Genomic DNA, 57671 nt, shown 5'->3' with positions numbered 1-57671 from the left:
GAACAAGCCGCTGCGCGAAAGCACCCTGCTGGACAGTCCGGTGTTCGCACAGCGGCTCGGACAAATGGAAATGCAGATCGATGTCATGAAAAGCCACTGCCTCCGGGCGGCCCGTGACTACGACAAGATCATCGCCGAACCCGAGGCCGCGGCCGTCTTCGCCAGGCAAGGCACGCTGAAATCGGCGGTGACCGCCAAGATGTTCTGTGGCCAAGCGGGCTGGGACGTGGCGAGCGTCGGCTCCGAGATGTTCGGCGGCCTCGGATATACCAACGAGCTGCCCATCGGCAAGCTGCTCAGGGATATGCGCTATGTCTCGATTGTCGAAGGCGGCGACGATGTCCTGCGTGATCTGATTTTCAGCCGGTACGTGATACCTGTGCCCCGCCGGTCCTAGGCGGGGACCGAGGTTTGATGTCGTGCCGACAGCGAGAGGTGATGGAAGTTGATCGCGACATCGGCCGGAGGGCGTTAGATGGACGGGTTGTTCACCGCGCAGGCACCGTGGCTGCGCACCGTTGGCGATTCGATGTACGAGCGCGCCCTACGCGGTGGCTGGCTCGATCGCCCCGCGGTGATCGATGAGATCGACGGCACGGTCTACACCCACCGCACCCTGTACCGGTGCAGTGCGACGGTGGCGGCCGAGTTGGCCGGGCGTGGTGTATCCATCGGTGACCCGGTCGCCATCCTGGTCGGTGAACGAGCCGAATGGTTCATCTCCTTCCTGGCCTTGGCGCGGCTGGGAGCTATTGCGGTACTGCTGAATTCGGGTCTGGATCGGCAAGTGCATCGACGTGGGCTCGCGGCAGCCGGTGCCCGGCACACTCTCGACTGGCATGACGGCGGTGTCGTGCTGGTCGGACCGCAGGGCCGGGACCGGATCTTCGACTTGCCTGGCGTGACCGCGCGGTGTGCCGTCGAGCCGATGCCGGATCATCCAGACTTGGCCGCGGTGCCCGACGATCGGGATCTCTACATCCAGTTCACCTCCGGCACAGCCGGTGAGTCGAAGGCGATCACCCACCGGGCGAGTCACCTTGCGGACTATCAGCAGGCGGTCGGCCGTAACGCGCTCGGCCTGACCAAAGACGATGTGCTGCTGTCGATCTCGCGGTTGCACTGCGCGTACGGCTTCAACAACGAATTCGTCTACCCGATGCTCTCGGGTTGCGCGGTGGTGCTGAATCCGGAGCACCGCAGGCCCGAGGCGGTCGTGCGGGCGATCAAGGAACACGCTGTCACCATTGTATGTTCGATGCCTTCGGCGCTCGGTCCGCTGGCGCATCATCTCCACGGTGCGAAACAATCTGTCGCAGTGCTGGATTCGGTACGCGCTGTCGTCTCGGCGGGGGAACGCCTACCCGTCGAGCTCGGAGCTGAACTCCACGATCTCTTCGCGGCGCCGGTGCTGGAGCAGATTTGGTGTACCGAGGTCGGAAATGCATTCTGCGCCAACGGTATCGACGCGGCATCGGCGGATTCGGTCGGGTTCCCGTGTCCCGGCTACGACGTCGAAGTCCGGGTACCGAGTGACCCTCGGGTGGCCGAGGCGTTCGCGGTCGAGGGGCATCGGCCGGGTGAGGTCTGGGTGCGCGGCCGGACCATCGCCGAGTTCGCGACCACGGTTCGCGGTGCCGTCCAGCTGTTGTCGGACGGGTGGCTGCGCACCGGTGATGTCGGCTACTGGAACGCTTCCGGTGCCCTCGTGGTGCTGGGACGTGCCGACGACATTGTGCGGACCGGCGGGATCTCGGTCTCGGCCATCGAAATCGAGCGTCGGATCGCGGCGACCGGACTGGTCCGCGACGTTGCGGTGGTCTCGGTGCGCGACGACAGCTCGGTCGATCGGTTGGTCGTGTTCGTCGTCCCGGCCGGAACCTGGTTGAGCACAAAGGTTTTCAGCGCCGTACTGAGCTCGCGGTTATCGTCGCAGCTGGAGTGTTACCACATTCCCCGGAAATTCGAGGTCTGTGATGTGCTGCCACGGACGCCCAGTGGCAAGATCATGCGGCAGGCCTTGCGGGCGCTCGCGGAGGCCGCCGCGAAAGCGATGCGAAATTGCGCACCGCTTCAGATCCAGTGAGCATCCTGGGCTATCCGCACTGCGTCTATCCGATTGCGCGCCCCCAGCTTTGCCACCGTAGCGGCAAGATAGTTCCGCACCGTCCCCTCCGACAGTAGAGTTTTCGTCGCGATCTCCGACACCGTGTCACCCAGCGCGACCTGCTCCAGTACCGCGACCTCGCGTGGTGTCAGCGGGCAGTTCTCACTGTCCAGTACCGCGACTGTGAACTCGGGGTCGAGCACGCGTTGACCACGGTGCACCTGGTGAATGGCTTCGAAGAGCTGGTGCGGGGGAGCGGTTTTGTGTACCAATCCGCTGATCGGCCCCCGGTAAGCCCGGCGAACCAGGGCATGGGTGAACCTCTTGCCGAGCACCAGAGTCCGGCAGCCGGGGATGTCGGCGATCTCCTCGGCTACGGCGATGTCATCGAGATCGGTGTTTTCCGCGCTGATCACCGTCACGCCGGGCCGATACTGGGATGCCAACTCGACGGTCTCGGCGCCGATGCCGGTGGAACCGATTACTCGAATGCTCTCGTGCTGTTCGAGGAGCGCGACAAGGGCGGATCTCGGTAACCGAAACTTATCGGCCACCATTATGTTGATCGTCATCGTTTCCGGGTAGTGTACTTTCAAAGCCGAAGCTACTCCGGCCATGCGCGTCCCCCTAATTTGGAGCCATAGCTTTTATCGTGAATTAAGGAGCTCTGTCTGCATTCACCGGCGAAGGTCCGCAGCTGCGGTGCCATTACCTATGCCTAACATGAACTGGGTTGATCGTCCTTTTATCGGGGCAGTTCAGATCGTATTTGCAGTTGTCTTTCGGGGCGACCCGTTTGATATACCTTAGTGTCGATAGAAATTTATGCCGACCCGATCCCGGCCTCCTCCAGCATTGACCATCGTGCGTGTTCGGCGTATTGCAGATAAATATTGCCGTGCAAATGACCCTGGCTGTCGGTCTCGTATCCGCGGACTGTTACTCGAACCTTGAAAGTATTCATTTCAGTTCCTCGGGTTGGTGGACGAGCTTCCGCTCGTCACGATGCCGGATCTGTTCGATGCTACCGCTACGGACCGGATCGTCCGGACGGCCGCGTCTTCGTTCGCGGCGAACGGCATCGCCGATACGGTGGTAACACCCGCATCGTGAAAGTCGTTCAGCCGCGCCGCTATAGCCCAGCCGCGTCATCAGTCGGGTGTACACGTTGTTGTCCCGGCCGCCAGATCCGCCGACGAAGTGCGCGATGAACATTCGTACCTGATCGGCGCCTTGCCACGGATCGGCGCCGACCACAACGGGTACCGCCGCGACCACGTCGAAACCCGACAGATCGCGGCCCACCGCGGCGCGGCCGGCAACCCTGCCAGTGGGTACCGGATACCGCGCGGATCACGCGGGTCGGGAACCGACTGCAACACCTCCAGCAAACATGATGCGACTGTGTGGGTTTCCGGTTCGACGCGCCGCCGATCCAACACCGCGACAACGGGCTTGACAAGCACCGATCGGCCTTCGCACTCGGCGCCCATGACGTAGGTGTCCGCCGCCCCGGTTCGCCGAGCGGTGCATCGCACAACGCTTCCGGGGAGCACCGCGCGGCTGAACCGCGCGCGCAGGTATTGCACACGCTTATCCGATTGCCCCAGACCATCCGTCAGGCTAGCCAATCCCACTGCAAGAGTGCACATTCCGTGCACGATGCGGATCGCTCATCACCGGGCCGATCCGGCGGTAGCCGACAGGCTGACCAGCGCGTCGCACTCTATGCGGACTGCTCGATCGTTCATGCGAATATCGATTACTAGTACCGGTTGTGCTGGATGTACAGTTTTGTTTCATAAATATCACATGATCACGGTGGCCGCTTCCGGCCTTTGCCTGTCGTGACCTCAAAACTGGAAGTGACCGCCAGTTCGTAGCTGTGAAGATCCCACATCAACACATTAAGAACGCACATCGCACTGGCTGAGATCCTGTGCAATACTCAGGTCAGTTGCAATGTGGAGGGTAAGTATTTAGAAAGATCGATGATTACCAGAGTGTGGAAGAAGTAATTTGGCCGCCTATTTACACGGGCGTCGATAAATACCTGCGCTGATGTGAGCGCAGATAGATCCGCTCCGGAAATCAACGACTCGGGTAATTCTTACCTGACCTCACTGCGTCTGCGTGTATCGCGGGCATATTCTGTCGTCTCTCACGTCCGCCGTCGGGCGGTGTTGCGAACGTCAGCGACGATCGTTCGAGTCCAATGGTGTGCAGGCGATCGGAACAACCGCGCCCCCCGCTCAGTCGACGGATCGGCCGGTCGCATTCGATGCGGCGAGCGGAGGTTCGCGGATTGTTTGTTAGGACCCGACTTTTGGTTAGCTGTATGTAAGGACGCGTCGTATGACGAGAACAGACTTCGATGAATTCGCCGTTATCTCCGAGTGTTTGGCAGGAGACGGCGCGGCTTGGGAGCGATTGATCGATCGGTATTCCGCGATGATCTGGGCGATCGCGCGGGCCCACCGCCTTGCGGCACACGACTGCCACGACGTCCATCAATCGACTTGGATGAACGTCCTGGTTCACCTCGGCCAACTGCGCTCACCGGAGCGTTTGTCGGCCTGGATCGCGACCACCGCCCGGCGGGAGTGCCTCAAGCAGATCGAACGCGGTACGCGTCACCTGCCGGTCGGTGATGGGGCGGACCTGAACGTCATCATGATGGATCGCGGTAGCGCCGACGCACCGGCGGACGCTGCCATCCGCACGCTCGACAATGAGGCCGTCCGGGCCGCCTTCATCCGGCTGCCCGCGCGTGATCAGACACTGCTCGGGATTCTCATGTCCGATAGCGCGCCGAACTACGACACCGTCAGTGCGCACCTCGGAATTCCCCGTGGCTCGATCGGTCCACTGCGACGCAGGGCTTTGACAAGATTGCGCAACCTATTGCCGGAATCATTGGTGGACGATGCTGCTTGACCGGAGCAACAACCTCCGAATATTTGGGCGCGGACCATCGACGGTTGCCGCCAATTCGAGAAGGTCACTGGTTATGAGCGGATATCGAGACACCTTGTCGGTGGCCCGGCTGCGTCCGCAGCGACGCCTGCGGATGCTGCGCGCGATCGCCGATGACCCCGCCAGGCCCGAACGGTTCTTCGCGACGCTGGCCGGCGCGCGTCCGTCCAGCGAGTTCGTCGACAAGGAATTCCTTGCACTGCACGGCTGACCAGGGTTGCCCGGCGGGCTAGCACAGCTGCGGGCAGACAGAGAGTCCGAAAGGTATCGCTATCATGGATCTGTTCAATTTCGAAGCGATCTACCAGGGTCGTACGCCGATGGGCGCCACCTCGCGGTGGGATATCGGTGCGGCACAGCATGCCATCGCCGCGCTGGCCGCGTCCGGTCGGATCGAAGGGCCGGTACTCGACGCCGGATGCGGCACTGGCGAGCACGCGATCATGTTGGCCGAGTAGGGTTTCGACGTGACGGCCATCGACCTGTCCGAGACCGCGATCGCCGGCGGTCGGCGTAAAGCGCGCGAGCGGGGCGTCGCGGTGCGCTGGATCGTCGGGAACGCGGCGGCGTTGCTGGATAGCGACGAACGATTCGGCGCTGTCCTGGACTGTGGTCTGCTCGACTGCTGCCCGATCGACCTGCGGCCCACTTACCTCGCCGCGTTACAGCACGTCTGGAGGCCCGGCGGCCGCGTCTTCCTGCTGGAGCTCGATGCCCGCTCCGCCGAGCTCGTATGAGGCGAGCTGTCAAGGGCGGGAACGGATTCCGTGACCCTCGCCCGGATACCCCGACTGACCGCGGACGTGCTCCGCGAGATCTTCACCGAGGGCCGGTCCATCGAGACGATCGAGCAGTCCAGGATGTCGGTGGTCGGGCGGCCGAGGGGCGATCGACCGAATTGCCCGCGCTGTTCGCCGAAGTCCGCCGCCGCTACGCCGACGGTATGCCGTGATCAGCTGCGATGCGCTCAGATCCACTGCGCTTCGCGCGCGACCCGAAGCGCGTCTATCCGATTTCGCGCGCCGAGCTTTGCGACCGCGGACGAGAGATAGTTCCGCACGGTACCTTCTGAGAGAAAGTTCTTCGCTGCGATTTCGGTCACCTCGTCGCCCAAAGAGACCTGCTCCAATATCGAGATCTCTCGAAGCGTCAGCGGGCAGTCGCGATTCTCGATAGCCGCAACCGTCAGATCTGCGTCGAAGACGCGTTGACCTCGATGTACCTGGTAGATGGCTTCGAACAGTTGGTGCGGGAGCGCGGACTTGGGCACCAATCCGCTGATCGGACCCGCGAAGGCCCGGCGAACGACGGTGCGGGCGAACTTCTCGCCGAGCAGCAGACTCTTGCAGCCGAGCAGCCCCGCGATCTGCTCGGCCACGGCAATACCGTCGGCGTGCGCGACTTCGGAGCTGATCAGAACTACGTCGGGCAGGACGTGCGAGGCCAGGTCGACCGCTTCGACACCAATGCTGGTGGACCCGACGACTCGTATTTCTTCGTTCCGTTCGAGCAGTGCTACCAAAGCGGAACGCGATAAAAGCAACTTCTCGGCAACGATTATGGTTATCGGCATCGCATCGTCCAGGGAACCAATCCTCATCGCCGCACCACGCCGTTCATGTACTCATTCATGCCACGCCTCTTTATCATGCAAACCCAGAGTCGCCCTTGGACTGGGGCATCGTCAGGAGCATTCGACTCGTCTGCCCGAGGCATGTTGGCAGAGTTCTACCTACATACCTAGGGCAGACGAGTCGAATGCTCGTGTGTGATGCTGACCGAATCGTAACATGAAAAGGTGGGATGACCGGTTTTCGTTATCGCGCTGGAGTCGAACGTGAGATTCGACACGGCCAGAATAATGTTGTCGTTACATCGCTGAACGAACCGGGAGGGGTGCGGCGGAAGCAACGCGCGACCCAAAGGGGGGAAGATAACACCTCGACCCGTAATTGAAATCATCGGTCCATAAAATAAGCATAATCGTGCCGTCATTTGGCAATAATGCTCGTGCATCGGACTTGGAAATTCAGAATGAGCGCATCATCCGGACGGCGACACATGTCGAATCAATCAACGAAGCACAGTAGAACGATCGGGCATTGAATTGGCTGCTGGGCGTGGCGCACCTGTGCGATGCCGTCCCGATGGGCCGGGCGGGACCGTGAAAATGACCGGGTGCCAGGAATCACCTACGCCCCCCGCTCGCGAGATAATCGGAGAGCTCTCCTCCGCATTTTCCGGTGCCGGAGGATGCGGTCTGTTTCAGGGTACTCGGTTCGATTTGTTCACTCGATGCTCGACTCGCGCGGTGTACCGCGTTGCCGGGCGGCGCGAACGCGTTCGCACCTGACGCTATCGCGACGCGGGCATGATGGCGGGCAGCAGCGTCACCCACATCTCGTCTATCCGATGTTGGAGATCGTGATGCTCGGTCATGGTCCCCGACATCAGCTGCACGCCGACGAATGCCGAGGTCAGGAACCGCGCGAGGGGGTGTGGCGAGAGGGCGCCGAGGATGTCGCCTTCGGCGATGGCCCGCCGAATGAGGCGCTCGCAGATGTCGATCCAGCCGTAGTACGGACAGGGGATGTCGGCGAATTTGGATTCGAGTTTCAGTCGAATACCAGCCCGCACCACGGTATCTGTGACGATCTGTCGCGCCATTTCGTGTGTGAGCGTCACTATCTGCTCCAGCGCCGCCACATCGGTGGCGTAGACGCCCTCGGCCGCGGCGTGCGAGCGGCGCTGTTGCTCCTCGATGACGGCGTGGGCGAGGTCTTCCTTCGTTCGGAAGTGGAAGTGCAGCGCGCCCCTGGTGGTCCCGGCATTGTCGATGATCTGCCGCAGGCTTGCGCCGGCGAATCCCGCGCTATCGAACGATAAAGCGGCACCCAGAAGAATCTGCTGCCTGGTCTCTATAGCACGTTCCTGCTGTGGTATACGCATGTGCGACATGGCCTCTCGCCATTGACGGGACGGGGGAGTATCGAAACAGCATTCGCAGATATCGCTGACCTACCAGTATCCGATTAGCCATCGGCAGCGGTCATCAAACCGTAACAATTCGGTCGAACCGGAGCAAGGCCTGTCGACACTCTCGATGTATGTGTGAATTTTGCATATATGAGACATGAAGAACGCATATACCGGTCGTTGTTGCGACCTGAGATACTCAGCGGTATGGCCTATTCTTTTAATTTGCATTGGGATGAGCCGATCGCGGTTATCGGAGTAACTTGCCGGCTGCCCAAGGCGAATGATCCAGGAGAGTTTTGGCGCCCGCGTCATCGGCCGCTGCGAGCCCAGCACCGGCATCGAACCCTTCACCCGGCTCGTGGACCAGGTCATGACCACCGAACCCTATGCCAGCGCGCGTCGCGTGTTCTGGGTCGTGGACAACGGTGCCTCACACCGTAATTGGGCCGCCGCGAAGCGATTGAACGACGCCTACCCCAACGCCCACATGGTGCACCTGCCCGTGCACGCATCCTGGTTGAACCAGGTGGAAATCTACTTCTCCGCCGTGCAACGCAAAGCACTCACACCAGATGACTTCCCCGACCTCGACGCCGTCGCCGCCCGCCTGCTGAGGTTCCAAAACCGCTACAACGCAGCCGCTCACCCTTTCGACTGGACCTTCACCCGCACCGACCTCAACGACCTACTCGACCGCCTCAGCCGTCACGATCCCCACACGCCACACCCACTCGCCGCATGAACCCCGACGAACTAACGGCGCACCCACTAGCTACCTTGGCTGCTCTTGTTGAGCACGCTGGTCGGTTGTTTGGGGTACTACCTGGCCGGGGATCGAGAGTTCCAGCGTGTCTGTCGTAGCCCTGTCTGACTGCGGGCGATGCGCTGAGCGCGCAAAGCCGTAGTGTCGGGCAGGGATTCGAGATCGATGCGTTGAGCTCGATCGACCTTGTTCGCGGAGTCTGTAGCTGCTCGCAGCACTGTAGCCATAGCGTCCGACGTTGGCGACTACCGCTGGACCCGTCCCGCCCACGCGGGTGTTGCACGGCAAAGGGTGCCGAGTAGCTGCCGACTGTATCCGCTGCCGTGTCCGCGCCCTCTGTCATGATGCCTGGCCGCGAGCCGAAGGTCGTCGGTGACGATGTCGAGCGGTCTACCTTTGAATATCTGGAGTGAATTCATTGCTGGTGGGAAATTTGCATCGGAACGAGCCGATCGCGGTTATCGGAGTTTCCTGTCGCTTGCCCAAGGCGAATAACCCGGGGGAGTTCTGGCGTCTGATTCGTTCCGGCGGATGTGCCGTAGCGCGGGCTCCCCAGCGGAGATGGGGCACGGCCATTCGGCAGGCACGGGATCGCGGTACGGGCGATCGGGGAGTGCTCGACTCGGGGGGTTTTCTCGACCAGGTCGACCGCTTCGACCCTGAATTCTTCGGAATCTCGCCTCATGAGGCGGCGACGATGGATCCGCAACAGCGACTCATGCTGGAGCTGGCATGGGAGGCATTGGAGGACGCCGCTATCGTTCCCGGCAGCCTCAGCGGCACCAGTGCGGGAGTGTTCGTGGGGGCAATGTGGAACGACTTTGCCACGCTGCGGCACCGAGACGGGCTTTCGGTTATCGATGGCTATGCCGCAACCGGCCTGTCGGGCAGCATAATAGCGAATCGAATGTCGTATTTCCTTGGGTTTCGTGGCCCCAGCCTTCTGGTCGACACCGGGCAATCTTCCTCTCTTGTTTCCGTGCATCTCGCCTGTGCAAGTTTGTCCAGCGGGGAGTCGACTGTCGCTCTCGCTGGTGGCATCAACCTTAATCTCGCCCCCGAAAGTGCAACTATAGCCGCAGAATTCGGCGCCCTATCTCCGGATGGCCGATGCTATACCTTCGACTCTCGGGCGAACGGATACGTTCGCGGCGAGGGGGGCGGACTGGTTGTCCTGAAACCATTATCCAGTGCGGTCGCCGATGGGAATTCCATCTACTGCTTAATTCGTGGCAGTGCAGTGAATAATGACGGCGGCGGTGCCGCGCTGACCACTCCCGCGCGAGAAGCGCAGCAAGAACTACTCGGTCAAGCCTATCGAAAGGCAGGCGTCGATCCTGGCGAAGTCCAGTACGTCGAGCTACATGGCACTGGTACCAGGGTCGGCGACCCGATCGAGGCGGCCGCTCTCGGTGCTGCCCTTGGTGCCGCCCCGCGGCGGCGGCAGCCGTTGGTGGTGGGATCGGCCAAGACCAACGTTGGGCACCTCGAGTCCGCGGCCGGCATCACGGGGCTGATCAAGGCGGTTCTCTGCATCAAGCACCGCGAGATTGTGCCGAGCCTGAACTTTGTCGAGCCCAGCCCCGATATCCCGTTGGATTCATTGAATCTGACGGTGCAGACCGAGCTCGGGCCGTGGGCGGATCCGGACCGGCCGCTGGTTGCCGGGGTGAGTGCATTCGGCATGGGCGGGACCAACTGTCACGTTGTGCTGTCGGACCTGCCCCAAGTAGGGGTGAATCAGGTCGACGGCCCTACTGCGGCGCCTCCAGTGTTGCCCTTGGTGCTGTCCGGTAGGACCGCACAGGCGCTGTCCGCGCAGGCGCAGCGGCTGCTCGAGCACATGGGCGCCCACCCCGGCCTTTGCCTTGCCGACGTCGCCTTCTCGCTGGCCACCACCCGCTCGGCGTTCGACCATCGAGCAGTCCTGATCGCGAGCTCCCGCGAGGACTTTCTCGACCGCCTGGCCACGATGGACAGCGTTGGCCCGAGCGTGACTGGTTCACCCTTACCTACTGGCAGAGTCGCGTTTCTCTTCTCCGGTCAGGGCAGCCAGCGATTGGCCATGGGGGCCGATCTCTACGCTGTGTTTCCGGTTTTCGCCGCCGCATTGGACGCGGTGTGCGATCACCTGGACCGTCAGCTCGAGCGCCCGCTCCGGGAAGTCCTGTTCGCCGACCAAGGGTCAGCTGATGCCGCCCTACTCGATCAAACGGTATTCACCCAAAGCGGGTTGTTCGCGGTGGAGACGGCGCTGTATCGACTATTCGAAAGCTGGGGACTACGTCCAGACTTTCTCCTCGGCCATTCTCTCGGTGAGCTGACCGCAGCCCATGTGGCGGGCATTCTGTCTCTTGCCGACGCTTGCACGTTGGTGGCAGCGCGTGGCCGACTCATGCAAGCCCTGCCTGCCGGCGGGGCGATGGTCGTGATTCACGCCGCCGCCGAGGACGTCGAATCCATGTTGACCAATTGCGCACATCAGGTGAGTATCGCCGCTGTCAATGGGCCCTTCTCGACGGTCATCTCCGGTGCCGAGGATGCGGTGTCGGTGGTGGCAGCGCAATGCGCCGCTGAGCAGATCCGGGTGAAGCGGCTTCGCGTCAGCCATGCCTTCCACTCGCCGCGGATGGAACCGATGATTGCGGAATTTCGTCGGGTGGCCGAGACGGTGACACTGCACTCGCCGGACATTCCGGTTATTTCCAATCTGACCGGAGAGCCGCTGTCTGCCAAGGAAATATCCGCCGACTACTGGGTGCGCCATATTCGTGGAACGGTGCGATTCATGGCGGGCATGCGCTGGTTGCACGGCGCCGGCGGTGTGCGCACTTTCCTAGAACTCGGTCCGGACAGTGTGCTCACCGCAATGGGCCAGGACTGCTTGGTCGAACACGCGGCGGATATCCGGTTGATACCTGCGTTGCGCAGTGACCTGCCGGAAGTGCTCGCGATAACGAGGGCCATCGGCCACATGCACGTACGAACCGACAAGGTGGATTGGCGCGGGTATTTCGACGGCCTGCCAGTTCACCCGGTTGCGCTGCCCAGCTATGCGTTTCAGCGCAGGCGCCACTGGTTCTCCGATACCGCATCGGTCTCAGCCGAGCCGAGGTCGCCGCATGCCGACGCGCCGGAAGTCGCAGCCACCGCTGAGGCCGGCCCCGCAGAACATGATCTGCGCACCCTGCTGAGGCAGTCTTCGCCTGCTGAGCAGCGCGAGGTTTTGCTCGAGCTGGTGTTGACGCAGGCGGCGGCCATCCTCGGGTATGCCGCAGCGACGGAAGTCAATTCGGAGCGCACCTTTCAGGAACTCGGGTTCGGTTCGCTGACGATCGTGGGACTCTGCGGCCGGATCAACCAGGCGAGCAAGCTGTATCTGACTGCCCCCGTGCTCTACAACTACCCCACGCCCGCGACGTTGGCCGAGTACCTGCGGACCGAACTTATCGGCGAGGGCGGCGCGATCGACGATCGAGCGGCCCGCTCGACAGCCGACGCCGCGGAGCCGATCGCGATTGTGGCCATGGGATGCCGCTACCCGGGTGGCGTGCGGACACCGCAGGACCTGTGGCAACTGGTCGTCGACGGCCGCGACTCGATCACCGCTTTCCCATCGAATCGTGGCTGGAATCTCACTGAACTGTTCCACCCCGATCCGGATCACCCCGGCACGAGCTATGCCGATGCGGGCGGTTTCCTGCACGACGCCGACCAGTTCGACCCCGCGTTCTTCGGTATCTCCCCACGCGAGGCACTGGCGATGGATCCGCAGCAACGAGTGTTGCTCGAGATCGCGTGGGAGTCGTTCGAACGCGCGGGCATCGATCCGGCCGCGGTGCCTGGGGGCCAGGCCGGTGTGTTCGTCGGCGCGGCGGCTCAGGACTATGGCCCGCGCCTGCACGAAGCGGGTGCCGGCGTCGGCGGTTACCTCCTCACCGGCAACACCTCGAGTGTGCTGTCCGGGCGCATCGCTTACACATTCGGCTTCTCCGGCCCAGCGATCACCGTCGACACGGCGTGCTCCTCGTCGTTGGTGGCAGTGCATCTGGCCGTGCAGTCCCTGCGGCGCGGCGAATGTTCGTTCGCACTGGCCGGTGGCGCCACTGTGATGGCAACGCCGGGCATGTTCATCGAGTTCAGCCGCCAGCGCGGATTGGCACCCGACAGCCGATGCAAGCCATTCGCCGCGGCGGCGGATGGCACGATCTGGTCGGAGGGCGCTGGACTACTGCTGCTGGAAAGGCTGTCCGACGCCAACCGCAACGGCCACACCGTGCTGGCGGTGTTGCGTGGTACCGCGGTGAATCAGGATGGTGCATCCAACGGCCTCACCGCACCGAACGGCCTTGCCCAGCAGCAGGTTATCGACCAGGCGCTGGCTGATGCGCAATTGGCAGCCAGCGATATCGACGTCGTCGAGGCACACGGAACAGGCACAGCGCTCGGTGATCCGATTGAGGCAGCGGCGCTGATCGCGACCTATGGGCGGCATCGGGTACCGGGGCATCCTCTGTTGCTCGGCTCACTGAAGTCCAATATCGGCCACGCACAGGCTGCTGCCGGTGTTGGCGGAGTGATCAAGATGGTGATGGCAATGCGGCACAACCTCGTGCCGAAGTCCCTGCATATCGATGCGCCGTCACCGCATGTGGACTGGTCGGCCGGCGACGTCGCGCTGCTGACCGAGGCCAGCGACTGGCCGGAGACCGGCCGCCCACACCGTGCCGCGGTGTCATCGTTCGGGATCAGCGGGACCAACGCTCACGTAATCCTGGAACAGGCGCGGGAACTGCGAACGTATACGCAGACAACCGAATCGAACAGTTCACCGGCCATCTTTCCGCTGATCCTTTCGGCACGGACTCCTGCCGCGCTGCGGGCCCGTGCCGGGCAGTTGCTATCGGCGTCGGCCGACCACGAGCCACGTGACGTCGCGGCCATTCTGGCGAAGTCGTCCGCGGCGATGGCCGAGCGGGCAGTTGTTGTCGGTGACGACGGCCCCCAGATCCTCGACGGGCTCCGGTCCATTGCCGCAGGAGACGTGGCGCCCAACGTGGTCGTCGGCACGGTGCGACCTCCCGGCAAGCTGGCGTTCTTGTTTGCCGGGCAGGGCTCGCAGTACGTGGGGATGGGCGCAGCGCTCTACGACCGCTATCCCGTCTACACGGCGGCGTTCGACCAGATCTGCTCCTATGTCGATCAGCACCTCGAGCATCCGCTCGCGGCGGTGGTCTTCGCCGATGCGGCGTCCCCGCAGGCGGGACTCCTCGAGCAGACCGCGTACACGCAGGCTGCGCTCTTCGCTGTCGAGGTCGCGCTATTCCGGCTCGTCGAATCATGGGGAGTGCGACCGGATTTCGTGGCGGGCCACTCGATCGGCGAGATCGCCGCGGCGCATGTCGCCGGTGCGTTGTCGCTCGAAGATGCCTGCTCGCTGGTCGCAGCACGAGGTCAGCTCATGCAGCTGATGCCCGCTGACGGGGCAATGGTCGCGATTCGAGCGACCGAGGACGAGGTTCGCGCATCGATGGCCGGCGCAGCAGGCCAGGTGGACATCGCTGCGGTCAACGGGCCCGAGTCGGTGGTGATCTCCGGTGCTGCCGATGCGGTCATCGAACTCGCGGAAGGGTGGGCTGCTCTCGGGCGTAGCACCCGGCGGCTGCCAGTCAGCCACGCGTTCCATTCATCGCAGATGGACGGCATGCTCGCCGAGTTCCGCTCGGTGACCGAGCGACTTGTGGTGACGCCTGCGACGCTGCCGATCGTGTCGTGCCTGACCGGTCAGGCACTGACCCACGAGGAGATCTCCGCGCCCGACTACTGGGTGCGCCAGGTGCGCGACACCGTTCAATTCGGTGCTGGTGTCCGGTGGCTCCAGGACCACGGCGTCACCAACTACCTCGAACTGGGACCCGATGGCGCGTTGACCGCGATGGGACGAGACAGTATTGCCGATCGTGCGGGCCAGGACGTCGAATTGGTTGCGGGCCTGCGCCGCAACCATCGTGCGGACACCACGTTGGTCATGGCGGTCGCTCGGTTGCACACCCTCGGGGTACCGGCGGACTTCTCGTCACTATGCGGAAACCGGCCGGACCACCTGGTCGAACTGCCGACGTACCCGTTCGAGTCCCGGCGCTACTGGCTTGAGTCCGCTGTCGAGCCGACCGGCACGGTCGAAGCACTCGGCTTGCGCTCAGCCGACCACGGACTGCTCGGCGCGATGGTGGAACTAGCCGACGGCTCGATCGTGCTGACCGGGCAACTGTCCACCACCAGTCAGGGTTGGCTGACCGATCATGTGGTGGCCGACCGGGTGGTAGTGCCCGCAACCGTGTTCATCGAGCTGGCCGGACATGCCGCTGCCCAGGTACCTGGCTGTGCCATCGACGAACTCGTGGTCACCGCACCGTTGGTGCTGCCCGCGGGCGATCCGGTCCGGATTCAGGTGACGATGCATCCGGCAAGCCCAACTGGCGACAGGTCGCTGAGTGTGCACTCGCGGCGAGAGCACGCGGACGCGCAATGGATCCGCCACGCGAGTGGGCAGCTCGCCACGGCCGGGTCTGCTCCGTCGGTTGCCCCGGCGGACTGGCTTCCCGCAGGGGCGCAGGAGATGTCGGTCGATGACCTCTATGCCGCGCTGGCGGCGGCCGGTCTGCGCTATGGGCCGAGTTTCCGCGGTGTGCGCCGGGCATGGCGACACGGCGCCGAGGTGTATACGGAGGTAGCTTTGCCGCCGGAGCTGTCCGGACCAGCTCGCGGATACGCGATTCATCCGGCCTTGCTCGATGCCGCATTGCACGGCGCAGGGCTCGCCGGCTTCTTCGCGACCGCGGAGGGCGGCTCATCGCCCCGAACTCGACTGCCTTTCTCCTGGTCCGGTATTCGGCTGTACACACGAGGCAGCAGCGAACTGCGCGTACGCATTGTCCCGACCGGCCGCGACTCGATCGCGCTGCAGCTTGCTGACCTGGTTGGCCGCCCCGTCGCGGAGATCGCTGAGCTCACCGTCCGGCCGTTCACCCCGCCGAGCGCTGACCGCGGGTTCCCGCACGACTCGTTGCTGCAACTGGCCTGGCAGCCGACGCCGGGCAATGAGAAAGCAGCACAACATAATTGGGCGGTCATCGGCAATGACCCACTCGGACTGGCCGGCGAAAACCGGCTCACGGCCTTCGCCGACCTAGCCGCCACGGTCGCGTCCGGCAGGCCGGCGCCCGAGGTCGTGTTCGCGGTACTCACCGCGGCGGGCGGGACACCGGTCGGACGAGCGGTGCGCGAGTCCGTCGATCGTGCGTTGACCCTCCTGCAGTCCTGGTTGGCTGACGATCGGTTCCACTCGTCCCGCCTTGTACTGGTGACCAACGCGGCGATAGCGACCGGGGCCGTACTCGCTGGGGATCCGGCGCAACGAGACGACGACGTCGTGGATCTAGCGCATGCGTCGGTGTGGGGACTGGTTCGGTCGGCGCAGCGAGAACATCCGGACAGGTTCGTCCTGATCGACGTAGATGACCACGACGAGTCGCTGCGCGCGATACCAGGCGCGGTGCGACTCGCGGAACCACAGCTCGCCATTCGAACGGGGACCGTCTATGTGCCGAGGCTGATCACGTCCGATCAGCCCGCCGGCGCGGCAGCCACAAACCCATTCGGCACCGGAACGGTGCTGGTCACCGGCGCAACCGGGGCACTCGGCCGGTTGATGACTCGTCGGCTCGTCACCGAGCACGGGGTCGAAGACCTCTTGCTCGTCAGTCGACGCGGCCGCGGCGCGCCGCTCGCGGACGAGTTGCACGCCGAGTTGACCGCACTCGGTGCTCGAAGCACCTGGGCGGCATGTGATGTGGCCGATCGGGAGTCGGTCGAGACCTTGCTGGCCTCGATCCCGGCTACGCGGCCACTGACCGCGATCCTGCACACAGCCGGGGTCCTGGACGACCGCGTGATCGGTTCGCTCACCCCGGACCGAGTCGACACAGTGTTGCGGCCGAAGGTGGACGCCGCGTGGCATTTACACGAGTTGACTCGCGCTCTCGACCTCGAAGCATTCGTTCTGTGCTCGTCGGCGTCCGGGGTATTCGGTGCGGCAGGTCAGGCCAACTACGCCGCAGCCAACTGTTTCCTCGACGCGTTGGCCCAGCATCGCAGGGCCAACGGACTCGCGGCGACCTCGATGGCCTGGGCACCATGGGCTGACGGCGGTATGGCCGCCACCCTGAGCTCGACTGATCGCGCACGGCTGGCCGCGATCGGCATGACCGCACTGTCCACTGCGGACGGCCTCGCACTGTTCGATGCGGCGCTTGCGCCGACCGCGCCGCCGCTCGTGGTGCCGCTGCGGCTGGACACCGCCGCGCTGGTCGGTCCGCCAGGTGAGCTGCCGCCGCCGCTGTTGCGAAACCTGTTGCGCGACAACGTTGGTGTTGCCGAGGGGGCATCGTCGGAGACAACCTTCCAGCAGGTCCTGGCGAACAGTCCTGCTCGAGACCATAAGCGAATGGTGCTCAGCTTGATTCGCACGGAAGTCGCGATCGTCTTGGCCCAGGACTCGGCCGATTCCTTCGATGCCGCAACGGGATTCCGCGAAATCGGGCTCGACTCACTCGCTGCGCTCGAGTTGCGCAACCGACTGAACAGGGCAACCGGACTGCAGCTGTCGCCAACGGTCGCCTTCGACTACCCATCGCCGGCGGGGCTTGCTGACCACTTGCAGGCAGCGCTGGTACCGCCGAATGACGATGCGCTCAGCACACCCGAGGACGACCCCGACCAGATCGATGAGTTGGCCATCGATGACTTGGTCGCGTTCGCCCGTCAAAGCCTCAGCTCTTGAACATCTCTGGAGATATCAGCATGACAAGCACATCGTCCGAAGCTGTGGTCGAGGTCTTGCGGGAAACCCTCAAAGAGGTGGGCCGCTTACGTAAGCAGAACCAAGAGCTGGTGGCGGCCGCTGCCGAGCCGATTGCGATTATCGGGATGAGTTGCCGCTACCCGGGGAATGTGCGGTCTCCCGAACAGCTGTGGGAGCTGGTCACCTCGGGCGGCGACGCCGTTGCCGAGTTCCCGGCAAATCGTGGGTGGAGCCTGGACACACTGTTCCATCCGGACCGTGACCGGCCGGGTACTTCACATACCCGTACGGGCGGGTTCGTCTACGACGCGGACGAATTCGATCCGGAGTTCTTCGGGATCTCGCCGCGTGAGGCGTTGGCGATGGATCCGCAGCAGCGGTTGTTGCTGGAGGCGTCGTGGGAGGTGTTCGAGCGGGCTGGTGTTGATCCGGTTTCGTTGCGTGGCAGTCAGACCGGTGTGTTCGCCGGGGTGATGTACCACGATTACGGTCCGCCGCTGCACGAGACGGTCGCTGAAGCGGATGGCCACCGGTTGACCGGCGGCTTGGGCAGCGTGCTTTCGGGGCGGGTGGCGTACACATTCGGGTTGGAAGGGCCTGCGGTGACGGTGGATACCGCGTGTTCGTCGTCGTTGGTGGCGTTACATCTGGCTGTTCAGTCGTTGCGTGCTGGTGAGTGTTCCTTGGCGTTGGCCGGTGGTGTGACGGTGATGTCGACGCCGGGGACATTTGTGGAGTTCAGTCGGCAGCAAGGGTTGGCACCGGATGGGCGGTGTAAGTCGTTTGCGGCGTCAGCGGATGGGACGGGGTGGTCCGAGGGCATCGGTGTGCTGTTGGTGGAGCGGCTCTCTGACGCACAGCGGTTGGGGCATCCGGTGTTGGCTGTGGTGCGAGGTAGTGCGGTCAATCAGGACGGTGCTTCGAGTGGTTTGACGGCGCCGAATGGTCCTTCGCAGCAACGAGTGATTCGCACGGCGCTGGCCAACGCAGGGTTGGGTGTCGCTGATGTGGATGTTGTCGAAGCACACGGCACCGGCACCAAGCTGGGGGATCCGATTGAGGCCCAAGCACTTCTAGCGACCTACGGTCAGCAGCGAGCGCAACCGCTGCTGCTCGGCTCGGTGAAATCGAACATCGGTCATACCCAAGCCGCGGCGGGTGTGGGTGGTGTGATCAAGATGGTGATGTCGATGCGTCATGGTGTGGTGCCGAAGACGTTGCATGTGGATGAGCCGTCGCCGCATGTGGATTGGTCTGCGGGTGCGGTGGAGTTGGTCACCGAATCGGTGGTGTGGCCGGATTCGGGGCGGGTGCGTCGTGCGGGGGTGTCGTCGTTCGGTGTCAGTGGCACCAATGCGCATGTGATCATCGAGCAGGCACCACACGAAATGGCCGAGCAGTCAGTGGATGCCGAGCCGATGGATCCCGCGTTGTCGGTGGTGCCCTGGGTGTTGTCGGGGCGGAGCCGGACCGCGTTGCGAGAACAGGCCCAGCGGTTGGCGGCGTTTGTTGCCGAACATCCCGAGGTCGGTCTGGTCGATGTGGGTGCGTCGCTGGTGCGGACCCGGGCGGTGTTCGAGCATCGCGCAGTGGTGCTGGGTGATACCCGCGATGAATTGCTCGACCGGTTGAACGCACTCGTCGCGGATGAGCCCGCTGCTGGGGTTGTCACCGGCAGTGTCGGTACCGCTGGTGATGATCGTGTCGTATTCGTGTTCCCCGGTCAAGGTTCGCAGTGGGCCGGGATGGCTGCACAGTTGTGGGACAGCTCGCCGGTGTTCGCCGAGCAGATGACCGAATGTGAACTGGCGCTGCAATCTTGGGTGTCGTGGTCATTGCGTGAGGTGGTGACCAGTGACGACTCGGATGTGCTTGATCGGGTCGATGTGGTGCAACCGGTGTTGTTCGCGGTGATGGTGTCGTTGGCTGCGATGTGGCAGTCGTTGGGTGTGCGTCCGGCTGCGGTGGTTGGTCATTCTCAGGGTGAGATCGCGGCTGTTGTTGTGGCCGGGGGTCTTTCGCTGGCTGATGGCGCGAAGATTGTGGCATTGCGCAGTCAGGCTATTGCCGACCATCTCGCGGGCCGGGGTGCGATGGCTTCGGTTGCGGCACCGGTGGAGCAGGTCCGCGGCTGGGTTGACTCGTATGACGGTCGGGTGTCGGTGGCGGCGGTCAACGGCCCCTCTTCGGTGGTGGTCAGTGGGGAAACCGCCGCGTTGCGTGAAGTGCTGTCTCTGGCCGAGCAATCCGGTGCCAGGGTGCGGGAGATCCCGGTCGACTATGCGTCGCATTCGGCTGATGTCGAACTGATCCGGCAGCAGGTCCGGGCCGCTGCCGAGGGAATCACCGCGCATGAGTTGACAGTTCCGATGATCTCTACTGTCACAAGTACCTGGTTGAGCGAGGATCAGCTCGGGGCCGGGTATTGGTTCGAGAATCTGCGTAGGCCAGTGCGATTCGAGTCCGCGATCCAACAGTTGCTCGGTGCGAAGCATACGGTTTTCGTGGAGGTCAGTCCGCATCCGGTATTGACTGTTGGTATCGCTGAGACCGGGGAAGCGGCCGGTGTCGATCTCGTGGCTACCGGGACGCTGCGTCGTGATGATGGTGGTCTGGATCGGTTGCTGCTCTCGGCGGCGGAGCTGTTCACCGCGGGTGTCGACGTGGATTGGACCGGCTCCACCGCTGGTGGGCGACGAATCGACTTGCCTACCTACGCATTCCAACGCCAGCGTTACTGGCTCGAGTCGACTCGGGGAGCCGCCGACATGGCATCGGCGGTTCCGGCTGAACAGGCGGAGCTGCTCGGTGTCGACTGGATCAGCAAGTCGTTCTCGGTCGCCGAACTGCATGGCAGCTGGGGTGTCGTAGGCGGCGACGAGTTCGGGATCGCGTCCCGTTCGGCTGACGGTGACGTCGCGCCGGCTATCTGGCCCGACTTGTCCAGTGTGGCTGGATCACCGATTCCCGATGTGCTGCTGGCATCGGTGCCGGCACCGATGGATGGTGGTAGCGATGTCGCTACCGCGGTGCATGCCACGGTGTTTCGGGCGTTGGCTTTGGTGCAGCAATGGTTGGCCGATGAGCGTTTCGCTGATTCGCGACTGGTCGTGGTGACGCAGGGTGCGATGTGTGTCGATTCTATTGACGCCGCAGTCGATCTCACGGGTTTGATCACGGCGCCGTTGTGGGGGTTGTTGCGTACTGCCCAGCTGGAGCACCCGAACAGGTTCGTGCTCATCGACATCGACGACAGCGAGGATTCGCGGCACGCGGTATTCGATGCCGCGGTGTGCGGGGAGCCGCAGGTCGCCTTGCGTGCCGGCGCGGCGTGGGTTCCCCGGTTGGCACGCCGAACCCCCGCTGTGCGGGATCGGTCGGCGAAGCCATCGCATCGGCCGGACCTACCCTTCGACCCCGCGGGTACGGTGCTGATCACCGGGGCGACGGGTGCCTTGGGTGCCTTGATAGCGCGGCAGGTCGTTGTCGAGCACGGTGTGCGGCATCTGGTGTTGACCAGTCGTCGCGGACTGGCCGCCGCGGGGGCAGCTGACCTCAGAGACGAGTTGGCCGGGCTCGGTGCCGAGGTGACGGTGGCGGCGTGTGATGCGGCCGATCGGCAGGCGGTGGCCGCGCTTTTGGCCGATATTTCCACCGAACATCCACTGACCGCCGTCATTCACACTGCCGGCGTACTCGACGACGGCGTCATCGAATCCATGACTCCCGAGCGGATCCGCCAGGTACTCCTGCCGAAGGTCGACGCCGCATGGAATCTGCACGAACTGACCCGTGAGCTGAACCTCTCCGCATTCGTACTCTTCTCGTCGATCGCCGGCACGCTCGGTGGCGCCGGTCAAGCAAATTACGCCGCCGCCAACGCCTTTCTCGACGCGTTGGCCGAGTATCGGCGGGGCATCGGCCTTGCCGGGCAGTCACTGGCGTGGGGTTTGTGGGCGCAGCGCAGTGGGATGACGAACAAACTCGACGAAGTGGATGTGCGCCGAATCTCGCGTGCCGGGGTCGGTGCGTTGAGTTCGGCGGAGGGGCTGGCCCTGTTCGATGCCGCCTTGGGTAGCAGCGAGGTGTTCCTCGCCCCGGTGCAGCTCGACCTGGCCGGTCTGCGGACCCGAGCGCAGGCCGGTGTGGTGCCATCGATACTGCAGGGACTGGTACGAATCCCCACCCGGCCCGCCACAGCCGAGGGGACCAGCGGATCCAGTTCGCCACTGGCGCAACAACTACGCGCTGCTCCGGCAGCCCAACACGACCAGATTCTGCTCGAGTTGGTGCGCCGCCACGCTGCCAGTGTCCTCGGCTACTCCTCCGCAGACCAGATCGACGCCGGGCGCGCATTCCGCGAGGTCGGCTTCGACTCACTGACCGCAGTCGAAATACGCAACCAACTCAACACAGCTACCGGGCTACAGCTGGCAACCACCACAATTTTCGACTACCCGACGCCTACTGCGCTGGCCGAGCACCTCCGTGCGGAAATCCTGGGTAAGCAACGCGACACTGCCATCGCCGCGATCACCGCCACTGACGGCGACGAGATCGCGATTGTGGCGATGAGTTGCCGATTCCCCGGCGGCGTGCGCTCACCCGAGGATCTGTGGCGGCTGGTAAGCGATGGCGCAGACGCGATTTCGAGTTTCCCCAGCGATCGCGGCTGGGACCTGGACGCGCTGTTCGACACCGACCCCGACCGGTCCGGCAGCACCTATGTCCGTGCGGGTGGGTTCGTCTACGACGCGGACGAATTCGATGCCGAGTTCTTCGGGATTTCGCCGCGTGAGGCGTTGGCGATGGATCCGCAGCAGCGGTTGTTGCTGGAGGCGTCCTGGGAGGTGTTCGAGCGGGCCGGTATTGATCCGGTTTCGTTGCGCGGCAGCCGAACCGGCGTATTCATGGGAACGAACGGCCAGGACTACGCGTCGCACACCAGTCGCCCGCCGAAGGATGTGGCGGGGTATCTGCTGACTGGTCGTGCTGCCAGCGTTGTGTCCGGTCGTCTGTCCTACACGTTCGGGTTGGAAGGGCCTGCGGTGACGGTGGATACCGCGTGTTCGTCGTCGTTGGTGGCGTTGCATTTGGCTGTTCAGTCGTTGCGTGCTGGTGAGTGTTCGCTGGCGTTGGCTGGTGGTGTCACGGTGATGTCGACGCCGGGGACGTTTGTGGAATTCAGTCGGCAACGCGGGTTGGCGCAGGACGGTCGGTGTAAGGCTTTCGCCGCAACAGCAGACGGAACCAGCTGGTCTGAAGGGGTAGGACTGTACCTGGTGGAGCGGTTGTCCGATGCGCGGCGGTTGGGGCATCAGGTATTGGCTGTGGTGCGCGGCAGCGCGGTCAATCAGGACGGTGCCAGTAACGGGTTGACGGCGCCGAATGGCCCTTCGCAGCAGCGGGTGATTCGGCAGGCGTTGGCCAGTGCCGGGCTGGGTGCGGGTGATGTGGATGTGGTGGAGGCCCACGGCACCGGCACCAAGCTGGGGGATCCGATTGAGGCCCAAGCACTTCTAGCGACCTACGGTCAGCAGCGAGCGCAACCGCTGCTGCTCGGCTCGGTGAAATCGAACATCGGCCACACGCAGGCCGCCGCCGGTGCGGCAGGCCTGATCAAGATGGTGATGTCGATGCGTCATGGTGTGGTGCCGAAGACGTTGCACGTGGATGAGCCGTCGCCGCATGTGGATTGGTCTGCGGGTGCGGTGGAGTTGGTGACTGAACCGGTGTCGTGGCCGGAGTCGGGGCGGGTGCGTCGTGCGGGGGTGTCGTCGTTCGGTGTCAGTGGCACCAATGCGCACGTGATCATCGAGCAGGCACCACATGAGATCGCCGAGCCGCCAGTGGATGCCGAGCCGGTGGATCTGGTTGACGACACCGGGGCCGATCCGGTGTTGTCGGTAGTGCCGTGGGTGTTGTCGGGGCGGAGCCGGACGGCGTTGCGGGAACAGGCCCAGCGGTTGGCGGCGTTTATTGCCGAACAACCCGAGGCGGGCGCTGTCGATGTGGCGGCCGCACTGGCGCGGACCCGGGCGGTGTTCGACCATCGTGGCGTGGTGCTGGGCAACACCCGCGACGAGTTGCTCAACGGGTTGACCGCACTGGCGGCAGGGGAATCGAAGCAAGGTCTGGTCACCGGAACTGCTTCGCAGCGTCGGAAGCTCGCCATGCTGTTTACCGGCCAGGGCAGTCAACGAGTCGGTATGGGATGTGAACTCTACGAGGCCTTTCCGGTATTCGCTGCCGCGTTGGACGAGGTGAGCGGTGAATTCACCGGGTTGCTGCCACAACCGTTGCGTGCGGTGATGTTCGGCGAGGGCACCGACGCCGAACTGCTGGATCGGACGGAGTTTGCTCAACCGGCGCTGTTCGCCCTCGAAGTGGCACTGTTCCGCCTACTGCAAAGCTGGGGCGTGCAACCCGACTTCGTCATGGGGCACTCGGTGGGGGAGCTCAGCGCCGCATATGTCGCCGGAGTGTTCTCACTGCGCGACGCGTGCACCCTGGTGGCTGCCCGGGGTCGGTTGATGCAGGCAATGCCGGGCAACGGCGCGATGGTGGCGGTGTCGGCCAGCGAGTCCGAGGTCGCCGAGACATTGCGCGACGTTGCTGATCGCGTCGGGATCGCCGCGGTCAACGGGCCGGTCGCCACCGTGATATCCGGCGACGCCGACGCGGTCGCCCGGATCGCCGAGTACTGGCAGGGTATGGGGCGCAAAGTCCGAAAGCTTCGAGTGAGCCACGCGTTTCACTCGCCGCACATGGATGGAATGCTCACCGAATTCCACAACATTGCCGAAAAAGTGGTCTACCGTGCTCCGGAAATTCCGGTCGTTTCCAATGTCACGGGGAAGCTCGCGACCGCCGCGGAGCTGTGCTCCCCGGCCTACTGGGTCGGTCACGTGCGAAGCAGTGTCCGCTTCTTCGATGGGCTGAGTCAGCTGGCCGACCTTGGCGTCACCGGGTTCCTCGAGGTGGGGCCGGATGGCGTACTTGCCGCGCTGGCCAAGGAATGCCTCATCGATGGGGCGGATGCCGTCGCCATACCGACCATGCGTCGAGAGCGTGCAGAGGTCGACACGCTGGCCGACGCGGTAGCCCAGCTGTTTGTTTCCGGCGCCGCCGCGGACTGGGCGACGTGGTTCGCCGATGCGAAGGCACAGCGAGTCGACCTGCCTACCTACGCATTTCAGCGCAAGCGATACTGGTTGGCCGACGACGGTACGACCGGAGACGTCACCACCGCCGGACTGCGAAGCGCGGATCACCCCCTCCTCGGTGCGGTGGTCGGACTTGCCAACGGTGCTGGTTATGTGCTGACCGGACGCGTGTCGCTGCGTACCCACCCGTGGCTCGCAGACCACGAAATCTTCGGCCGAGTACTGTTGCCAGGCGCCGCATTCCTGGAATTGGCCCTTCGAGCTGCCGCTCAGGTGGGGTGCGAGCTGATCGAAGAACTCACCATCGGCACACCGCTGGTGCTGACCGAGCACGAAGCGGTCGTCCTGCAGGTCTCGGTGGCCGAACCGGACCAGACCGGTCGCAGGTCCTTGGACGTGTACTCCAGGCCGGCGAACGCATCGGCCGAAACCCCATGGACACGGCACGCCGGCGGCCGGCTGGCTGTCGCGGCGCCGACAGTATCGTTCGATTACAGTGAATGGCCGCTGCCCGGCTTCGAACCTATCGACGTGAGTGCGGTCTATCCGCATTTTGCCGACCGCGAATTCCGTTATGGCCCTGCGTTTCAGGGATTGACAGCCGCATGGCGCCGAGGGGAAGAAATCATCGGCAGTATTACCCTTCCGGACAGTTGCCAGTCGGAAGCAGGTTTGTTCGCCGTGCACCCCGCGCTGCTCGATGCCGCGCTACACACGCTGAGTCTCGCCGGACTGACCGGCCTCGACCAAGGCCTGTTGCCCTTTTCGTGGACCGGCGTATCGCTGCACTCGTCCGGCGCCAAAAGCCTCCGAGTGCGACTCGTGCCGATCGGCACAGACGCGGTCGAGCTGACGATGGCCGACCTATCGGGCAGGCCGGTAATCACCGCCGATTCGCTCGTACTACGACCTGTTTCGCCGGAAATTCTTCGTCAGGCCGGACCAGCTCAGCATGATTCGTTGTTTCGGATCGATTGGAATGGTGTGTCTTCGGCTGGGGCGGTTGAGGATTGGGTTCTCGCCGGTGATGGCTTGGCTGGTGTCGATGTGCCGGGTGCGGGGTTCGTTGTGGTGGAGTGCCCGCAGGACGGTGACGATGTGGTCGCTGCTGCTCGGGGCGCTGTGGGGTGGGTGTTGGATGCGGTGCGGCAGTGGCTGATCGATGAACGTTTTGCTGGGTTGCGTTTGGTGGTGGTGACTCGGGGTGCGGTGGTGACCGGATCCGGTGACGGTGGGGTGGATTTGGGTCAGGCGCCGGTGTGGGGGTTGGTGCGTTCGGCGCAGTCGGAGCATCCTGGCCGGTTCGTGTTGGTTGACGTCGAGGCCGGTGCTGATCTTGCGAACGTGTTGCCGGTGGCATTGGGCTCGGGCGAGGAGCAGGTTGCTTGGCGTGGGGGTGGTGTGGTCGTTCCTCGGTTGTCGCGGGTAATGGTCAAGGCGCGCGCTGGGGGAGCGGCTTTCGGTTCGTGGGGCACGGTGTTGGTAACAGGTGCTTCGGGGACGTTGGGTCGGGCGATGGCGCGGCATTTGGTTGTGACTCATGGTGTTCGGCGGTTGTTGTTGGTGAGCCGGCGTGGTGGGGTCGGCGGTGATGCCGCAGCGGCGACGGCGGAGTTGGCCGAGTTGGGCGCGGTGGTCGAATGGGCGGCCTGTGATGTGGCGGATCGGGACGCGCTGGCTGTGCTGTTGGCGGGTGTGTCCGGTGAGCATCCGTTGGTTGGCGTCGTTCATGCGGCGGGTGTGCTCGATGACGGTGTGGTTTCGGCGATGTCCGATGAGCGGATTGATCGGGTGTTTCGTCCGAAGGTCGATGCGGCCTGGAATCTTCATGTGCTGACTGCCGACATGGATTTGACGGCGTTTGTCCTGTTCTCCTCCGTCGCAGGTGTGATCGGAGCTGCTGGACAAGCCAATTACGCTGCGGCGAACACCTTCCTGGATGCCCTGGCTCAACAGCGGCGGCTGGACGGTCTGCCCGCGACGGCGCTGGCGTGGGGTTTGTGGGCCGAACGTAGCGATATGACGGGTCGCCTCAGCGACACCGATCTGCAACGGGTGGCCCGCGCCGGGGTCGTCGAACTGACCGCTGCGCAGAACCTGGCGCTATTCGACACTGCGTGTGCACTCGATGAGCCCGCATTGATTCCAGCCAAGCTGAATACGGCGGCATTCTCCGCCGGCCACGGTGCGGTGCCCACATTGCTTCGATCGTTGATCCACGCTCACCCGGCGCGGACCACTGATGCGGTCGACGCGGTGCCAGGCGAGGCAAACGCCGTGCTCCAACGGCTCATCGGCGTGACACCAGAGGCCCAACTGGCGGCCGTGCTGCAGTTCGTTCGAGCAGAGGCCGCAATCGTTCTCGGACATGCCGATGCGCTGATAATCGACGCGGAACGCGGCTTCCTCGAGCTGGGATTCGACTCCCTGATGGCTGTCGAGCTGCGCAACCGCCTGGCTGGGTTGACCGGACTGCGGCTGCCGGCCACCATCCTGTTCGACTATCCGACGCCCACCATGCTGGCCGGGTATCTACGAGACCAGATGATGCCGGACGCACCGACGACAACCGCTCCGGTGCGGGCTGAACTGGACCGGTTGCGCACCAGCCTGTCGGCATTGTCGCCGGATGATGCGGCGCGGGCGGAAATCACCGATCTCCTGCAGGACCTGCTCCTGACGTGGACCCAGCTACCGACCGGCGCATCCTCGGTAACAGAAACGATCGACTCGGCATCCGATGATGAAATGTTCGATCTCATCGGAAAGCGGTTCGGAATTTCCTGACCGACGAAACTCTTTGCTCTGCCTTTATTTTGCGTAGGAGAAATTATCATGAGTAATGAAGAAAAGCTCCGCTACTACCTCAAGCGCGTCACCGCTGAGCTCGAGGAAGCGCACGGCAAGTTGCGCGAGGTCGAAGAGAAGCAGCATGAACCCATCGCGATCGTGGCGATGAGTTGCTGCTACCCGGGCGGTGTACGTTCCCCGGAGGAACTGTGGAAACTGGTTGCCGACGGACGTGACGAAGTCTCCGAATTTCCGGTCAATCGCGGTTGGGACATAGCAGATCTCTTCAACCCCGACCCCGACCACATCGGCACTACTTACACCCGCGAGGGTGGCTTCTTGCACGAGGCAGATCATTTCGATCCCGGCTTCTTCGGGATTTCGCCGCGTGAGGCGTTGGCGATGGATCCGCAGCAGCGGTTGTTGCTGGAGGCGTCGTGGGAGGTGTTCGAGCGGGCCGGTGTTGATCCGGTTTCGTTGCGCGGCAGCCGAACCGGCGTGTTCATGGGGGTGATGTACAACGACTACGGCACTCGATTCCGCAAGATTCCGGCGGCCTTCGAAGGCAGTATTGCGAATGGGTCTGCTGCCAGCATTGCCTCCGGCCGCCTTTCCTACATGTTCGGGTTGGAAGGGCCTGCGGTGACGGTGGATACCGCGTGTTCGTCGTCGTTGGTGGCGTTGCATCTGGCTGTTCAGTCGTTGCGCCGTGGTGAGTGCTCGCTGGCGTTGGCTGGTGGTGTCACGGTGATGTCGACGCCGGGGACGTTTGTGGAGTTCAGTCGGCAACGCGGATTGGCGGTGGATGGGCGGTGTAAGTCGTTTGCGGGGGCGGCGGATGGGACGGGGTGGTCCGAAGGCGTCGGTGTGCTCATGGTGGAGCGGTTATCCGATGCGCGGCGGTTGGGGCATCCGGTGTTGGCTGTGGTGCGCGGCAGCGCGGTCAATCAGGACGGTGCTTCGAGTGGTTTGACGGCGCCGAATGGTCCTTCGCAGCAACGAGTTATTCGGGCGGCGCTGGCTGATGCGGGGGTGGGTGTGGGTGATGTGGACGTGGTGGAGGCCCACGGCACCGGCACCAAGCTGGGGGATCCGATCGAGGCGCAGGCGCTCTTGGCGACTTATGGGCAGCGTGTCGGTGAGCAGTCGTTGTTGCTGGGGTCGTTGAAGTCGAATATCGGTCATACCCAAGCCGCGGCGGGTGTGGGTGGTGTGATCAAGATGGTCATGTCGATGCGTCATGGTGTGGTGCCGAAGACGTTGCATGTGGATGAGCCGTCGCCGCATGTGGATTGGTCTGCGGGTGCGGTGGAGTTGGTGACTGAACCGGTGTCGTGGCCGGAGTCGGGGCGGGTGCGTCGTGCGGGGGTGTCGTCGTTCGGTGTCAGTGGCACCAATGCGCACGTCATCATCGAGCAGGCACCGGACGACACCCGACTACCGGCCCGCGCTGATGACGCCGAGCAGGATCTGGCTGATAGCTCCAGGGTCGGTGTCGATCCGACGGTGACACCGTGGGTGTTGTCGGGGCGTAGCCGAGCGGCGTTGCGGGAACAGGCCCAGCGGTTGGCGGCGTTCGTGACCGCACGGCCCGAGGTCAGTCTTGCCGATGTGGGTGCGTCGCTGATCAAGACTCGGGCGGTGTTCGACCATCGCGGTGTGGTGTTGGGCAGCACTCGTGCGGAGTTGCTCGACCAGTTGAACGCGCTCGCGGTCGATGAGCCCGCGGTCGGGGTCGTCACCGGCAGTGTCACGACCGGTGGTGATCGGGTGGTGTTTGTGTTCCCTGGTCAGGGTTCGCAGTGGGCCGGGATGGCGGCTCAGTTGTGGGGCAGCTCGCCGGTGTTCGCCGAGCGGATGTCTGAATGTGAACTGGCGCTGCAGCCTTGGGTGTCGTGGTCATTGCGTGAGGTGGTGACCAGTGACGACTCGGATGTGCTTGATCGGGTCGATGTGGTGCAACCGGTGTTGTTCGCGGTGATGGTGTCGTTGGCTGCGATGTGGCAGTCGTTGGGTGTGCGTCCGGCTGCGGTGGTTGGTCATTCTCAGGGTGAGATCGCGGCTGTTGTTGTGGCCGGGGGTCTTTCGCTGGCTGATGGCGCGAAGGTTGTGGCGTTGCGTAGTCAGGCTATTGCTGAGCATCTCGCGGGTCGGGGTGCGATGGCGTCGGTCGCGGCGCCGGCCGAGCAAGTGCGCCAATGGGTCCAAACCCATGACGGTCGAGTATCGGTGGCGGCGGTGAATGGGCCGTCGTCGGTGGTGGTCAGTGGTGAGATCGCCGCGGTGCGGGAGCTGCTGTCTGGGGCTGAGGAATCCGGTGTCAGGGTGCGGGAGATTCCGGTCGACTATGCGTCGCATTCGGCTGATGTCGAGTTGATCGAGCAGCAGGTGCTGGCGGCTGCTGAGGGTATTACCGTCAATGAGTTGACGATTCCGATGGTGTCGACTGTGACTGGTGCCTGGCTGAGCGGTGCGGAGTTGAATGCCGGGTATTGGTATGAGAACCTGCGTAGGCCAGTGCGATTCGAGTCCGCGGTCGAACAGCTGCTGGGTACGGGGCACACTGTTTTCGTGGAGGTCAGTCCGCATCCGGTATTGACTGTTGGTATCGCTGAGACCGGGGAAGCTGCCGGTGTCGACCTCGTCGCTACCGGAACCTTGCGCCGTGACCACGGCGGGATGGACCGGTTCCTGGAGTCGGCGGCGGAACTGTTCACCCGTGGTCTCGCGGTCGACTGGACCGACGCCACCAGCGGTGGGTATCGAATCGACCTGCCTACCTACGCGTTTCAACGTCAGCGTTACTGGCTCGAGGATGGTGTGGTCCTCGGGGACGTCGCCTCGGCGGGCTTGGGGGCGGCCGACCACCCGTTGCTGGGTGCGGTGTTGTCGATGGCTACCGCGGATGGGTTCATCTACACCGGTCGATTGTCGACCCGCACGCATCCGTGGCTTGCCGACCATGCCGTGTCGGGTGTGGTGTTGTTGCCCGGCACCGCCTTCCTGGAACTGGCCATCCGCGCCGGCGATCAGGTCGGTTGTGATCGGGTCGAGGAACTGACACTGCAGGCCCCGCTCATCGTCGCCGAACAAGGGGCGGTGGTGCTCCAAGTTGTTGTTGCCGAGCCCGATGAGGTCGGTCGGCGCGAGTTCAGCGTGCATTCCAGGCCCGCCGACACCGCCGATGATCAACCCTGGACGAGGCATGCGAACGGGGTACTCGCCGTCGGCGCCGATATACTTGCGCCGCAGGATACTTCGTCATTCCCCCTCGATCAGTGGCCGCCGGTCGGCGCGGAGCCCATTGATATCAGCGATGTCTATCAACGTTTCGCGGACAATGGGTTCGAGTACGGACCGGCATTTCAGGGGTTGCGCGCGGCCTGGCGGCGCGGCAACGAAATCTTCGCCGACGTCGCCCTACCCGAGGAACAACTACCCACCGCGAACTCCTTCGGCCTCCATCCCGCACTCCTCGACGCGGCACTGCACGCGGCCGCGATTCGGATGCTCGACGGCTCAGCACTGGATGACCAAGCGGCACAACAGAGTCTGCCGTTCGCCTGGAATGACGTATGCCTGTATGCGACAGGTGCGCCGGAACTTCGGGTGCGGCTGGTCATCGATGGTTCCGGTTCGATAGCCATCACCGCCGCTGATACCACCGGGCGACCGGTGGCCACGATCGGCGCACTGTCCGTGCGGCCGGTCGAGTTCGAGCAGCTGCGTAGCGCCGCCGCGCTCACGCATGACTCGTTGTTTCGAGTGGATTGGGTTGGCGTTGCTTCGGCTGACGGGCCGGTGTGGGATCGGGTTGTCGTTGGTGCGGGTGGGATCGCCGGTGCCGAGGTGGCCGATTGGGTAGTTGCCGAGTGTCCTCGTGGCGTCGACGATGATGTCGTTGCCGGGGCTCGGGTGGCTGCCGGATGGGCGTTGGCTCTGGTGCAGGAGTGGCTGGCCGACGAGCGGTTCGACGAGTCGCGTTTGGTGCTGGTAACCCGGGGCGCGGTGGCCACCGGATCCGTCGAGGAGGCGGTGGATCCGGCCCAAGCGTCGGTGTGGGGTTTGGTGCGCTCGGCGCTAGCGGAGCATCCGAGCCGGTTCGTGTTGCTCGATGTCGACGATGACAGTGACCTTGCCGACGTGCTGCCTGCGGTGCTGGCTTCAGGGGAGGATCAGATCGCCTGGCGCGCCGGTGGTTTGGTTGTTCCCCGGTTGTCGCGCGTTGGCGTGGAAATGGCGGCGGGTGCCAGCTTCGGTTCCGCGGGCACGGTACTGGTAACCGGCGCATCGGGAACTCTGGGCACGGTGATCGCTCGCCATTTGGTTGTGGCGCATGGTGTTCGGCGGCTGTTGTTGGTGAGCCGGCGCGGGTCCGACGCCGCTAACGCTGCCGTGCTGACGGCCGAGTTGACCGAGTTGGGTGCGGTAGTTCGGTGGGCGGCTTGTGATGTGGCAGATCGGGATGCGTTGGCCGCGGTGCTGGCCGATGTGCCGGACGACTATCCCTTGGTGGGGGTGGTGCACGCCGCGGGTGTGCTCGATGACGGTGTGGTTGCGGCGATGTCGGATGAGCGCATCGATGGGGTATTCCGTCCCAAGGTCGATGCCGCCTGGAATCTCCATATGCTCACTGCCGAAGCGAATCTGACGGCGTTCGTCCTGTTCTCCTCTGCTTCAGCGACTTTGGGTGGCGTGGGCCAAGCGAACTACGCGGCCGCCAACGCCTTCGTCGATACGCTGGCTCAGCGACGGCGTATGCATGGTTTGCCCGCGCTGTCGCTGGGATGGGGTTTCTGGGCCGAACGTAGTGATATGACGAGTCACCTCAGCGACTCCGACCTGCAACGAATGGCCCGCGCCGGCGTGCGTGCACTCTCGACCGAGGAAGGTCTGGCGCTGTTCGACGCCGCCTGTGCGACAGCCGATCCGCTGGTATTGCCGATGTGCCTCGATATTGCGGCGATCCGTACGCTCGTCGGGCAAGGCGCAGCGCCGACGCTGTTGCGTGGACTGGTCCGGACCCCTGGTCGACGCGCGGTTGCGGCGGGCGCAAGCAGCAAAGGCAGGTCCGAGCTGGCCAACCGGCTGGACCTGCTGTCCCGGGATGAACAGGACCTCCTGCTGCTGGATCTGGTCCGCGGCCAGGTGGCCGCCGTCCTCGGACACGGCTCCAAGGAGGCGATCGCACCTGAACGCGCATTCAACGAGTTCGGGTTCGACTCTCTGACAGCCGTCGAGCTGCGTAATCGGCTCACCACGCTCACCGGGCTGCGACTGCCTGCGACGTTGATTTTCGACTATCCGAACCCCGAGGCATTGGCCCGGCAGTTGCGGGCCGAGATACTCGACGCCCACGTGCGCGCCGACGTCCGCCCGCCGGTAGCGGTCGGATCCTCGGACGAACCCATCGCGATCGTGGCAATGAGTTGCCGATTCCCCGGCGGGGTCGAGTCGCCGGAAGATCTCTGGCGGGTAGTTGCCGACAGTGCGGACGCGATCTCGCTGTTCCCCACCGACCGTGGCTGGAATATCGAGAACCTGTACGACGCCGACCCTGATCACCAGGGGACCTCCTACACACGGCAAGGCGGATTCCTCAGCACCGCAGGTGAATTCGATCCCGAGTTCTTCGGGATCTCGCCGCGTGAGGCGCTGGCGATGGATCCGCAGCAGCGGTTGTTGCTGGAGGCGTCGTGGGAGGTGTTCGAGCGGGCTGGTGTTGATCCGGTTTCGTTGCGCGGCAGTCAGACCGGTGTGTTCGCCGGGATGATGTACCACGACTATGGTGCGCGCTTGCGGCACATCCCAGAGGGTTTCGAAGGCATCCTCGGCATGGCCAACTCGGCGAGCGTGCTTTCGGGACGCGTGGCATACACCTTCGGGCTGGAGGGGCCCGCGGTCACCGTCGATACCGCGTGTTCGTCGTCGTTGGTGGCATTGCATCTGGCTGTTCAGTCGTTGCGTGCCGGTGAATGCTCACTGGCGTTGGCCGGTGGCGTGACAGTGATGTCGACGCCGGGAACGTTTGTGGAGTTCAGCAGGCAACGCGGGTTGGCACCGGATGGACGGTGCAAGGCTTTCGCATCGACAGCGGACGGCGCTGGATTCAGCGAAGGCATTGGTGTGCTGTTAGTGGAGCGCCTCTCTGATGCGCAACGGCTGGGGCATCCGGTGTTGGCTGTGGTGCGGGGTAGTGCGGTCAATCAGGATGGTGCCAGTAACGGACTATCGGCACCGAATGGTCCTTCGCAGCAACGAGTTATTCGGGCGGCGCTGGCCAACGCAGGGTTGGGTGTCGCTGATGTGGATGTTGTCGAAGCGCACGGCACCGGCACCAAGCTCGGGGATCCGATTGAGGCCCAAGCGATCCTGGCCACCTACGGTCAGCGCCCGGCGGAGCAACCTTTGTTGTTGGGGTCGGTGAAGTCGAATATCGGTCATACCCAAGCCGCGGCGGGTGTGGGTGGTGTGATCAAGATGGTCATGTCGATGCGTCATGGTGTGGTGCCCAAGACGTTGCATGTGGATCAGCCGTCGCCGCATGTGGATTGGTCTTCAGGTGCGGTGGAACTGGTCACCGAACCGGTCTCTTGGCCGGAGTCGGGGCGGGCGCGCCGAGCGGGTGTGTCGTCGTTCGGTGTCAGTGGCACCAACGCGCACGTCATCATCGAGCAGGCACCACACGACTCCGCGCCGAGCCCGGACGGCACCGGGCCGATGGATCAAGCTGGTGACAGTGGTACGGATCCAACGTCGTCGAGTGCGTCGGTGGATTCAATGTCGTTGGTCCCGTGGGTGTTGTCGGGACGCAACCGGACGGCGTTGCGGGGACAGGCCGCCAGGCTGGCGGCGTTCGTGACCGAACACCCCGAGGTGAGTCCGGTCGATGTGGGTGCATCGCTGATCAAGACTCGGGCGGTGTTCGAGCATCGTGCGGTGGTGCTGGGTGGTACTCGCGGCGAGTTGCTCGACCGGTTGAACGCACTGGCTGTGGATGAGCCCGCTGCTGGGATTGTGACCGGCAGTGTCACCACCGGTGGTGATCAGGTGGTGTTTGTGTTCCCTGGTCAAGGTTCGCAGTGGGCCGGGATGGCGGCTCAGTTGTGGGACAGCTCGCCGGTGTTCGCCGAGCGGATGTCCGAATGTGAACTGGCGCTGCAATCTTGGGTGTCGTGGTCGTTGCGTGATGTGGTGACCAGTGATGACTTGAGTGCGTTGGATCGGGTCGATGTGGTGCAGCCGGTGTTGTTCGCGGTGATGGTGTCGTTGGCTGCGATGTGGCAGTCGTTGGGTGTGCGTCCGGCTGCGGTGGTTGGTCATTCTCAGGGTGAGATCGCGGCTGTTGTTGTGGCCGGGGGTCTTTCGCTGGCTGATGGCGCGAAGGTTGTGGCGTTGCGTAGTCAGGCTATTGCTGAGCATCTCGCGGGTCGGGGTGCGATGGCGTCGGTCGCGGCGCCGGCTGAGCAAGTGCGCCGATGGGTCCAAGCCTATGACGGTCGAGTATCGGTCGCGGCGGTCAACGGCCCGTCCTCGGTGGTGGTCAGTGGTGAGATCACCGCGGTGCGGGCGTTGTTGGTGCAGGCCGAGCAGGCCGGTGTCAGGGTGCGGGAGATTCCGGTCGACTATGCGTCGCATTCGGGTGATGTCGAACTGATCCGGCAGCAGGTCCTGACAGCTGCCGAAGCGACCGCGGTCAACGAGTTGTCGGTGCCGATGATGTCCACTGTGACCGGTGCCTGGCTGACCGGTGCGGAGTTGAATGCCGGGTATTGGTATGAGAACCTGCGTAGCCCAGTGCGATTCGAGTCCGCGGTCGAACAGCTGCTGGGTACGGGGCATACGGTTTTTGTGGAGGTCAGTCCGCATCCGGTATTGACTGTTGGTATCGCTGAGACCGGGGAAGCGGCCGGTGTCGACCTCGTGGCTACCGGGACGCTGCGTCGTGATGATGGTGGTCTGGATCGGTTGCTGCTCTCGGCGGCGGAGCTGTTCACCGCGGGTGTCGACGTGGATTGGACCGGCTCCACCGCTGGTGGGCGACGAATCGACCTGCCTACCTACGCATTCCAACGCCAGCGCTACTGGCTCGAAGACAGTGCGGTTGTCGGAGATGTCACCTCGGCCGGTTTGGGGGCGGCCGAGCATCCGTTGCTCGGTGCGGCGGTGGACGTTGCGGGGTCGGCTGGAGTGTTGTTGACCGGTCGGCTGTCGACCAGGACGCACCCGTGGCTTGCCGATCACGCCGTGTCGGGTGTGGTGCTGCTACCCGGTACGGCCTTCCTGGAGTTGGCCATTCGCGCCGGAGACCAGGTCGGTTGCGATCGGGTCGAGGAACTGACGTTGCACGCACCGCTCGTAGTTCCCGAACAGGGTGCGGTGGTGCTCCAGGTTGTCGTTGCCGAACCGGACAAGGCCGAGCGCCGCGAGTTCAGCGTGTATTCCAGGCCGGCCGAGAACGCGGACCAACCATGGACACGGCATGCGAACGGGCTACTGACCAGTGGTGCCGACATCGCGTCGTTCGTCATCGACGAGTGGCCGCCGGTCGGCGCCGAACCGGTCGACATCAACGATATCTATGACCGATTCGCTGACATCGGCTTCGAGTACGGTCCGACATTCCGAGGCCTGCAAGCGGTGTGGCGGCGAGGTGCGGAAGTATTCGCCGAAGTCGCCCTGCCGGAAGAACAACGATCAACCGCCGACTCCTTCGCCCTGCATCCCGCGCTACTCGACGCAGCACTACACGCGGCGGGTCTCGGCGTGATCGCCGATGCGTGGGATCAACGCCTCGTCGTCTCCGGGTGCAGTGGCGCTTCGATATTCGCCGTTGCTGCCACCGAATTGCGTGTCCGGTTGTCGCCGAGTAGTGCGAACACCCTGGCGCTGCTGGTGGCGGATGGCGCCGGACAGCCGGTGGCCAAGGTGGATTCGGTGACACTGCGTCCGGTGGCACTGGCCGACGCCACCGCAGGCCCGGCTGAGCACGGCGAGTTGTTCGGAGTCGACTGGATCAGTAAATCGTTGCCGGGATCCGAGGTGCGCGGCAGCTGGGCAGTTGTAGGGGCTGATGAGCTTCGGGTCGGGTCCCGCTGGACCGAAACCGATGGGGCGCTAGCGATTTGGCCCGACTTGTCCGGCGTGCCGGAATCGGCGGTTCCTGATGTGCTGCTTGCTTCATTCCTGGCACCGGTGGATAGCGGCAGCGATGTCGCTGACGCGGTGCACGCCACAGTGTTTCGGGCACTGGCTCTGCTGCAACAGTGGCTGTCCGATGAGCGTTTCGCTGATTCGCGACTGGTTGTGCTGACTCAGGGTGCGGTGTGCGTCGATGCCGCAGTCGATCTCGATGGTTTGGTCACGGCGCCGTTGTGGGGGTTGTTGCGTTCGGCCCAATCGGAGAACCCGGACAGATTCGTACTCATCGACATCGACGACACCGAAGAATCGCTGCGCGCGGTGCCGAATGCCGTGGCATCCGGGGAGCCACAGGTCGCATTGCGCGTCGGAACCGCTTCGGTTCCTCGGTTGGTACGTCGCATCCGGGATGCGGGGGATCGGCCGGCGACGGCGCCGAATCGGCAGGGTTCACCCTTCGATCCTGCGGGGACGGTGCTGATCACCGGGGCGACGGGCGGCCTCGGTGCCTTGATAGCGCGGCATCTGGTTGTCGAGCACGGTGTGCGGCATCTGGTGTTGGCCAGTCGTCGTGGACTTGCCGCGGCGGGTGCCGATGATCTGATGAACGAGTTGGTCGGGCTCGGCGCCGAGGTAGCGGTGGCGGCGTGTGATGTGGCCGATCGGCAGGCGGTGACCGCGCTTTTGGCCGATATTTCCGCCGAACATCCACTGACCGCCATCATTCATGCCGCCGGTGCACTGGACGACGGTGTGATCGAGTCGATGACCCCCGAGCGGATCGGCCAGATACTCCGGCCGAAGGTCGACGCTGCCTGGAATCTGCATGAACTGACCCGTGAGCTGAACCTTTCCGCGTTCATCCTCTTCTCCTCTTACTCTGCGACCCTGGGCAATCCAGGGCAAAGCGGCTACGCCGCAGCCAATATGTTCCTCAATGCGCTGGCCGAGTACCGGCGGGGCCTCGGCCTCGCCGGGCAGTCACTGGCGTGGGGTTTGTGGGCGCAACGCAGTGGCATGACGGTCACCTTGGATGAGGTGGATCTGCGCCGAATCTCGCGTGCCGGGGTCAGTGCGTTGAGTTCGACGGAGGGGCTGGCACTGTTCGATGCCGCGCTGGACAGCGGCGAGATCTTCGTCGCCCCAGTGCAACTCGACCTGGCCGGTTTGCGCACCCACGCACAGTCCGGTGTGGTTCCGCCGATGTTGCGCGGGCTGGTGCGAGTCTCTGCCCGCCGCGCCACCGCCGGGGCGCGTGGGGCTGGTTCACCGCTGGCGCGACAGCTGCGCGCCGCGTCGGAACTACAACAGCGGCAGACCTTGCTGGAGTTGGTGTGCCAGCACGCGGCCGGTGTTCTCGGCTACTCGTCCGCAGAGCAGATCGACGCTGGTCGCGCATTCCGCGACGTGGGCTTCGACTCGCTGACCGCGGTGGAGTTGCGCAACCGACTGAACACGACAACCGGGTTGCGGCTGGCAACAACGACAATCTTCGACTACCCGACGCCTGCCGTGCTGGCCGAACACCTCCGCAATGAAATCCTCGGCCTCGACGAGACCGTCGACTCGGCCCCGACAACCGCATTGTCCAATGACGAGCCGATCGCGATTGTCGCGATGAGTTGCCGATTCCCCGGCGGTGTTCGCTCGCCCGAGGATCTGTGGGATCTGATTGCCTCCGGTGGCGACGGGATGTCCGCCTTTCCCACCAATCGAGGGTGGGATCCGGATGGAATGTTCGACCCCGATCCCGACCGGTCCGGCAAAACCTATGTCCGGGAAGGCGGATTCGTCGGTGACGTGGACGAGTTCGATGCCGAGTTCTTCGGGATTTCGCCGCGTGAGGCGTTGGCGATGGATCCGCAGCAGCGCCTGCTACTGGAAACCTCTTGGGAGACAATCGAGCGCGCCGGCCTGCAGCCGGATTCGTTGCGCGGCAGTCAGACCGGTGTCTTCATCGGCTCCAACGGCCAGGACTACTCGGCGTTGGCGGTGCCGGAAGACCTCGAGATCTATCTGATGACCAGCAGAGCCGCGAGTGTGGTGTCGGGTCGCGTTTCCTACAACCTCGGGCTGGTCGGGCCCGCGGTCACGGTGGATACGGCGTGTTCGTCATCGCTGGTGGCTATTCACCTGGCGGTTCAGTCGTTGCGTGCCGGTGAGTGTTCGCTGGCATTGGCCGGCGGCGTGGTCGTGATGTCTACGATGAACGCCTTTGTGCAGTTCAGTCGGCAGCGAGTGCTGGCGCCGGATGCCCGTTGTAAACCATTCGCTGCCGCGGCGGATGGGACCGGGTGGTCCGAGGGTGTCGGTCTGGTGATGTTGGAGCGGCTGTCCGACGCGCAGCGGTTGGGACATCCGGTCCTGGCCGTGGTGCGCGGTAGCGCGATCAACCAGGACGGTGCCAGTAACGGGTTGTCCGCGCCGAATGGTCCTTCGCAGCAGCGGGTGATTCGGCAGGCGCTGGGCAATGCGGGGTTGAGTGTGACCGATGTGGATTTCGTGGAAGCACACGGCACCGGGACAACACTCGGGGATCCGATCGAGGCCCAAGCGATTCTGGCGACCTACGGTCAGCGACCGGCGGAGCAACCTCTGCTGTTGGGGTCGGTGAAGTCGAATATCGGCCACAGCCAAGGTGCTTCTGGTGTAGCCGGGTTGATCAAGACAGTGATGTCGATGCGTCACGGTGTGGTGCCCAAGACATTGCACGTGGATGAGCCGTCGCCGCATGTGGATTGGTCTTCGGGTGCGGTGGAACTGGTCACCGAACCGATGGCATGGCCGGAGTCGGGGCGGGTGCGCCGAGCGGGGGTGTCGTCGTTCGGAGTCAGTGGCACCAATGCACACGTCATCATCGAGCAGGCACCTCGCGACGGCGAACTGGTGGATCTGGTTGATGACACCGGGACGGACCCGACGTCGTCGGTGGTGCCGTGGGTGTTGTCGGGGCGTAGCCGAGCGGCGTTGCGGGAACAGGCCCAGCGGTTGGCGGCGTTCGTGACCGCACGGCCCGAGGTCAGTCTTGCCGATGTGGGTGCGTCGCTGATCAAGACTCGGGCGGTGTTCGACCATCGCGGTGTGGTGTTGGGCAGCACTCGTGCGGAGTTGCTCGACCAGTTGAACGCGCTCGCGGTCGATGAGCCCGCGGTCGGGGTCGTCACCGGCAGTGTCACGACCGGTGGTGATCGGGTGGTGTTTGTGTTCCCTGGTCAGGGTTCGCAGTGGGTTGGGATGGCGGCTCAGTTGTGGGGCAGCTCGCCGGTGTTCGCCGAGCGGATGTCTGAATGTGAACTGGCGCTGCAGCCTTGGGTGTCGTGGTCATTGCGTGAGGTGGTGACCAGTGACGACTCGGATGTGCTTGATCGGGTCGATGTGGTGCAACCGGTGTTGTTCGCGGTGATGGTGTCGTTGGCTGCGATGTGGCAGTCGTTGGGTGTGCGTCCGGCTGCGGTGGTTGGTCATTCTCAGGGTGAGATCGCGGCTGTTGTTGTGGCCGGGGGTCTTTCGCTGGCTGATGGCGCGAAGGTTGTGGCGTTGCGTAGTCAGGCTATTGCTGAGCATCTCGCGGGTCGGGGTGCGATGGCGTCGGTCGCGGCGCCGGCCGAGCAAGTGCGCCAATGGGTCCAAACCCATGACGGTCGAGTATCGGTGGCGGCGGTGAATGGGCCGTCGTCGGTGGTGGTCAGTGGTGAGATCGCCGCGGTGCGGGAGCTGCTGTCTGGGGCTGAGGAATCCGGTGTCAGGGTGCGGGAGATTCCGGTCGACTATGCGTCGCATTCGGCTGATGTCGAGTTGATCGAGCAGCAGGTGCTGGCGGCTGCTGAGGGTATTACCGTCAATGAGTTGACGATTCCGATGGTGTCGACTGTGACTGGTGCCTGGCTGAGCGGTGCGGAGTTGAATGCCGGGTATTGGTATGAGAACCTGCGTAGGCCAGTGCGATTCGAGTCCGCGGTCGAACAGCTGCTGGGTACGGGGCACACTGTTTTCGTGGAGGTCAGTCCGCATCCGGTATTGACTGTTGGTATCGCTGAGACCGGGGAAGCGGCCGGTGTCGATCTCGTGGCTACCGGGACGCTGCGTCGTGATGATGGTGGTCTGGATCGGTTGCTGCTCTCGGCGGCGGAGTTGTTCGCCGCGGGTGTCGACGTGGATTGGACCGGCTCCACCGCTGGTGGGCGACGAATCGACTTGCCTACCTACGCATTCCAACGCCAGCGTTACTGGCTGGAGCCGACTCGGGAAACCGCCGACGTGGAATCGGCAGGTATGAACTCCGCCGAGCATCCATTGCTGGGCGCGGCGGTGGACGTTGCGGGGTCGGCTGGAGTGTTGTTGACCGGTCGGTTGTCGACCAGGACGCACCCGTGGCTTGCTGATCACGCCGTCTCGGGTGTGGTGCTGCTACCCGGTACGGCCTTCCTGGAGTTGGCCATTCGCGCCGGAGATCAGGTCGGTTGCGACCGCGTCGAAGAACTGACACTGCACACACCACTGCTACTGCCCGAACACGGCGCGGTAGTGCTGCAGATGTCGATCGGCGCCCCGGATGACTCGAACCGACGGTCACTTACCCTGCATTCCCGGCCCGATGGTGCGGCAGCCGACGACGGCTGGACTCAGCACGCCACCGGTGTGCTGACCGTAGGCTCCCCGGCCGTCCCGCTGGATCTCTATCAGTGGCCGCCGGTTGACGCGCAGCCGGTAGATATCGGTGATGTCTACCAGCGATTCGCGGACAACGGCTTCGAGTACGGCCCGACATTCCAAGGCCTGCAAGCAGTGTGGCGGCGGGGTGCGGAAGTCTTCGCCGAAGTCGCGCTGCCGCAGGACTTCCGGTCCGACGCCGCTTCGTTCGCTGTCCACCCGGCTCTATTGGACGCGGCGCTGCACGTGTTTCCCTTTGCCGATTTCGCCGGCGCAAACCAAGGCCTACTGCCGTTCTCCTGGAACGGCGTCAGCCTCAACGCCGTCGGCGCGACACAGCTGCGGGTGCGGGTACAGCCGACTGGGCCGGACAGCATCGAGTTGCTCGCCGTCGACCCGGTCGGGCAACTTGTTGCCTCGGTGGAGTCGCTGGTGTTGCGCCCACTGTCCACCGGGCTGCTCGGCAGCGCACTCGCTGATCAACGCCGATCGATGTTCCAGGTGGACTGGCTGCCACTGCCGGCCGGGACGGAATTCACCGGTGAGTTGGCGATCGTCGGCCGAGGCCTCGGCGAGCTGACCACCGGGCTCGGTGCTGCTGATGTTGTGTTCCATGCCCACCGAGATCTGCCCGCGTTGCTCGCGGCTATCGATGCGGGCGCGGATATCCCCGACACCGTCTTGGCATGGGATGACCTGGCACTCACCGGCACTGATGATCGTGGCGAGCTCGTGCACGCCGCCACACACCGGGCACTGGCGCTGGCGCAGTCCTGGTTGGCCGACGAGCGGTTGGCCAACTCTCGCCTGGTGTTCGTCACGCAGCATGCGGTCTCGGCGATCCGGGGCGAGGACGTGGCGAACCTGGCGCACGCCGCGGTATGGGGATTGGTTCGCTCGGCACAGTCGGAGCATCCGCACCGATTCGGCTTGCTCGACGTGGACGGGCAGCCCAGCTCCCACCGCGCCGTCGCCGGTGCGCTGCGGGCAGATGAACCACAACTCGCGGTGCGTGCGGGCGACACATACGCCGCACGGCTGGCTCGGTGGTCTCCTGCTGACAGCAACGGTGAGCTGACCAGTGCCACCTGGGACCAGGCCGGCACCGTGCTGATCACCGGCGGTACCGGCCGACTCGGTCAACTGGTCGCTCGTCACCTGGTGATCGAGCACGGCGTTCGGCATCTGTTGCTGGCCAGTCGCCGAGGTAAGGACGCCGAGGGGATTGCTGAACTCCGGACACAATTGACCGAGCGTGGCGCCGAGATCACCATCGTCGCTTGCGATGTGGCGGACCGGGAACAAGCGGCGGCCTTGCTGGCAGGTATTTCGGCCGAACACCCGCTGACCGGTGTCGTCCATGCGGCGGGACTGCTCGATGACGGCGTTGTCCTGGCCACCACCCCGGAGCGGATGGACCGGGTGTTGCGGCCAAAGGTGGACGCGGCACTGAACCTGCACGACCTCACCAAAGACCTGAACCTGTCGGCGTTCGTGCTCTTCTCCTCCTTGTCCGGGACGTTCGGCAGTGCGGGGCAAGGGAACTACGCGGCCGCGAGCGCGTTCCTCGACGCGCTGGCGCAGCACCGTCGTGCGCACGGTCGGCCTGCCATGTCACTGGCGTGGGGACTGTGGGCCGAGCGCAGTGGGATGACCGGAGAAAAAATGGGTGCGGCAAATATGCGGCGGATGGCACGCGACGGTGTTATCGCGTTGTCCACCGACGAGGCACTGGCGTTGTTCGATCTCGCATGCGCCGCTGACGAGCCGATCCTGCTGCCGACCCAGCTGGATACATCCGCATTGCGTGCCCAGTCCGGCGACGTCGCCGCATTGTTGCGGAACCTGGTCCACGACCGCAGTCGGCGGGTTGTCGAGCACAGTGAATACACACCAGACGCGGTTGACAGGTTGAGCCGCCAACTCGCCGGATTGACCGAAGCCGAACAGCGCCGGACTGTCCTGGATCTGGTTCGCGGCCAAGCCGCGGTGGTGCTCGGGCTCCGTGACGCACAGTCGGTCGGTGCCGATCGCGGCCTGCTGGAAGCAGGATTCGACTCACTGACCGCCGTTGAATTGCGCAACCGATTGGCCGCGGTCACCGGCTTGCGCCTGCCCGCCACCCTGCTCTTCGACTATCCGACGCCGACCTTGATGGCCGGTTACCTGCACAGTCAACTCGTCGACGACGCCAGCACGGTTGTTGTCCCCGTGCTGGCCGAGATCGATCGGTTGGAATCCAGCCTCGCCATGGTCGCGGTGGATCAGACGGTGAGCATTGAAATCGCCAAGCGGCTCAATGATCTGTTGTCCCGGTGGCGGGCAACGGCAGCCGCTGCCGCGGACTCCGAAGGCTCGGAGGTGATCGAGTCGGCGACCGACGATGAGATCTTCGATCTCATCGGCAAGCGGTTCGGAATTTCCTGACCGGATCTAGTCCTGCTATTCAGAAACAAGAGAAATTGAGCGAAGTGCAAAAAAAGATATCTCACGCCCTTGTCCTCGGTGGCGGCCTTGCCGGGTTGCTGTCAGCGATAGTGCTGGCCGATCGTGCCGAATCCGTCACCGTGGTCGAGCGGGACAAGTTTCCGGACAGCCAAGCGCATCGCAAGGGAGTGCCGCACAGCAAGCACACGCACGGGCTCGTTTCGGGTGGCGCCCGTGCGCTCGACGAATTGTTGCCCGGCGCAACGGACTCGCTGTTCAACGCCGGTGCGCAACGCATCGGCATCCCGGACAGGTACCTCGCGCTCGGGCCGCACGGCTGGTTTCCCCGCTATCGGGATACCGAGTTCGTGATCGGCTGCAGTCGAAGTCTGCTCGACTGGACAGTGCTGTCCAGGCTGCGGGCCGCGAACAACGTCAGGTATATCGAAGCCGCCGACGTCGTCGAACTGACGGGTGATTCGACACGCGTCACCGGTGCACGGATCAAGAGCCGAGCAACCGGGGAGTACACGACAATCGCGGCCGACTTCGTCGTCGACGCAACCGGGCGGAATTCGGCGGCCCCCGAGTGGCTCACGAAGCTCGGACTTCCTGCGGTAGAAGAAGTCTGCATCGATCACACGATTTTCTACGCCACCCGAATCTACCGCGCACCCGCCGGTGCGGGAGTCGACTTTCCGGCCGTCAACATCCAGGCCAATCCGACACTGGCCCGGGTCAGAGGCTCCGGCATGCTGATCCCTATCGAAGACAACCAGTGGAGCGTCACGCTGTCCGGTGCCGAAGGCGGGCATCCGCCGATCGATGACCAAGGCTTTCGTGATTTTGCCGCCGACCTGCCCCATCCGGTGATTGCCGAACTCATCGCAGCCGCTGAGCCGCTCGGCGCGGCATTCGGGTTCGGTGCACCGGCCAATCGTCGGCGCTATTTCGAAAAGCTCTCGTCATGGCCGAATGGTTTCGCCGTCCTCGGCGATGCGAATACCGTGTTCAACCCGGTTTATGGACACGGCATGGGAGTCATCGCGCAAGCCGCATTGGCTTTGCGTGACGGCTTGCAGGCGCATGGCCCCAGCGGCGCCAAGTTGATTCAGCGCGGGATTGCCAAGACTGCCCAGGATGCCTGGACCATCGCGACAAATGAAGACCTTCGCTACCCACAAACCGTCGGCCCGCGGCCGGGCCGGGCCGGGCAGCTCGGCTATCGATTCCAAGACTGGCTCGGCAGGGCGTCGGCGAACAATCGAGTCGTCGCGGCGGCGCAAATGGAGGTCATCACCTTGGCGGCGCCGCCTACGGTGTTGCTCAAGCCGAAAGTTCTGCTGGAAGCCTGGCGTACGCGCATCGAGGCGCCGCTGACTTCGCCGCCATTCACGCCGGACGAGCAACGAATAGTGGTCGACAGTGCTAGCCGCTGACCAACTCAGCTGATCGGCCGCCCACGCAATCGTGGCCGGTCCCGTCGACGATGGGACCGGCCATGACCTGCCCACGCTGAACACGGTCACCGGCGCTCTCCACCCTCATACATCATCGAGCGCGACATTTTAGCGATCAACTAATGCCAACGTTTGTCCCCGATAAGACGTGCGGGTCGGCCAGGTAGAGTGCTCGGCGTCCAACTTGTCCGTCGGGTCCAGCGTCTTGGCACCCGCTTCCTCCATAGGCTCACCTGGCCCGCGTCAGCACCCTTTTTTCGAGTCATGACGCCGCCGAAAACCGGGCTGTGGAAGGGGATTCGGTCATTGATGGTGGTCCCGAGGCGGATCGCCTCGGTGATCAGGTCGAGGAAGCCGGCGAATACGGGCCTGGCGCTGGCCATTACCGCCTTCTACCTTGCCCCGCGATATCCGCGATAGCGAAAGCCTTTGTGGCGCCGTGCCAGTCGAACAGCAGCCGGATGGCATTCCAGGCTGGCTTGCGAGGTAGCGATCCGCAAATGTGCCTGCCGGGCTCGTTCGGCCTCGAGGTAGTGGTTTTGGGCATATTGTCCGTTAGACGGGCGCTTTGCTGGCCTGGACTCGACGGTCCAGAGATCGAAACGGTCGAGATGATGCAGCGAATTCCGCTTCTGAGCGGTGCCGATAATGGGCTTACGCGGCGTGCGACCCTGGCGCTGCGCCGAGCTGGACGGGCGGTCCAGGTAGCGGTTGTGACGAGTCGGCAGGACATGGAGGCCGGTGGGAACCTCGAGCGCGATGCTGTCGAGCCGGTAGGTCCCGATCGAAAGCCTGCACGGCAGGCAAGGCATCCGACGACCTTCGACGACCAGGGTTCCCACTCAATGACGCCACCCGAAATCCTCCTCGTCAGGAGGGCCGCGGCGCGGTGGAGGATCGGACGCGCAGATCGACCGCCACGATGACGTCGCGGGCCGTCGGCGGCGGGCCATCGAGGGTGCTGATGAGGAGTGCGGCGGCGCGCTCGCCGATTTCGCGGCGGTTCACGCCGATCGTGGTCAACGGCGGTGACAGCGACGCCGAGGTGGGTAGGTCGTCGTGTCCGATGACGGAAATATCCTGCGGCACAAGCAGTCCACAATCCGCCGCTGCGAGATAGACGGCGTGCGCGATGTAGTCGCTGTTGGCGATGAACGCGGTCGGGCGCACCTCGGACGCACGCCGCAATTCGGCGGCGACCGCCACCCGCGCCGCATCGGCGGAGAGTTCGGTGATCACGGCTGTGGCGGTGAATCCGAGTTGCTCGCTGAGCAATTGGAAGTGCTGCCACCGTTCCGGGTCCGGTGATTTATCCGGTGGGGCGATCACCATGGCCAGCCGACGGTGTCCCGCGTCGACCAGATGCCGCACCGCGAGATCCACCGCCGCGTGCTGGTCGGACCGCACACTCATCGTCGCCTGCCGGTCACCCGGGTCGGCCGAATTGAGCAGGACGACAGGCCGTTTGGTCGATGAATGCCATTGCCGCACCTGCCTGCCCGCGCCGATCGGCGCGATGGCCAGCCCATCGATCGATGTGCCGTTCGAGGAGGTGTCTTACCGCGCGGCCGGGGTGAACCATCAGGCTTGGGTGCTGGAATTCACCCAGGCCGGCGAGAACCTGTACGACCGCCTCGACGCACTGATCGAGAACGATCCAGAACTGCGTCGCCGCGTGCGCGTCGACATGTACCGGCGGCTGGGTTACTACCCGACCGAGACCAGCGAGCACTCGTCCGAATATGTGCCCTGGTATCTGCACCATGGCAGTGAAGTGCAGCGGCTGCGGATACCTGTCGGTGAATACCTCGGCATCGTGGCCGACAACGTCGCGGTATACGAACTCACCCGGCGTCTGCTGGCCGAAGGTAAACCGCTGGAGGTGAAGAGCACGATGGAATACGCCCCCCAGATCATTCACAGCATCGTCAGCGACACACCTCGAACCGTGTACGGCAATGTCCCGAACCGCGGCCTGATCACCAACCTGCCCGACGGAATCGTCGAAGTTCCCTGCGTCGTCGACGGGTCCGGCGTTCACCCCCAGCCGATCGGTTCACTTCCGCCGCAATTGGCGGCCTTGAATCGGGCCTATCTGAGCATGACGGGACTGGTCGTATCCGCCGCGGTCGACAACGAACCTCGCCACATCCGGCACGCGGCGATGATGGATCCAGCCACTGCGGCGACGTTGACGGTGGAGCAGATCTGGGCACTGTGCGATGAGATGGTCCAGGCTCACTCCGGTCTGCTGCAACCCGCGTTGCGCGGAACATTGGCGCCCTGAACTCCGACTATTCCGCAGCTGTAGGGGAAAATTGTTGAACCGGCACGCACGCCTGATCACTCTGCTCGAGCTCATCGCCTCGCAAGGGCATGCCGATGTCGACGACACCGCCAAAAGGCTGGGTGTCTCCAGTGTCACGATCCGCCGGGACCTCAATTGCCTGCACGAACGCGGACTCGTGTGGCGCACGCACGGTGGGGCGGTCGACCGGACCGCCGATCGTTCGGGCGCACTTCAGGATGCTCGCAGTGGTCAGAGCTCGAGGAAACAGCGCATTGCTCAGGTGGCCGCCGACATGGTCGCGGCCGGTGCCACCGTGGGTCTCAACGGCGGTACCACGACCCTCGAAGTTGCCCGCGCGATCGCGAGTAGGGCGTCGCGGATGCCCGAGGACTGTCGGCGCGTCACTATCGTCACCAACGCCATCACCGTGGCCGGCGAGCCGACGGTCTGTGGGGGAGTGAAACTCGTGGTGGCCGGTGGGCTGGCGCTACCGGACTCGATGGAGTTGACCGGATCGATCACCAGCGACACCCTGCGCCAGGTCGACCTCGACCTGGCGATACTCGGAGTCGATGCGTTCAGCGTCGATATCGGGGCGCGAACGCGCTGTGCGGCCGAGTCCAGCATCGGCAGGCTGATGACGACTCGGGCCCGCCGAGTCGTCATCGTCGCCGACAGGTCCAAACTCGTCGCCGAAGCCGCGGCGTTGATCTGCCCGGCGAGTGCGGTACACGACCTCATCACCGACCGTGACGCACCTGCGGATCTGCTCCGCCGCTTCGTGGACATCGGCGTCGCGGTGTACGTGGTGTAGCCACGGCTGTTCCGGCGATGGCAGATGTGGAACTTCAGGCCACCACTTGCGCTGTCGCCGGTCGTCGGCCCCGGGCCGCGCCGAACTGGCCGCGGTACTCGCCCGGGGTCAGCTCGACAAGTCTGGTGAAGTGGTAGCGCAATGCCGATTCGGAGCCGAAACCGCTGGCTTCGGCGATGCGTTGCACGGTCCAGGTGGTGCGTTGCAGCAACTCTTGGGCACGCCGTAGGCGGGCCCGGTGCATCCATTCCATCGGTGGGATACCGAGCGTGTCGCGGCAGTGCCGACCGAAGGTGCGCACGCTCATCCCGGCGTGCTGGGCGAGCATGGTCACGGTGAGGGTCTCGTCGAGATGGTCTTCGGCCCAGTACAAGGTGTCGACCAGTGAGCGGGACTGTTCGGGAACGTCCCAGACCGCGCGTTGGGCTTGGTCGCCGTCGCGGCGGATCGGTACGACCAGGAACCGGGCGACCTCGGTCGCGAGCGCCGAGCCGTGGTCGCGGTCGATCAGATGCAGGAGCAGGTCCAGTGCGGCGGTGCCGCCACCGGAGGTGAAGATCGGGTCGTCGGCGACGAACAGGCGCTCGGGGTGGACGTGGATCTTCGGGTGGTCAGCGGCGAGTTGCTCGGCCCAGTGCCAATGGGTCGTCGCCTGACAACCATCGAGCAGACCGGTCGCAGCCACGAGGAAGCTGCCTAGACACAGCCCGACGATGCGGGCGCCGTTGGCTCGCGCGCGCAGGATGGCCGCGCCGACTTCGGGCGGTGGCTCGTAAACCGTTGGGGCGGCGGGCACGACGATCGTGTGCGCCGACTCCGCCCACGCCAGCGACCGGTCCGGGAGCAGTGCGTAGCTGTTGGCGCGCCCGGTTCGGGTGACCGTCGGCCCGGCTGGTCCGGCCACGGCGATCTCGTAGAGTTCGGTGCCCGCGAGATCGTTCGCCGTGGCGAAGACCTGCATCGCCAACGCCAACTCGAACGTCCCGACACCATCGAAACTGAGCACCGCGACCCGATGCGCAGCCTTTGGTGACAGCACAGCCTCTTCCCGCATGAGTTCACACCTTTTGGATCGTGTGGAGTGGAGCTTCGACAGCTTCGTCGCCGCGTGAATGCCCGTGCGCCGGTCGAACACCCGGCCGCGCTCGCCTCGCAGTTGCAGGCGGGACCCGATATCGGATCGATGCCGGCGTCAGGACAGTTTCGCGGTGGGGGCGAAGGCGGGTAGTTTGTCGAGGCTGCTTTGCACGGCTTCGGTGCCGTAGTCGAACATTTGCCGCTCGTACTCCTCGACCGCGCCGATCAAGTCTTGGCGGCCTTGCTCGGCCTCGATCAGGCACCCGCGCAGCAGGTCGGCGTCGCGTAGTGCGGTGTTCGCGCCGTTGCCGCCGGTCGGGGAGGTGGCGTGGATCGCGTCGCCGAGCAGCGTGACCGGGCCTGGTGTCCAACGCTTTGCGGGTTTGACTACCCGGATGGACAGTAGTGTGCTGTTGTCCGGGTCGGCTTGTTCGATCAGCGCGCGCAGTAGCGGGTGCCAGCCTTGCATTCTGGACAGTACGGCGTCTTGCGCGCTCAGATCCTCGAGCGAACCGTGTGGCGGCAGGATCATGGCCCAGCGCACGTAGTCGCCGATGTCGGGCAGTACGACTTCGGGGGCCAGTTGTTCGGCGGCTTGCTTGGGCGGGGTCCGGAAGCGCATTGCGCCCAGCAGCAGGCTGACGCCGTCGCCGGCGATCTTCGAACCGTAAGCCTTGGACAGGTCCGCGAATTCGTCGGTCAGCGGTGTGCGCCCGATGACGAACCGGACGCCGGTGTCGGTCGGAACGGTCTGTGGCGAGAGCACCCCACGCACCGCCGACGTCACACCGTCCGCACCGACGAGCAGATCCGCGATGGCCGGGTCGCGGCGAGCGAACTCGGCCTGAACGGTGCCGTCGGGCTGGACGTCGTAGCCGGTGAGTGCGGCATCGGTGTGCACGGTGAGACCGGTCAGCAGCAGGTGTCGTAGTACTTGGCGGTCGACGACGATGCCGGTCCGGCCCGCGCCGAGCTTGCCGATCTCGTTGAGCTGCGGGTCCAGGATCAACTGCTCAGCCGAGGCGTCCATGACGATCTCCTCCAGCAGCGGGTGCCAGCGCTCCGGTAGGCAGTTGCGCACGGCTTGGAAACCGGTCAGGTTCAACACCAGCCGATAGCCCTGGAACCGGGCGACGATCCCGGGATCGCGTTCGAATACCTGCGCCTCGATCCCGGCACCACGCAGACCCTGCGCGAGAGCCAGACCTCCCAGACCGGCTCCGATAACGGAAACCCGCATCACACACCTCCACAACATCGAAACGAACTTAGTTCGTTATTTACGATCTAAGTTCTACTCGCTGAACTTAGATCGCGTCAAGCTATGCTGACCGGCAGGTCAGCCGATCTCCGTCAACGTCGCGACCGGTCTGGGGTGCTCGACTTCGATCCGCCGGTGCAGGAGGGCGACTCGCGTTTCGCCGGCGCCGCACCCCCGTTCGGATCCTCGAATTCCGTTTCTCCGAACGATGACTCGCCATCAGATACCTACCCAGTGCGCACGCCGCGCACCACCTTCGCACTGCTCGCGACACGATCGAGGAGACCTTCGAGATCGATCTCACCTGCGGCCGTCTGACCGCCTTGCGCGACGGTGTCCCGCATCCGTGCCACCACCTCGGGCGGAGCAGGATACACCTTGGCGTGTGCGGCGGCTTCCTCGGTGAGGTTCGGCGCCGGACCACTGGCCTCGGCGGCATCGATCGCTTCGAGCGCCGCGGCGGCGACTCCGTCCGGCAAGGCGGCGATCCGGCGCGCCAAGTCGTCGACATAGGCATCGAGTTGGTCGGCGGGCAACGCGCGGTTGATCCAGCCGTACTTCTCGGCGAGGTCGGTGCCGTACAGGTCGCCGCTCAACACCACCTCGATGGTGCGAGCACGGCCGAGCAGGCGGTTGAGGTACTGAGTCCCACCGCCGCCGGGAAAGATGCCCATTCGCGTCTCCGGCTGCCCAAGCCAGGTCTGATCCGCCGCTGCGAATCGCATGTCTGCGGCCATCGCGAGCTCGACGCCTCCGGCGCGCAACCGGCCCCTGATCTTGGCGATCGTCACCTGAGGCAGGCGCCGGAACCGTTCGTGGAGTTGCTGCAGGGGGTTGAGGGTGGGGTCGCTTTCCGGATCGCTCAGCGCCATCAGTTCTTCCGGGTCGAACATCCAGTGGAAGTCCGCGTGTGCCGCGAAGAACTCCGGATTGGCGCTGGTCAGCACGATCACTTTGATCGAGCCGTCGCGTTGTGCCAGGTCGGCGAAATGGCCGAGATCTCTCGCGACGGCGACGTCGATCGTATTGACTGGCGGATTGTCCAGGGTGACGGTCGCGACGCCATGGTCGACGGTCACCTGTAGTGCTGAGTACGCGTACGAATCGTTGGTCATGGAAACACCGTATGCCTGGCGATATGCACGCTTCCATGCCTGAATGATTCATATTCTTTGCCGAATTGCTCAACTGTCGACGGATTGACGGCAACGAGAGACGTTCGTAGAGTGAGGTCATGGATCTTCTAGGCGACTGGCTGACCCTGGCCGGCGTTCACGGAACTGTCGGCGCGCACCTCGAGGCCGGCGGCGACTGGAGCGTGCGATGGGATAGCCAGGGCGCCGCCGTGATCTATGCGGTCACCGCAGGCGCGGCATGGATCGAGCCGGCCGGACACGACCCGGTCCAATTGGTAGCCGGTGACGCCTTTCTCGTCGCGTCGGGCACTCCGCACGCGCTCGCATCGAACGTGGGTGCGCTGCCGCGGCGATGCGACACACAGATCGCGGAAGGGACGTCCGAGACCAGAGCGATGCGCCTGGGCACCGAACGACCCACCACGAACATCCTGGCGGCCCGCTACTCCTACGATCCCGCGATCAACACCCAGGTTCTCGCACTGTTGCCGACGACAGTTCACCTCCAGGCCGACTTCGGGGCCAGCTGCCTGGGCGATACCTTACGTCTGCTCGCGCGCGAGCTCGGTCAGCCACAACCGGCTGCCCGGCTCGTCCTGGATCGGCTCGTCGACATCATGCTCGTGCAGTTCCTACGCGTATGGATCGAAGACGCGGCGAAGCGACCGGATCATCAGCTCTTGTCGCTGTTGGGCGCGGCCAACGACCCGATCGTGGGCGAGGTGGTCGGCCTGATCCACGCCGAACCGGGCCGACCTTGGACCACGGAGGCCCTGGCGGCGGCCGTCGCGGTGTCGCGCGCCACCCTGATCCGCCGCTTCGACGACGTGGTGGGGACGACTCCGTCGGCGTACCTCGCTCAGTGGCGGATGGATCTCGCGGCCCGGCGACTCCGTGACACCGACGACCCGATCGAGGCCGTCGCGCATGATGTGGGCTACCTGTCGGTTCCCGCATTCACCAGGGCCTTCACCCGCTCACACGCCCGATCGCCTGCTCGGTACAGACGGTCTGACACCGACCTTCCCGCGTCGCGAGGAGTCCGTGTCGATCAGTGAACCAGCGGGCGGCGTTGGCGTGTGCCCAATGAGCGAAGGTGGTGGCGGCGTCACCGGACGGCAGGCGGTTCTGACCACGACCGGTTCGCACGGAATATGGCCGAAGCTCGAGAGATCCTGACCGGCCTGCGCGAGCGAGACGTGCTGTTCGGGCTCGGCAGCTCGATCTACGACTGGCACGACCCGTTCGGCAAGCTCTTCCTGCAAACCACCATGGTTGCCGAATTCGAGGCCAACCTGAATCACCTGCGCACCCGCGAGGGCATGGCCAAGGCTCGGGCGAAGGGCCGACTCAAAGGCAAACAGCCGAAACTGCCTCTCGCAGCACGGTGATGAAACACCTCGGCTTCCTGTCGCTGCGATGATGGCCCGGTTGAGCAGCCCGTAGGCCGCTACGGCAATCACCGATCTCGGTACAGGTTACGTCCGTGTGATTAACATAATCGCGATGTAATCCCTTGTGACACAACCTTTCTCCCGGATTACGCCGTAAGACAAGCGCGCACACTTTTGTTAGCCTCCGAGGGGGCCCGGCCGGACGGTCGCGGCCCGGACAGCAAGGACGAATCGTCGTCCTGGATCGGGAGATTCGATGCACATACTCGTCGTTCGCCGCGGTATTGCCGCTGCGGGAATCGCCGGAGCGGCGGCCCTCGCGCTGGCAACCCCCGCCGTGGCCACCGCCCAGCCGTTATCCCCTACATCGACCGTCGCGCAATCCCTGCACCCCGGTATCGCCCTGATGGACAACCCGGGCGACGAGGGCAGCCCGCGTGGCAGCGTCGGTAATTCGGGCGACGAGGGCAGCCCGCGCGGCAGCGTCGGTAATCCGGGCGGCGGCGGCAGCCCGGGCGGCGGCGGCCCGGGCCACTAGGTTCTGTCTCGAAGTGAGTGGTGGGGTGCACCGCACAGCGGTGCCACCCCACCAGCATGTTCGGCCGAAGTTGTTGTTCCCGTCGGTATCCAGGTGAGGGCCTCCGGCATTCGGATTGGCGACCAAGCAAAATCTATAAAACTCCGCTCGGCCCGGCGAGTAGCGGCAATGCCGGGCGCCAATCTGTAGTACGTACATGATCGACGTCCTCGGGCATTAGCGAGCGTTGAAAAGCGCTGTTGGCCAACTGGTATGGCTAATCAATCAACACTCTTCAGAGGAGTTCGCGCGTGGATATTCACCCTTTCAGCATCACCGACTGGCGCACGTTCCTGCGTGACTACAGTTTGAAGTTCCTGGACAATTCGAGTTTGCTGCGTGCGCTCGAGGAGAACGGGGCCGGGGCTTTTGTCCGGAGTCACGTCGAACGTGAGGGATGGATCGGCTACGAGCCGGCCAGTGCGGACGCCGTCGTGGCTGCCGAAGAGCGGCTCGGCACTCGACTACCGCCGACGTACCGGAACTTTCTGCTGGCCAGCGACGGCTTTGGCTATGTCGGCCATGTCGATCTGCTCAACGTGGACGAGATCGGTTGGCTTCCCGAACGCGACCCAGAGCTCGTGGAGGCATGGAGCTCCACCATCGACGACACCAATCGCTCGATCCTCGAGCGGAGCTTGTTGATCGCACAAGACGATGGCGGTCCCGGCGTGTGCTGGCTGCTGCACCCCGACGGCGCGGCGCAGGACGGTGAGTGGGCTGCGTACGAGTGGTTTACCGGCGACGGCAGCAGTCCTGATGACGATCGTTACGACAACTTCGGTGCGCTGCTGTGGGATGCGGCTCGGCGATTGGACACTGATTGACACCGCGGCGGGCAACCGTATGTGACCGCGCGAGTCGATGGTGAAACGACTGGCGCGAGGCTCGGTCGCACGGATGGCGAGGACCTTGTCGAGCACGATGTGCTCGATCGGAGTCCCGGCCGGCCAGCCCATTGCGTCGAAAATGCGCTGTGCGGCGATCCTCGCGCGGTCGTTGAGCACCGACAGTGCAATGCCTGCGCTGCTGATTTGTGGAAGGTCGGAAGGGTCTGCTGGCTCCGGCAGATCGAGTGAGCGCTCGTTGGCGCATGGTGAAACTCGCTGCTTCGTCGGTCACGCTAGCCGCGAAGTCGGCAGAGGTGTGGTCGGAAAGGGTGCGACTATCGCGTGGCGTACCTATCGCACGAACCGAGGCCGGGCACAATCACCGATTGTTCCCAGCGTCGAGCCACGCTGTCACCAATCCGGGTCTGGGCGCGCCGGCAAGTGATGACGCGGTCATCGACAGATGTGGTGGTTCCGTCGTGAACTGTAACCAAGTGTCACGAAATGGCAGGTGACATGTTTCCGCAGTGCGGGATTAGCTCTCTGAGCTGGGGTTTTGTCGATGTGGGATGCCGAGCCGATGTCGATCGACTTCGGAGGCGGCGAGTCGATTGTATAAAGTGCGTAGCGGGCGACTGCATTGATAACGGATAGCGCGCGGATCGGAACACCTAGCTGGACAAGGCTCATGCCAGCGCTAGACGTTGCCTGCTCCGCAAGTCCATCGGCCTTTTGGCGGCGCTCACGAGCGGTGTGTTCCGACAGGGGGCTCCCGGGTGCGGGTTCCAGTCCGGATCAGTGCCGAGGTGGCGTCGATTCACAACAACGGTGTATTTCCGCGCGGAATGACTTGTTCCTCTTTGTTAGGAATGCCAGTGCCATTGAAATAGCCGCAACCTAACAGGAGTGTTTTATGCTTGCGCCCGAATGGATGGCTTCCCAATGGTCGGCGAGGGCAAATGCTCTGCTGGACCGTCTGCAGGACCGGATAGATCCTGACGTTAAGGAGGCGTGTGAGTCTATGATTTTCGGGGGGGTCCCTATGGTTTTGTCAACTCGGCCTGGATGGATTGCTTGTCCTGGTAAGCCCGATTTTCAGTGGCGCTGGTACTCCGGGCACAGGTAGGTCTCGGGGACTTCCTCGGTGACCAGATCTGGCAAGTAGTCGTGCTTGGATCGGACTGCAAGGTACTGGGTTTTGGCCTCGCGGTGGCATCTGATGCCTATCAGCCCGCCACCGCCATAGGGTGAGTAGCCGGAGTACAGGCAGGTCCGGCAGCACACCAATCGCACGCCTGCCGGTAATGTGGCCTCGAGGTGCTGCAGGCCGTCGTCGAGCCCGTAGTGAGCTACCGCCTCATATGTCGTGCCGTCCAGCTCCATCGCGAGATGCTGGTTCAGCGGTGCCTGCTTCGGTTCCTTGACGCGTAGGTCGACGGTGAACCGCACAGTCGTGGGGCGACGCTTGCCGTTCACCTCCACCGTGCAGGGCAAGTCCGCCCGGAGCACACACTCATGGAGTTCCTCAGCGTCATTCAACGGCAACACTGTAGCGTGGCCGGGAGCGGCGTCGTCGGGTTCGAGATCGTCGAAATAAAAGCCCCAGACCGGGATTTCGCGAATCACGGTGTGGATCTCGAAGCGACGATTCTTGGGGCCGTACCGCTCGGTGGGTTCGATCCGCCATACGACCGATTCAACACCACGGTCGTCCTCGTAACTGCCGGGAAAGGACTGAGCAGGCATTCTGGGCACCATAGGGTCCATGATGTCACCGGGCTGCGACGATGCAACCCGGAGAAACCATGGGCTGATGGCTCGCACCACTACCGACGCCGCGGCTACCACAGACGCGAGTGCCGTTGCTTCTTTAAGACTTGGCGGCCTCCGGAAGTCGGTAGGGCTCTTTGGTTTTCAGCATGGCGTAGAGGACGTCGCAGCGGCGGCGGGCTAGGCAGATGAGGGCGGCGTTGTGTTTCTTGCCTTCGTCGCGTTTTCGCGTGTAGTAGGCGCGGCCGGCGGGGTCGTGTAGTGCGGCGAACGCGGACAGGAATAGGGCACGTTTGAGTTTGTGGTTGCCGGATCGGGCGGGGTGCTCGCCGCGGATCGAGCTGCCGGATCGGTGGGTGACCGGGGCGATGCCGGCGTAGGAGGCGAGGTGGCCGGCCGCGGCGAAGGCTGAGCCGTCGCCGACTTCGAGCAGGATGCGGGCTCCGGTCCTGACTCCGACGCCGGGCATCGAGGTCAGGACCTTGGCAAGAGGGTGATCATCGAGCATCCTCTCGATATCTTCAGCGACACTCTTGCGTTGCAGCAAAACAGTTTTCAGAGAATCGGCGAGTTTGGGCAGTACGATCTCGGCGGTGTTTGCGCCGGGAACGGTCACCGTCTGCGCGGGCAGCGCGGCCAGGATCTCCTCGACCAGACGTGTGCCCATGCGTGGTGCGTGTTTGGTCGCGATCGTGGTGAGTTTGCGTCTGCCCGCGGCTCTGATTCCTTGCGGCCCACCGCAACGCGACAGGATTTCCAGGACGGCTGGATGCGAGATCCGTGGTCCCAGAACGCGTTCGAGCGCTCCGCCGCGCCGCTGTACGTCCGGTGATCGAGTGGCCAATTATCGGCAGCAGTGATTGGGTTGCGAGCGCTTCAGCATGGCGTCGGCCAGCCAGTCTTGCGACTCAGGCACATGCCGCTGCGCGTGGTGCGCAGATTCGACGTACCCCAGGGTTTCCCCCATGGTTCGGATGAATGATGCTGGGATTCGTTGGGTCACGTCAGGTAGTGTCGGATTGCCATTCTCGCAGGTGGCAGGCCATTTTGAGAACTGTTGAGATGTCTCGCACGACCTTGAACCCCCGTGTGGGGGTCATGGGGTCGAGTCCCGCCAGGCTGGCATACCCCGATGGTCGCGATGCACGGTTGAGGCCTAGGGTCCTACTTCCAGCGATGTCTGCTGGTGAAGTAGGTGTG

General features: G+C 64.1%; 28 protein-coding genes and 1 pseudogene (1 of these 29 cut by a window edge). 17 read left to right on the top strand and 12 right to left on the bottom strand.

Annotated elements, in window-relative coordinates:
- Both ACQPW1_RS30530 and ACQPW1_RS30525 read left to right on the top strand, forming a co-directional pair.
- Window positions 1-397 carry the 3' end of an acyl-CoA dehydrogenase family protein gene (locus tag ACQPW1_RS30530; protein WP_433655226.1) on the top strand. Its footprint begins 755 nt before the window's first position, so 397 of the gene's 1152 nt are visible here — the last part of the coding sequence; its start codon lies off the left edge, out of view; it ends in the stop codon at window positions 395-397.
- Between the two features lie 78 nt (window positions 398-475).
- Window positions 476-2086, top strand: a complete 1611-nt coding sequence (locus ACQPW1_RS30525) for a class I adenylate-forming enzyme family protein (RefSeq protein WP_433655225.1) — start codon at window positions 476-478, stop codon at window positions 2084-2086.
- On the opposite strand, the gene ACQPW1_RS30520 is transcribed toward ACQPW1_RS30525, so the two are convergent.
- The 3 genes from ACQPW1_RS30520 to ACQPW1_RS30510 form a co-directional block, all read right to left on the bottom strand.
- On the bottom strand, window positions 2074-2679 hold the full coding sequence (locus tag ACQPW1_RS30520) for a response regulator transcription factor (protein ID WP_433655224.1): 606 nt from the start codon (window positions 2677-2679) through the stop codon (window positions 2074-2076). The two genes, ACQPW1_RS30525 and ACQPW1_RS30520, sit on opposite strands and share 13 nt — an antisense overlap.
- Window positions 2680-3067: 388 nt before the next feature.
- On the bottom strand, window positions 3068-3364 hold the full coding sequence (locus ACQPW1_RS30515; protein WP_433665593.1) for a hypothetical protein: 297 nt from the start codon (window positions 3362-3364) through the stop codon (window positions 3068-3070).
- On the bottom strand, window positions 3259-3768 hold the full coding sequence (locus ACQPW1_RS30510) for a hypothetical protein (RefSeq protein WP_433655223.1): 510 nt from the start codon (window positions 3766-3768) through the stop codon (window positions 3259-3261). The genes ACQPW1_RS30515 and ACQPW1_RS30510 overlap by 106 nt, the downstream gene beginning before the upstream one ends.
- A gap of 694 nt (window positions 3769-4462) precedes the next feature.
- Here ACQPW1_RS30510 and ACQPW1_RS30505 point away from each other — a divergent pair.
- The 4 genes from ACQPW1_RS30505 (at window position 4463) to ACQPW1_RS30490 (ending at window position 5820) form a co-directional block, all read left to right on the top strand.
- A complete protein-coding gene (locus ACQPW1_RS30505) occupies window positions 4463-5044 on the top strand; it encodes an RNA polymerase sigma factor (RefSeq protein ID WP_433655222.1) in 582 nt (193 codons plus the stop codon).
- A gap of 73 nt (window positions 5045-5117) precedes the next feature.
- Window positions 5118-5294 carry a hypothetical protein gene (locus tag ACQPW1_RS30500; protein WP_433655221.1) on the top strand — a complete coding sequence of 59 codons (177 nt, stop codon included), beginning with the start codon at window positions 5118-5120 and terminating at the stop codon, window positions 5292-5294.
- 64 nt (window positions 5295-5358) lie between these two features.
- Window positions 5359-5541, top strand: a complete 183-nt coding sequence (locus tag ACQPW1_RS30495; RefSeq protein WP_433655220.1) for a hypothetical protein — start codon at window positions 5359-5361, stop codon at window positions 5539-5541.
- Window positions 5542-5550: 9 nt separating this feature from the next.
- Window positions 5551-5820 carry a class I SAM-dependent methyltransferase gene (locus ACQPW1_RS30490; protein ID WP_433655219.1) on the top strand — a complete coding sequence of 90 codons (270 nt, stop codon included), beginning with the start codon at window positions 5551-5553 and terminating at the stop codon, window positions 5818-5820.
- 230 nt (window positions 5821-6050) lie between these two features.
- Here ACQPW1_RS30490 and ACQPW1_RS30485 read toward each other — a convergent pair whose 3' ends face one another.
- Together ACQPW1_RS30485 and ACQPW1_RS30480 are read right to left on the bottom strand one after the other, a co-directional pair.
- Window positions 6051-6656 (bottom strand): response regulator transcription factor, encoded by a 606-nt coding sequence (locus ACQPW1_RS30485; RefSeq protein WP_433655218.1) that lies wholly within the window; start codon window positions 6654-6656, stop codon window positions 6051-6053.
- A gap of 782 nt (window positions 6657-7438) precedes the next feature.
- Entirely contained in the window at window positions 7439-8032 is a 594-nt protein-coding gene (locus ACQPW1_RS30480; protein ID WP_433655217.1) for a ScbR family autoregulator-binding transcription factor, read from the bottom strand.
- A 310-nt stretch (window positions 8033-8342) separates the two neighbouring features.
- On the opposite strand from ACQPW1_RS30480, the gene ACQPW1_RS30475 reads away from it, so the two are divergent.
- The 5 genes from ACQPW1_RS30475 to ACQPW1_RS30455 all read left to right on the top strand — a co-directional run bounded on the left by ACQPW1_RS30475 (window position 8343) and on the right by ACQPW1_RS30455 (window position 45301).
- The gene (locus tag ACQPW1_RS30475) at window positions 8343-8804 is read left to right on the top strand and encodes a transposase (RefSeq protein WP_433655216.1); all 462 of its coding nucleotides are present in this window, start codon (window positions 8343-8345) and stop codon (window positions 8802-8804) included.
- Window positions 8805-9234: 430 nt separating this feature from the next.
- Window positions 9235-17667, top strand: a complete 8433-nt coding sequence (locus tag ACQPW1_RS30470; RefSeq protein WP_433655215.1) for a type I polyketide synthase — start codon at window positions 9235-9237, stop codon at window positions 17665-17667.
- Window positions 17668-17687: 20 nt separating this feature from the next.
- Entirely contained in the window at window positions 17688-27641 is a 9954-nt protein-coding gene (locus ACQPW1_RS30465) for an SDR family NAD(P)-dependent oxidoreductase (RefSeq protein WP_433655214.1), read from the top strand.
- A 48-nt stretch (window positions 27642-27689) separates the two neighbouring features.
- Window positions 27690-43862 carry a type I polyketide synthase gene (locus tag ACQPW1_RS30460; RefSeq protein ID WP_433655213.1) on the top strand — a complete coding sequence of 5391 codons (16173 nt, stop codon included), beginning with the start codon at window positions 27690-27692 and terminating at the stop codon, window positions 43860-43862.
- A 44-nt stretch (window positions 43863-43906) separates the two neighbouring features.
- On the top strand, window positions 43907-45301 hold the full coding sequence (locus tag ACQPW1_RS30455) for an NAD(P)/FAD-dependent oxidoreductase (protein ID WP_433655212.1): 1395 nt from the start codon (window positions 43907-43909) through the stop codon (window positions 45299-45301).
- Between the two features lie 413 nt (window positions 45302-45714).
- Here the strand turns inward: ACQPW1_RS30455 and ACQPW1_RS30450 are convergent, their stop codons facing one another.
- Window positions 45715-46164, bottom strand: a complete 450-nt coding sequence (locus tag ACQPW1_RS30450) for a hypothetical protein (RefSeq protein WP_433655211.1) — start codon at window positions 46162-46164, stop codon at window positions 45715-45717.
- A gap of 28 nt (window positions 46165-46192) precedes the next feature.
- Complete coding sequence (locus tag ACQPW1_RS30445) at window positions 46193-46813, bottom strand: LacI family DNA-binding transcriptional regulator (protein ID WP_433655210.1); 621 nt, start codon at window positions 46811-46813, stop codon at window positions 46193-46195.
- Between ACQPW1_RS30445 and ACQPW1_RS30440 the strand changes: the two genes are divergently transcribed.
- Both ACQPW1_RS30440 and ACQPW1_RS30435 read left to right on the top strand, forming a co-directional pair.
- A complete protein-coding gene (locus tag ACQPW1_RS30440; RefSeq protein ID WP_433655209.1) occupies window positions 46767-47609 on the top strand; it encodes a hypothetical protein in 843 nt (280 codons plus the stop codon). The genes ACQPW1_RS30445 and ACQPW1_RS30440 overlap by 47 nt on opposite strands.
- 34 nt (window positions 47610-47643) lie before the next feature.
- Window positions 47644-48426, top strand: a complete 783-nt coding sequence (locus ACQPW1_RS30435; protein WP_433655208.1) for a DeoR/GlpR family DNA-binding transcription regulator — start codon at window positions 47644-47646, stop codon at window positions 48424-48426.
- Window positions 48427-48460: 34 nt separating this feature from the next.
- On the opposite strand, the gene ACQPW1_RS30430 is transcribed toward ACQPW1_RS30435, so the two are convergent.
- From ACQPW1_RS30430 to ACQPW1_RS30420, 3 genes are all read right to left on the bottom strand, one after another.
- Window positions 48461-49480, bottom strand: coding sequence for a GlxA family transcriptional regulator (locus ACQPW1_RS30430; protein ID WP_433655207.1), 1020 nt, complete (start codon window positions 49478-49480; stop codon window positions 48461-48463).
- Between the two features lie 138 nt (window positions 49481-49618).
- Window positions 49619-50743 carry an FAD-dependent oxidoreductase gene (locus ACQPW1_RS30425; RefSeq protein ID WP_433655206.1) on the bottom strand — a complete coding sequence of 375 codons (1125 nt, stop codon included), beginning with the start codon at window positions 50741-50743 and terminating at the stop codon, window positions 49619-49621.
- Window positions 50744-50991: 248 nt separating this feature from the next.
- The gene (locus ACQPW1_RS30420) at window positions 50992-51879 is read right to left on the bottom strand and encodes an enoyl-CoA hydratase/isomerase family protein (RefSeq protein WP_433655205.1); all 888 of its coding nucleotides are present in this window, start codon (window positions 51877-51879) and stop codon (window positions 50992-50994) included.
- A 119-nt stretch (window positions 51880-51998) separates the two neighbouring features.
- On the opposite strand from ACQPW1_RS30420, the gene ACQPW1_RS30415 reads away from it, so the two are divergent.
- From ACQPW1_RS30415 to ACQPW1_RS30400, 4 genes are all read left to right on the top strand, one after another.
- Window positions 51999-52958, top strand: a complete 960-nt coding sequence (locus ACQPW1_RS30415; RefSeq protein WP_433655204.1) for an AraC family transcriptional regulator — start codon at window positions 51999-52001, stop codon at window positions 52956-52958.
- Between the two features lie 96 nt (window positions 52959-53054).
- Window positions 53055-53291 (top strand): recombinase family protein, encoded by a 237-nt coding sequence (locus ACQPW1_RS30410; RefSeq protein WP_433655203.1) that lies wholly within the window; start codon window positions 53055-53057, stop codon window positions 53289-53291.
- 259 nt (window positions 53292-53550) lie between these two features.
- Entirely contained in the window at window positions 53551-53832 is a 282-nt protein-coding gene (locus tag ACQPW1_RS30405) for a hypothetical protein (RefSeq protein ID WP_433655202.1), read from the top strand.
- A gap of 290 nt (window positions 53833-54122) precedes the next feature.
- On the top strand, window positions 54123-54698 hold the full coding sequence (locus ACQPW1_RS30400; protein ID WP_433655201.1) for an SMI1/KNR4 family protein: 576 nt from the start codon (window positions 54123-54125) through the stop codon (window positions 54696-54698).
- Between the two features lie 1098 nt (window positions 54699-55796).
- Here the strand turns inward: ACQPW1_RS30400 and ACQPW1_RS30395 are convergent.
- Together ACQPW1_RS30395 and ACQPW1_RS30390 are read right to left on the bottom strand one after the other, a co-directional pair.
- A complete protein-coding gene (locus tag ACQPW1_RS30395; protein ID WP_433655200.1) occupies window positions 55797-56447 on the bottom strand; it encodes a DUF6304 family protein in 651 nt (216 codons plus the stop codon).
- Between the two features lie 124 nt (window positions 56448-56571).
- A pseudogene (locus ACQPW1_RS30390) lies at window positions 56572-57276 on the bottom strand (transposase); the annotation flags it as partial.
- Window positions 57277-57671 lie beyond the last annotated feature (395 nt).

The sequence above is a fragment of the Nocardia sp. CA-128927 genome (assembly GCF_050955855.1).
In the GTDB taxonomy this organism is placed as follows: Bacteria; Actinomycetota; Actinomycetes; order Mycobacteriales; family Mycobacteriaceae; genus Nocardia.
This window is presented reverse-complemented; position numbering and strand designations above follow the sequence as displayed.

Coding starts and splice junctions, on each gene's coding strand:
- ACQPW1_RS30525 (WP_433655225.1), top strand. CDS start 476: ATGGACGGGTTGTTCACCGCGCAGGCACCGTGGCTGCGCACCGTTGGC.
- ACQPW1_RS30520 (WP_433655224.1), bottom strand. CDS start 2,679: ATGACGATCAACATAATGGTGGCCGATAAGTTTCGGTTACCGAGATCC.
- ACQPW1_RS30505 (WP_433655222.1), top strand. CDS start 4,463: ATGACGAGAACAGACTTCGATGAATTCGCCGTTATCTCCGAGTGTTTG.
- ACQPW1_RS30500 (WP_433655221.1), top strand. CDS start 5,118: ATGAGCGGATATCGAGACACCTTGTCGGTGGCCCGGCTGCGTCCGCAG.
- ACQPW1_RS30495 (WP_433655220.1), top strand. CDS start 5,359: ATGGATCTGTTCAATTTCGAAGCGATCTACCAGGGTCGTACGCCGATG.
- ACQPW1_RS30485 (WP_433655218.1), bottom strand. CDS start 6,656: ATGCCGATAACCATAATCGTTGCCGAGAAGTTGCTTTTATCGCGTTCC.
- ACQPW1_RS30480 (WP_433655217.1), bottom strand. CDS start 8,032: ATGCGTATACCACAGCAGGAACGTGCTATAGAGACCAGGCAGCAGATT.
- ACQPW1_RS30475 (WP_433655216.1), top strand. CDS start 8,343: ATGATCCAGGAGAGTTTTGGCGCCCGCGTCATCGGCCGCTGCGAGCCC.
- ACQPW1_RS30465 (WP_433655214.1), top strand. CDS start 17,688: ATGACAAGCACATCGTCCGAAGCTGTGGTCGAGGTCTTGCGGGAAACC.
- ACQPW1_RS30460 (WP_433655213.1), top strand. CDS start 27,690: ATGAGTAATGAAGAAAAGCTCCGCTACTACCTCAAGCGCGTCACCGCT.
- ACQPW1_RS30430 (WP_433655207.1), bottom strand. CDS start 49,480: ATGCGGGAAGAGGCTGTGCTGTCACCAAAGGCTGCGCATCGGGTCGCG.
- ACQPW1_RS30425 (WP_433655206.1), bottom strand. CDS start 50,743: ATGCGGGTTTCCGTTATCGGAGCCGGTCTGGGAGGTCTGGCTCTCGCG.
- ACQPW1_RS30420 (WP_433655205.1), bottom strand. CDS start 51,879: ATGACCAACGATTCGTACGCGTACTCAGCACTACAGGTGACCGTCGAC.
- ACQPW1_RS30415 (WP_433655204.1), top strand. CDS start 51,999: ATGGATCTTCTAGGCGACTGGCTGACCCTGGCCGGCGTTCACGGAACT.
- ACQPW1_RS30410 (WP_433655203.1), top strand. CDS start 53,055: ATGGCCGAAGCTCGAGAGATCCTGACCGGCCTGCGCGAGCGAGACGTG.
- ACQPW1_RS30405 (WP_433655202.1), top strand. CDS start 53,551: ATGCACATACTCGTCGTTCGCCGCGGTATTGCCGCTGCGGGAATCGCC.
- ACQPW1_RS30395 (WP_433655200.1), bottom strand. CDS start 56,447: ATGCCTGCTCAGTCCTTTCCCGGCAGTTACGAGGACGACCGTGGTGTT.